50 protein-coding genes (1 of these 50 only partly in view) are annotated in these 55,403 nt (G+C 74.1%); 14 read left to right on the forward strand and 36 right to left on the reverse strand.

Annotated features, from left to right (window positions below; all coding sequences use genetic code 11):
• The 17 genes from ABTY40_RS10320 to ABTY40_RS10400 all read right to left on the reverse strand — a co-directional run.
• Positions 1 to 81 carry the 5' portion of a helix-turn-helix domain-containing protein gene (locus ABTY40_RS10320; RefSeq protein ID WP_352059118.1) on the reverse strand. Its footprint begins 549 nt before the window's first position, so only the first 81 of its 630 coding nucleotides appear in the window; its start codon is at positions 79 to 81; its stop codon lies off the left edge, out of view.
• A gap of 82 nt (positions 82 to 163) precedes the next feature.
• Entirely contained in the window at positions 164 to 1,549 is a 1,386-nt protein-coding gene (locus ABTY40_RS10325) for an aspartate aminotransferase family protein (protein WP_352059119.1), read from the reverse strand.
• Positions 1,550 to 1,559: 10 nt separating this feature from the next.
• Positions 1,560 to 2,582 (reverse strand): adenosyl-hopene transferase HpnH, encoded by a 1,023-nt coding sequence (hpnH, locus tag ABTY40_RS10330; RefSeq protein ID WP_345283847.1) that lies wholly within the window; start codon positions 2,580 to 2,582, stop codon positions 1,560 to 1,562.
• A 7-nt stretch (positions 2,583 to 2,589) separates the two neighbouring features.
• Entirely contained in the window at positions 2,590 to 3,252 is a 663-nt protein-coding gene (locus tag ABTY40_RS10335) for a phosphorylase family protein (protein ID WP_352059120.1), read from the reverse strand.
• Entirely contained in the window at positions 3,252 to 5,264 is a 2,013-nt protein-coding gene (gene shc / locus ABTY40_RS10340; RefSeq protein ID WP_352059121.1) for a squalene--hopene cyclase, read from the reverse strand. Before shc ends, ABTY40_RS10335 begins: the two co-directional genes overlap by 1 nt.
• 107 nt (positions 5,265 to 5,371) lie before the next feature.
• Positions 5,372 to 6,472 (reverse strand): polyprenyl synthetase family protein, encoded by a 1,101-nt coding sequence (locus tag ABTY40_RS10345; RefSeq protein WP_352059122.1) that lies wholly within the window; start codon positions 6,470 to 6,472, stop codon positions 5,372 to 5,374.
• Positions 6,469 to 7,824 carry a hydroxysqualene dehydroxylase HpnE gene (gene hpnE / locus ABTY40_RS10350; RefSeq protein ID WP_352059315.1) on the reverse strand — a complete coding sequence of 452 codons (1,356 nt, stop codon included), beginning with the start codon at positions 7,822 to 7,824 and terminating at the stop codon, positions 6,469 to 6,471. Before hpnE ends, ABTY40_RS10345 begins: the two co-directional genes overlap by 4 nt.
• A gap of 295 nt (positions 7,825 to 8,119) precedes the next feature.
• Positions 8,120 to 9,070: a presqualene diphosphate synthase HpnD gene (gene hpnD / locus ABTY40_RS10355; RefSeq protein ID WP_352059123.1), complete on the reverse strand. Its 951-nt coding sequence runs from the start codon at positions 9,068 to 9,070 to the stop codon at positions 8,120 to 8,122.
• Positions 9,067 to 9,978 (reverse strand): squalene synthase HpnC, encoded by a 912-nt coding sequence (hpnC, locus tag ABTY40_RS10360; protein WP_352059124.1) that lies wholly within the window; start codon positions 9,976 to 9,978, stop codon positions 9,067 to 9,069. The genes hpnD and hpnC overlap by 4 nt, the downstream gene beginning before the upstream one ends.
• Positions 9,979 to 10,292: 314 nt before the next feature.
• Positions 10,293 to 10,943, reverse strand: a complete 651-nt coding sequence (locus tag ABTY40_RS10365; RefSeq protein WP_352059125.1) for a TetR/AcrR family transcriptional regulator — start codon at positions 10,941 to 10,943, stop codon at positions 10,293 to 10,295.
• Between the two features lie 117 nt (positions 10,944 to 11,060).
• Positions 11,061 to 11,846 (reverse strand): ABC transporter ATP-binding protein, encoded by a 786-nt coding sequence (locus ABTY40_RS10370; protein WP_309049865.1) that lies wholly within the window; start codon positions 11,844 to 11,846, stop codon positions 11,061 to 11,063.
• A complete protein-coding gene (locus ABTY40_RS10375; RefSeq protein WP_352059126.1) occupies positions 11,839 to 12,768 on the reverse strand; it encodes an ABC transporter permease in 930 nt (309 codons plus the stop codon). Before ABTY40_RS10375 ends, ABTY40_RS10370 begins: the two co-directional genes overlap by 8 nt.
• 49 nt (positions 12,769 to 12,817) lie before the next feature.
• Complete coding sequence (locus ABTY40_RS10380) at positions 12,818 to 13,663, reverse strand: glycosyltransferase family 2 protein (RefSeq protein ID WP_345284136.1); 846 nt, start codon at positions 13,661 to 13,663, stop codon at positions 12,818 to 12,820.
• 47 nt (positions 13,664 to 13,710) lie between these two features.
• A complete protein-coding gene (locus ABTY40_RS10385) occupies positions 13,711 to 14,490 on the reverse strand; it encodes a CDP-alcohol phosphatidyltransferase family protein (protein ID WP_345283866.1) in 780 nt (259 codons plus the stop codon).
• A complete protein-coding gene (locus ABTY40_RS10390; protein ID WP_345283868.1) occupies positions 14,468 to 15,529 on the reverse strand; it encodes an iron-containing alcohol dehydrogenase family protein in 1,062 nt (353 codons plus the stop codon). The genes ABTY40_RS10385 and ABTY40_RS10390 overlap by 23 nt, the downstream gene beginning before the upstream one ends.
• Positions 15,517 to 16,254: a phosphocholine cytidylyltransferase family protein gene (locus ABTY40_RS10395; protein ID WP_352059127.1), complete on the reverse strand. Its 738-nt coding sequence runs from the start codon at positions 16,252 to 16,254 to the stop codon at positions 15,517 to 15,519. Before ABTY40_RS10395 ends, ABTY40_RS10390 begins: the two co-directional genes overlap by 13 nt.
• Positions 16,251 to 18,032, reverse strand: coding sequence for a DUF5941 domain-containing protein (locus ABTY40_RS10400; RefSeq protein WP_352059316.1), 1,782 nt, complete (start codon positions 18,030 to 18,032; stop codon positions 16,251 to 16,253). Before ABTY40_RS10400 ends, ABTY40_RS10395 begins: the two co-directional genes overlap by 4 nt.
• A 446-nt stretch (positions 18,033 to 18,478) precedes the next feature.
• Here ABTY40_RS10400 and ABTY40_RS10405 point away from each other — a divergent pair, with 446 nt between their 5' ends.
• From ABTY40_RS10405 to idi, 3 genes are all read left to right on the forward strand, one after another.
• Positions 18,479 to 19,420, forward strand: coding sequence for a cation diffusion facilitator family transporter (locus ABTY40_RS10405; protein WP_352059128.1), 942 nt, complete (start codon positions 18,479 to 18,481; stop codon positions 19,418 to 19,420).
• A 189-nt stretch (positions 19,421 to 19,609) separates the two neighbouring features.
• Positions 19,610 to 20,881, forward strand: coding sequence for a bifunctional class I SAM-dependent methyltransferase/N-acetyltransferase (locus ABTY40_RS10410; protein WP_352059129.1), 1,272 nt, complete (start codon positions 19,610 to 19,612; stop codon positions 20,879 to 20,881).
• Positions 20,882 to 21,031: 150 nt separating this feature from the next.
• A complete protein-coding gene (idi, locus tag ABTY40_RS10415) occupies positions 21,032 to 21,652 on the forward strand; it encodes an isopentenyl-diphosphate Delta-isomerase (protein ID WP_352059130.1) in 621 nt (206 codons plus the stop codon).
• On the opposite strand, the gene ABTY40_RS10420 is transcribed toward idi, so the two are convergent.
• Both ABTY40_RS10420 and ABTY40_RS10425 read right to left on the reverse strand, forming a co-directional pair.
• Positions 21,618 to 22,139: an ATP-binding protein gene (locus ABTY40_RS10420; protein WP_352059317.1), complete on the reverse strand. Its 522-nt coding sequence runs from the start codon at positions 22,137 to 22,139 to the stop codon at positions 21,618 to 21,620. The two genes, idi and ABTY40_RS10420, sit on opposite strands and share 35 nt — an antisense overlap.
• A gap of 130 nt (positions 22,140 to 22,269) precedes the next feature.
• Positions 22,270 to 22,929, reverse strand: a complete 660-nt coding sequence (locus ABTY40_RS10425; RefSeq protein ID WP_352059131.1) for an HdeD family acid-resistance protein — start codon at positions 22,927 to 22,929, stop codon at positions 22,270 to 22,272.
• A gap of 66 nt (positions 22,930 to 22,995) precedes the next feature.
• Here ABTY40_RS10425 and ABTY40_RS10430 point away from each other — a divergent pair, with 66 nt between their 5' ends.
• Positions 22,996 to 23,742, forward strand: a complete 747-nt coding sequence (locus ABTY40_RS10430; RefSeq protein ID WP_352059132.1) for an enoyl-CoA hydratase/isomerase family protein — start codon at positions 22,996 to 22,998, stop codon at positions 23,740 to 23,742.
• A 64-nt stretch (positions 23,743 to 23,806) separates the two neighbouring features.
• On the opposite strand, the gene ABTY40_RS10435 is transcribed toward ABTY40_RS10430, so the two are convergent.
• Both ABTY40_RS10435 and ABTY40_RS10440 read right to left on the reverse strand, forming a co-directional pair.
• Positions 23,807 to 24,448, reverse strand: a complete 642-nt coding sequence (locus tag ABTY40_RS10435; protein ID WP_352059133.1) for a DJ-1/PfpI family protein — start codon at positions 24,446 to 24,448, stop codon at positions 23,807 to 23,809.
• Between the two features lie 61 nt (positions 24,449 to 24,509).
• On the reverse strand, positions 24,510 to 25,481 hold the full coding sequence (locus ABTY40_RS10440; protein WP_352059134.1) for a GlxA family transcriptional regulator: 972 nt from the start codon (positions 25,479 to 25,481) through the stop codon (positions 24,510 to 24,512).
• Between the two features lie 180 nt (positions 25,482 to 25,661).
• Here ABTY40_RS10440 and ABTY40_RS10445 point away from each other — a divergent pair, with 180 nt between their 5' ends.
• Together ABTY40_RS10445 and ABTY40_RS10450 are read left to right on the forward strand one after the other, a co-directional pair.
• Positions 25,662 to 26,528, forward strand: coding sequence for an SCO6745 family protein (locus ABTY40_RS10445; RefSeq protein WP_352059135.1), 867 nt, complete (start codon positions 25,662 to 25,664; stop codon positions 26,526 to 26,528).
• Positions 26,529 to 26,637: 109 nt separating this feature from the next.
• Positions 26,638 to 29,007 carry a Tex family protein gene (locus ABTY40_RS10450; RefSeq protein WP_352059136.1) on the forward strand — a complete coding sequence of 790 codons (2,370 nt, stop codon included), beginning with the start codon at positions 26,638 to 26,640 and terminating at the stop codon, positions 29,005 to 29,007.
• Positions 29,008 to 29,112: 105 nt separating this feature from the next.
• On the opposite strand, the gene ABTY40_RS10455 is transcribed toward ABTY40_RS10450, so the two are convergent.
• Complete coding sequence (locus ABTY40_RS10455) at positions 29,113 to 29,517, reverse strand: hypothetical protein (RefSeq protein ID WP_352059137.1); 405 nt, start codon at positions 29,515 to 29,517, stop codon at positions 29,113 to 29,115.
• A gap of 155 nt (positions 29,518 to 29,672) precedes the next feature.
• The gene (locus tag ABTY40_RS10460) at positions 29,673 to 31,313 is read right to left on the reverse strand and encodes an ABC-F family ATP-binding cassette domain-containing protein (RefSeq protein WP_352059138.1); all 1,641 of its coding nucleotides are present in this window, start codon (positions 31,311 to 31,313) and stop codon (positions 29,673 to 29,675) included.
• 114 nt (positions 31,314 to 31,427) lie between these two features.
• Here ABTY40_RS10460 and ABTY40_RS10465 point away from each other — a divergent pair, with 114 nt between their 5' ends.
• Positions 31,428 to 32,384: an NAD(P)/FAD-dependent oxidoreductase gene (locus tag ABTY40_RS10465; RefSeq protein ID WP_352059139.1), complete on the forward strand. Its 957-nt coding sequence runs from the start codon at positions 31,428 to 31,430 to the stop codon at positions 32,382 to 32,384.
• 144 nt (positions 32,385 to 32,528) lie between these two features.
• Here ABTY40_RS10465 and ABTY40_RS10470 read toward each other — a convergent pair whose 3' ends face one another.
• From ABTY40_RS10470 to ABTY40_RS10480, 3 genes are all read right to left on the reverse strand, one after another.
• The gene (locus ABTY40_RS10470; protein WP_345283899.1) at positions 32,529 to 32,834 is read right to left on the reverse strand and encodes a hypothetical protein; all 306 of its coding nucleotides are present in this window, start codon (positions 32,832 to 32,834) and stop codon (positions 32,529 to 32,531) included.
• A 138-nt stretch (positions 32,835 to 32,972) separates the two neighbouring features.
• The gene (locus ABTY40_RS10475) at positions 32,973 to 34,310 is read right to left on the reverse strand and encodes a M14 family metallopeptidase (RefSeq protein WP_352059140.1); all 1,338 of its coding nucleotides are present in this window, start codon (positions 34,308 to 34,310) and stop codon (positions 32,973 to 32,975) included.
• Entirely contained in the window at positions 34,307 to 36,325 is a 2,019-nt protein-coding gene (locus ABTY40_RS10480; protein WP_352059141.1) for a Xaa-Pro dipeptidyl-peptidase, read from the reverse strand. The genes ABTY40_RS10475 and ABTY40_RS10480 overlap by 4 nt, the downstream gene beginning before the upstream one ends.
• Positions 36,326 to 36,602: 277 nt before the next feature.
• Here ABTY40_RS10480 and ABTY40_RS10485 point away from each other — a divergent pair, with 277 nt between their 5' ends.
• Positions 36,603 to 38,189: a M1 family metallopeptidase gene (locus ABTY40_RS10485; RefSeq protein ID WP_352059142.1), complete on the forward strand. Its 1,587-nt coding sequence runs from the start codon at positions 36,603 to 36,605 to the stop codon at positions 38,187 to 38,189.
• 80 nt (positions 38,190 to 38,269) lie between these two features.
• Here the strand turns inward: ABTY40_RS10485 and ABTY40_RS10490 are convergent, their stop codons facing one another.
• Both ABTY40_RS10490 and ABTY40_RS10495 read right to left on the reverse strand, forming a co-directional pair.
• Entirely contained in the window at positions 38,270 to 39,172 is a 903-nt protein-coding gene (locus tag ABTY40_RS10490) for an oxygenase MpaB family protein (protein WP_352059143.1), read from the reverse strand.
• Between the two features lie 126 nt (positions 39,173 to 39,298).
• Entirely contained in the window at positions 39,299 to 39,784 is a 486-nt protein-coding gene (locus ABTY40_RS10495; protein WP_352059144.1) for a F0F1 ATP synthase subunit B family protein, read from the reverse strand.
• Between the two features lie 126 nt (positions 39,785 to 39,910).
• On the opposite strand from ABTY40_RS10495, the gene sph reads away from it, so the two are divergent.
• Complete coding sequence (gene sph / locus ABTY40_RS10500; protein ID WP_352059145.1) at positions 39,911 to 40,945, forward strand: sphingomyelin phosphodiesterase; 1,035 nt, start codon at positions 39,911 to 39,913, stop codon at positions 40,943 to 40,945.
• 16 nt (positions 40,946 to 40,961) lie between these two features.
• Here sph and ABTY40_RS10505 read toward each other — a convergent pair whose 3' ends face one another.
• Positions 40,962 to 41,453 carry a hypothetical protein gene (locus ABTY40_RS10505; RefSeq protein ID WP_352059146.1) on the reverse strand — a complete coding sequence of 164 codons (492 nt, stop codon included), beginning with the start codon at positions 41,451 to 41,453 and terminating at the stop codon, positions 40,962 to 40,964.
• A gap of 305 nt (positions 41,454 to 41,758) precedes the next feature.
• Between ABTY40_RS10505 and ABTY40_RS10510 the strand changes: the two genes are divergently transcribed.
• Positions 41,759 to 42,472, forward strand: a complete 714-nt coding sequence (locus tag ABTY40_RS10510; RefSeq protein ID WP_352059147.1) for a MerR family transcriptional regulator — start codon at positions 41,759 to 41,761, stop codon at positions 42,470 to 42,472.
• Here the strand turns inward: ABTY40_RS10510 and ABTY40_RS10515 are convergent.
• From ABTY40_RS10515 to ABTY40_RS10530, 4 genes are all read right to left on the reverse strand, one after another.
• Positions 42,459 to 44,633, reverse strand: a complete 2,175-nt coding sequence (locus tag ABTY40_RS10515; protein ID WP_352059148.1) for a 3-hydroxyacyl-CoA dehydrogenase NAD-binding domain-containing protein — start codon at positions 44,631 to 44,633, stop codon at positions 42,459 to 42,461. The two genes, ABTY40_RS10510 and ABTY40_RS10515, sit on opposite strands and share 14 nt — an antisense overlap.
• A gap of 38 nt (positions 44,634 to 44,671) precedes the next feature.
• The gene (locus ABTY40_RS10520; RefSeq protein ID WP_345283918.1) at positions 44,672 to 45,886 is read right to left on the reverse strand and encodes an acetyl-CoA C-acetyltransferase; all 1,215 of its coding nucleotides are present in this window, start codon (positions 45,884 to 45,886) and stop codon (positions 44,672 to 44,674) included.
• Between the two features lie 70 nt (positions 45,887 to 45,956).
• Positions 45,957 to 47,108: an acyl-CoA dehydrogenase family protein gene (locus ABTY40_RS10525; protein ID WP_352059149.1), complete on the reverse strand. Its 1,152-nt coding sequence runs from the start codon at positions 47,106 to 47,108 to the stop codon at positions 45,957 to 45,959.
• The gene (locus ABTY40_RS10530) at positions 47,105 to 48,250 is read right to left on the reverse strand and encodes a CaiB/BaiF CoA transferase family protein (RefSeq protein WP_352059150.1); all 1,146 of its coding nucleotides are present in this window, start codon (positions 48,248 to 48,250) and stop codon (positions 47,105 to 47,107) included. Before ABTY40_RS10530 ends, ABTY40_RS10525 begins: the two co-directional genes overlap by 4 nt.
• Before the next feature lie 187 nt (positions 48,251 to 48,437).
• Between ABTY40_RS10530 and ABTY40_RS10535 the strand changes: the two genes are divergently transcribed.
• Entirely contained in the window at positions 48,438 to 49,736 is a 1,299-nt protein-coding gene (locus ABTY40_RS10535) for a saccharopine dehydrogenase family protein (RefSeq protein ID WP_352059151.1), read from the forward strand.
• A gap of 233 nt (positions 49,737 to 49,969) precedes the next feature.
• Here the strand turns inward: ABTY40_RS10535 and ABTY40_RS10540 are convergent, their stop codons facing one another.
• Entirely contained in the window at positions 49,970 to 50,386 is a 417-nt protein-coding gene (locus ABTY40_RS10540) for a RidA family protein (protein ID WP_352059152.1), read from the reverse strand.
• Positions 50,387 to 50,390: 4 nt separating this feature from the next.
• A complete protein-coding gene (locus ABTY40_RS10545; RefSeq protein WP_345283927.1) occupies positions 50,391 to 51,095 on the reverse strand; it encodes an endonuclease V in 705 nt (234 codons plus the stop codon).
• 78 nt (positions 51,096 to 51,173) lie between these two features.
• On the opposite strand from ABTY40_RS10545, the gene ABTY40_RS10550 reads away from it, so the two are divergent.
• Complete coding sequence (locus ABTY40_RS10550; RefSeq protein ID WP_352059153.1) at positions 51,174 to 51,473, forward strand: YciI family protein; 300 nt, start codon at positions 51,174 to 51,176, stop codon at positions 51,471 to 51,473.
• Here ABTY40_RS10550 and ABTY40_RS10555 read toward each other — a convergent pair.
• Complete coding sequence (locus tag ABTY40_RS10555) at positions 51,470 to 52,570, reverse strand: WD40/YVTN/BNR-like repeat-containing protein (RefSeq protein WP_352059154.1); 1,101 nt, start codon at positions 52,568 to 52,570, stop codon at positions 51,470 to 51,472. The genes ABTY40_RS10550 and ABTY40_RS10555 overlap by 4 nt on opposite strands.
• A 250-nt stretch (positions 52,571 to 52,820) precedes the next feature.
• Here ABTY40_RS10555 and ssgD point away from each other — a divergent pair, with 250 nt between their 5' ends.
• A complete protein-coding gene (ssgD, locus tag ABTY40_RS10560; protein ID WP_345283931.1) occupies positions 52,821 to 53,237 on the forward strand; it encodes a spore wall synthesis regulator SsgD in 417 nt (138 codons plus the stop codon).
• A 322-nt stretch (positions 53,238 to 53,559) separates the two neighbouring features.
• Positions 53,560 to 55,206: an ABC-F family ATP-binding cassette domain-containing protein gene (locus ABTY40_RS10565; RefSeq protein ID WP_352059155.1), complete on the forward strand. Its 1,647-nt coding sequence runs from the start codon at positions 53,560 to 53,562 to the stop codon at positions 55,204 to 55,206.
• Positions 55,207 to 55,403: the final 197 nt, after the last annotated feature.

Here is a 55,403-nt window from a genome sequence, read left to right on the forward strand (position 1 = left end):
GGCCCGCAGCTGGGGGGCGACGTCCGGGACGGCGCCGGGCGGGGCGGGGTCCGGGGAGTCTCCCCCGGGGACGTGGTCCATGCGTCCATTGCGCCAGCATCGTGCCTCCGAGGCAACTTTCTTGCCCCGGAGGCAAAAACCGGCGCGCTCCCGCGACCGGCGCTCAGCGCTGGGCGACCGCCTGCCGTACGAGCGTCCTGCCGAAGTCCCACATCAGCCCGCCCCCGCCGTGGGCCTCGTCCATGACCGCCGTGAACGCCGTGACGAAGCGGTCCACGTCGGCCTCGTCGACCACCAGCGGCGGGATCAGCTTGATCACCTCCAGGTGGTCGCCGGAGACCTGGGTGAGGATCCGGTGCCGCTGGAGCAGCGGGACGACCACCATCTGGGCGAAGAGTCCCTTGCGGGCCGCCTGGAGCATCGCCCACCGCCCGCGCAGCCCCAGCGAGGTGGGCCGGCCGAACTCGATGCCGATCATCAGACCGCGGCCGCGGACCTCGTGGAGGAGCTCGTACCGCGGCACGAGCTCCCTGAGCCGCCCGAGGAGCAGGTCCCCGATCCGCCGGACGTGGGCGATCGTGCCCTCGCTCTCCATCACGGAGAGGACGGCGAGCCCGGCGGCCATGGCCTGGGCGTTGGAGCCGAAGCTCGCCGAGTGGACCAGGACCCGGTCCATCGAGGAGTAGACCTTCCTGAAGATCCAGTCCTTGCCGAGGGTGGCGCCGACCGGCACGTAGCCGCCGGAAAGCGCCTTGGCGACGCACACGAGATCCGGTTCGACGCCCTCCTCGTGCTGGTGGGCGTAGAAGTCGCCGGTCCTGCCGAGTCCCGTCTGGACCTCGTCGGCGATGAGCAGGGCCCCGTGCCGGCGCAGCAGCTCCTGGGCGGCGCGCAGGAAGCCGGGGGGCGCCGCGTGGACGCCCTTGCCCTGGATGGGTTCGACCACGAAGGCGGCCACGTCACCGGAGCGCAGCTCCCGCTCCAGGCCGTCGAGGTCGCCGAGGGCGATGGCGGTGTCCGGCAGGAGCGGCGCGAACCCCTCGCGGAAGCCCTTCTCGCCGTTGACGGAGAGCGCGCCGGTGGTCAGCCCGTGGAAGGCGTGGTCGCAGTAGAGGATCCTGGGCCGGCCGGTGGCGTACCGGGCGAACTTGAGCGCGGTCTCCACGGCCTCGGTGCCGCTGTTGCCGAAGAAGACCCGGTCGAGGTACGGGCTGTGGGCGAGCAGCCGCTCGGCGAGCAGCCCCGGCAGGGGCGGGCAGTCGAAGCGGGTGAGGTCGGCCAGGCCCGCGTCGAGGACGTCGTGGAGGGCCTTGCGGACGACCGGGTGGTGGCGTCCGAGGCCCATCACGCCGAAACCGGCGAGCATGTCGAGGTGGTCGTTGCCGTCGGCGTCCCAGAAGTGGGCGCCCTCGGCGCGCTCGTAGACCTTGTCGAAGCCGATCGTACGGAGCATCCGGGGCAGCTGCGGGTTGAGGTGCCGGGCGTGCAGCTCGTACCGCTCGCCGCCGCGCTCGGCGAGCAGCGCCCGCAGGTCGAAGTCGCCGCTCATGCCGCCCGCCTCACGCGCCGCCTCCCGCGACGGACTCGCGGACCGCGCGGAGGGATTCCTTGAGCGAGCCCATGGTCGCGAGCACGGCGGTGGGCTCGTAGCCGCAGTGCGCCATGCAGTTGGCGCAGCGCGGGTCCTTGCCGCGGCCGTACTTGTCCCAGTCGGTCTCCTCGACGAGTTCGCGGTACGTGGGGACGTAGCCGTCGCTCATCAGGTAGCAGGGGCGCTGCCAGCCGAAGAGGGAGTAGTTCGGGATGGCCCAGGCGGTGCAGGGGAAGTCCGCCTTGCCCTCCAGGAAGTCCAGGAAGAGGGGCGAGTGGTTGAGGCGCCAGCGGCGCCGGTTGCCGCCGGCGAAGGCCTTGCGGAAGAGTTCACGCGTCTGCTCGACGCCGAGGAAGTGCTCCTGGTCGGGCGCCTTCTCGTAGGCGTAGGCGGGCGAGATCATCATTTCGTCGACCTTGAGGTCGTCGTTGAGGAAATTGAGCACCTCGACGACCGTCTGCGGGGTGTCGGTGTTGAAGAAGGTGGAATTCGTGGTGACCCGGAAACCGCGCCGCTTGGCCTCCTTGATCGCCGCGACCGCCTCGTCGAACACGCCTTCCTTGGCGACGGATTCGTCGTGCCGCTCGCGCAGCCCGTCGATGTGCACGGCGAACGCGAAATAGGGCGAGGGCCGGAACTTCTCCAGTTTCTTGCGGAGCAGGAGCGCGTTGGTGCAGAGGAAGACGTATTTCCGGCGGGCGACCAACTGGCGCACGATCTCGTCGATCTGCGGATGCATCAGCGGCTCACCGCCGGCGATGGACACCATCGGGGCCCCGGACTCCAGGACCGCGCCGACCGCCTGGGCGACCGGCATGCGCTGCTTGAGGACACCGGCGGGGTGCTGGATCTTGCCGCAGCCCTCGCACTTGAGGTTGCAGGCGTACAGCGGCTCGAGTTCGACGATGAGAGGAAACTTGTCGCGTTTGCGGAGCTTCTGCTGGAAGAGATAGGTCCCGACCCGGACGGACTGTCGGAGCGGCATGGCCATGACTCGCTCACCTCCTGGGGAGCAGCAAAGAACGGTGCCATTCGCATAAAGCGGGAAGGACGGCACGAAGGACGCGGAAGGCCGATATTCCCCCGCTCACCGTGCCGATCCGCACCAGTTCGTGCTCCGGGGCGTCCACGACCACCCGGACGGCCGCAACGGGACGGGGACCGGCGGCCCGTGCGGTACGGAGGGTGGCGGCCGACTCCATGTCGACGGCGAGCGCGCCACCGGCCCGCAGCGCGGCCCGCTCGGGGCCCCGCACCACGTGGTCGGAGCCGGTCAGCGGCCCGGTGTGCACGGTCCGTCCCGGTACGGCCCTGGCGAGGGCCTCCACCAGGAGATCGGTGCCGGTGCACGCGGTCGCCCCGTCGGCGTCCCGGGTCTCGCCGGCGACGATCAGGTCCCCCGGATGCATGCCGGGGGCGAGTCCGGCGCAGAAACCGGAGGCGACGACGGCCGCCCCGCGCCACGGCTCCTCGCCCAGGGCGCGGGCGACGGCACGGCGGGCCTGCGCCGGGCCCATGCCGGTGCGCAGGACCCGGACGGGACCCGCGGCCCCGCTCCGGGCCCCGCCGCGCAGGGCGAACCGCTCGATGCCGAGCGCGCAGGCGACCAGCAGCGGTGCCACGGCGCCGGACCGCGTGCCCGGGCCCGGCTCCCGTCCCATCAGCGCCCCTTGCGGAGCGAGGGTTCCCCGTGCACATAACGGCCGAGTGCCGTGATGGGGAAGACCTGGCGGTAGAGGTGGTAGTTGATGGAGAAGTCCCAGGGGAAGCCGGTGCCGGTGAAGTAGGGCTCGTCCCAGGAGCCGTCCTCCCGCTGGGTGCCGACGAGGTGGGCGACGCCCCGCCGGACGGCCTCGGTCTCGCGCTCGCCCGCCGCGAGGAGTGCGATCAGGGCCCAGGCCGTCTGGGAGGCGGTGGAGACGCCGCGGCCGATCCAGGAGACCTGGTCGTACGAGCGGAGGTCCTCGCCCCAGCCGCCGTCCTTGTTCTGCACGGACACCAGCCAGCCGACGGCTCGGCGGATCGCCGGGTGCGAGGGGGGCAGGCCGGCGGCGGTCAGGGCGGGGACCACCGCCCCGGTGCCGTACACGTAGTTGACGCCCCAGCGGCCGAACCAGGCGCCGTTGCGCTCCTGCGCGGCGAGGAGCCAGTCGACGCCCCGGCGGGTGCGGGGGTCTCCCGCCAGCCCCTCGTGGGCGAGCATCTCCACGACGTGGGCGGTGACGTCGGCGGAGGGAGGGTCGATGACCTCGCCGAAGTCGCAGAAGGGCAGCTTGTTGGGGAGGGTGCGGGTGTTGTCGGCGTCGAAGGCGGCCCAGGCGCCGTTCGCCGACTGCATGCCGAGCGTCCAGCGGGCGCCGCGGGCGACGGCCGCGTCCACGCGCGCGGGATCGGGGTGTTTCACCCGGCGCAGCGCGAGGAGCACCTCGGCGGTGTCGTCGATGTCGGGGTAATTGTCGTTGTGGAACTCGAACGCCCAGCCGCCGGGCGGGAGTCCGGGCCGGCGCACCGCCCAGTCCCCCGCCTTGGTGATCTCCTCGTCGAGCATCCAGTCCACGGCCTTGACGAGGGCCGGGTGGTCGGCGGGCAGTCCGGCGTCGGCGAGGGCGACGGTGGCGAGGCAGGTGTCCCAGACGGGCGACTGGCAGGCCTCGATCATCCGTGAGGGCCCGCCCTCGCCGTCGGGCCCGGGGGCCTCCTCGCGCCAGACGGCGAAGCGGTCGAGCGATTCCAGCCCGGCCCGCATGACCGGGTGTTCCAGGTCGTAGCCGAGGAGGTGGAGGGCGATGACCGAGTAGACCGCCGGGGGCTGGATGCCGCCCCAGCAGCCGTCGTTCTCCTGCCGTTCGATGATCCAGCGGGCGGCGACGTTCATGGCGGCCCTGCGGAGCCGGCGCGGGGCGAAGCGGTGGTAGGCGCGCAGGGCCCGGTCGAGCCGCTGGAAGACGCCGTCCCAGCCGGTGAGGGGGGCGAGCGGGCGCGGCGGGTTCGGCCGGCGCGGGTCGGTGTGCAGCTCGTCGAGGGGGAAGGGCGCGGGGCGGACAGGGCGCTCGGCGGAGACGATCGTCAGCGGGACGATGGTCTGCCGGGCCCAGCAGCCGAAGTCGTAGATGTTGAGCGGCACCCACTTCGGCAGGAAGATCAGCTCGGGGGGCAGCTCGGGGAGGTCCTCCCAGCGCCACCAGCCGAACAGGGCCAGCCAGATCCGGGTGAAGACGCGGGCGGCGGCGATGCCGCCCCGGGCGCGGATCCAGGCGGCGGCGCGCGCCATGTGGGGGGCTTCGGGCGGGTCCCCTGCGAGGCGCAGGGCGACGTACGCCTCGACGGTGGTGGAGAGTTCGCCGGGTCCGCCGTGGAAGGTGGCCCAGGTGCCGTCCTCGCGCTGGGCGCCCCGGATGTGGCGGGCGGCGGCCCGGGTGGTGGCGGGGTCCCCGATGCCCAGGAACTGGCGGAGGAGCAGGTCTTCGGCGTCCATGGTGACGTTGGTCTCCAGGTCGCCCTTCCACCACCCCTCGGGGTCCTGGCGGTCGAGCAGGTGCTCGACGGCGCGTTCCAGGGCTCGGGCGGCGGACCGGTCGGGGCCGGTCGCGAGCACTGTGGTGTCGGTGGATTCGCTGGCCGCGGCGGCCCGGGGGCTCACGGCCCCGGCGCTTCCGTCGGTCGTCGCTGTCATGGCTTCCCCTTCGTGCGGTCGGTTCCTACTGCTCCCGCGGGTCTGCCGTCGGCCGGTGCCCGGTGGCACCGGCCGGCGACTGCGAAGTCATATCAGGCTGATGGCGGTCATTTCTTCCGTACGACGACGAAGTCGGCCAAAGCGATCAACTGTTCCCTTACCGGGGCAGGCATGTCCACCTCGTGCAGGGCCCGGATCGCGACGGTGTGCTGGCGGCGGGCCTCCTCGGAGGTCCACTCGCGCCCGCCGGCCTCCTCGATGAGGGCGGCCCGGTAGGCGAAGTCCTCCTCGGAGAAGGAGTCGAACTCGTTGGACTTGGCATCCTCGGCGAGGAGCCGGGCGAGGCGCTCGGAGGCCTCGCCGCCGGCGGCGAGGGCGGCGACGACCGGCAGGGACTTCTTGCGCTGGCGCAGGTCGCTCCAGGTCTGCTTGCCGGTGGCCTCGGGGTCGCCCCAGATGCCGAGGAGGTCGTCGACGGCCTGGAAGGCGAGGCCGAGGTGGTAGCCGAACTCCTCCAGCTTGTCGGCGGTGCGGTCGTCGGCGCCGCCGAGGACGGCGCCGATCGAGACCGCGCAGGCGAGGAGGGCGCCGGTCTTGTTGCCCTCCATCTCCAGGCACTCCTCGACGGTGACCCGCTCGCGGTGCTCGTAGGAGATGTCCTGGGCCTGCCCGTCGATGAGCTTGCGGGTGGCGGTGGTGAGGCGGCGGGTGGCGCGCCCGGCCTCGACGGTGCCGAGTTCGAGCAGCAGCTCGTTGGCGAGGGCGAAGAGGGCGTCACCGACGAGGATGGCCTGCGCCGGCCCGTGCACCTTCCACACCGTGTCGCGGTGGCGGCGCTGCTCGTCGCCGTCCATGAGGTCGTCGTGGAGCAGCGAGAAGTTGTGGACGAGTTCGACGGCGACGGCGCCGGGGACGCCGATCTCGGGCGGGGCCCCCGCGGCCTCGGCCGAGATCAGGGCGAGCGCGGGGCGCACGGCCTTCCCGCTGTCGGCGTCCGTGGGCCTGCCGTGGGCGTCGATCCAGCCGAAGTGGTAGGCGGCCACGGTGTCCATGGGCGGTGCGAGGCGGTCGACGGCCGCCCGCAGTACGGGGGTGGACAGGGTCCGTCCCCGTTCCAGCAGTGCGGTCACGTCCGCGGTGTCGACGGCCGGGCTCCCCGGATGCGCTGTCGGCACGGTCTCTCCTCTTGTTCCGGTACTCACACTCATACCGCCTCCTGCAGCGGGTGGTCGTGGCGGCGGCCGAAGGCGGAGAGCGCGGCGCCCGCCGCGGCGAACCCGCTGCGGACGGCGCCCTCCATGGTCGCGGGCCAGCCGGTGGCGGTCCACGCGCCGGCCAGGTAGAGGCCGGGGGCGTGGGTACGGGCGCCGGGCCGGAGCCGGCCGACGCCCGGGGTGGGCGCGAAGGTCGCCGTCCGCTCCCGGGTGACGAAGAAGTCGCGGATCCCGGCCCCGCGGGCGGCTGGCAGCAGCCGCTCCAGCTCGGGCAGGTACCGCGCGCGCAGGGCGGCGACGGGCTCGTCGATGTCGTCCTGGGCGGCGGACTGGGAGACGGCGAGGTACTGGCCGGGGCCGGTGAGTCCGGAGGAGCGGGTGCGGTCGAAGACCCACTGGACCGGGGAGCCGAGCGCGGTGAAGAAGGGCTGCCGGAGCACCTTGCGGTCGTAGACGACGTGCAGGTTGAGGATGGGGGCGGTGCCGATGTCGAGGAGCCGGTCGGGGTCGTCGAGGGCGCCCTCGGGCAGCAGGTGGTGCGTCTCCTGCTGGGGGACGGCGAGGACGACGGCGTCGGCCTCGACGGTCTCGCCGGGCAGGGCGACGGCCCAGCGGCCGTCGGCGGTGCGGGAGATCCGCTCGGCCTTGGCGCGCAGCGCGGTACGGACGCCGAGGCCGGCGAGCGCGCGGGCGGCGAGGGTGTCGTGGAGTTCGCCGAGGGGGACGTGGGCCCAGCCGATGTCGGCGGCGCCGGGCTCGGAGAGCAGGCCCGTCTTGAAGACCATCGCGGCGAGGCCCATGGAGGCGTGCGGGGCGGTGGCGTTGAGGGTGGCGACGCCGACCAGGTCCCACAGGGCCTCGATGGTGCGGGGGGACTGTCCGTGCCGGCCGAGCCAGGTGGCGAAGTCGATGCCGTCGAGGGCCGGGTCGGCGGGGTCGAGCCGGCGCAGGGCGAGCGCGGCGCGGCCGACGGAGGCGCGTTCGGCGAGGGAGAGGTGGGGGTACGTCGCGAGGCTGCGGGCCAGGTGCAGCGGTACGGGCAGGGCGTCGCGCCGCAGCCGCCCGAGCCGGGGGCCGCGCGGATGGGCCACGTCGAGGACGGGCACGTCGAGGCGGTCCTGGAGCGGCGCGAGGCGGGCGCCGCCGATCCGGTCGAGGAACCAGCGGTAGGCGGTGCAGCAGCGCAGGTAGACGTGCTGGCCGTTGTCGACGTGCAGGTCCCCGCGGCGGAAGGAGAAGGCGAGGCCGCCGAGGCGGGGCCGCCCCTCGAGGAGGGTGACGCGGACGCCGGCCTCGGCGAGCCGCAGCGCCGCGGTGACTCCGGCCAGGCCTCCCCCGACGACCACCGCGTGCCGCCGGCGGCCGTCCCCGTGTCCGCTCCCGCCGGGGCCGCGGTCGTCGGTCCGCTCCGCGCGCCCGGAGGGGGCGCCCGGCGTCGTGCCGGGTGGGGGGACGGGGGTGGGGGTGGTCGCGTCGGACGTCACGCCTGCTCCGTTCGGGTCGTCTCGGACGGGTGCGCGGGGCTGTACCGGCCGGCGCCGCGCGGGGCGGTGCGCCGCGCCGGTACGGGCCGGGCGGAGGTGCGGGAGGGCCCGGCCCGGTCGGGGGCCCGCCCGCACGGACCCCAGGACAGCGGGCGTGTCACGCCGTGCTCCGAAGGGTGCGGCGGGCGATGTGGCGGGCGTCCAGGCCGGAGAGGCCGCGGACGGCCACGTACGCCTTCTCGCGGCCGGGGAGCGAGACACGGCCGCGGAGTACGGCCCCGGGGTCGCGCTCGATGCGGTCGAGGAGGCGGCGGTAGATGCCGGCCATCGCGGCGACGCAGGCGCCGCTGCGCCGGTCGAGCAGGGGGAGCAGCCGGTAGCCCTCGGCGAACAGGGCGCGGGCGCGGCGCACTTCGAAGTGGACGAGGCCGGCGAAGTCGGCGCCGGCGGGCGGGGTGGCGGCGCCGAAGCCGTCCTGGCAGCCGAACTTGGCGAGGTCGTCGGCGGGCAGGTAGGTCCGGCCGCCCGCGGCGTCCTCGCGGACGTCCCTGAGGATGTTGGTGAGTTGGAGCGCGAGCCCCAGGGTGTCGGCGTACTCCGGGGCCCGGTCGGCCCCGGCGGCGCCGGGCTGCGTGCCGAAGACGCCGAGCGAGAGGCGGCCGATGGCGCCGGCGACGCACCGGCAGTAGACCTTGAGGTCGTCCCAGGTCTCGTAGGTGGCACCGCGCACGTCCATGAGGACGCCGTCGATGAGTTCGTCGAGGCCGCCGAGGGGGATCGGGAAGCGGCGGGCGGCGTCGGCGAGCGCGACGGCGACCGGGTCGGTGTCGTCCTCGGCGACCTCGCCCCCGCGGATCCGGTCGAGCACGGCGCGGGTGGCCTCCAGGCGCTCCCGCTTCTCCTCGGGCGGCAGCGTGCCGTCGCCGATGTCGTCGACGCGCCGGGAGAACGCGTACAGGGCGGACATCGCCTGGCGCTTCTCGGCGGGCAGGAGGCGGATCCCGTAGGCGAAGTTGCGGGCCTGCTGTCCGGTGACGGCCTCGCAGTAGCCGTACGCGGCGCGCACGGGCGCGGACGTCCGGGGCTGTTCCTCCACGGTGGCGTTCACCCCTCTCTCCGCGCCCTGAGCAGCACGGCTCCCGCCTGGCGCATCAGGCTCGGCTTGGTGGGCCCCGGCGGGCCGGGCAGTACGTCGAATCCGGCGGCGGCGACGGCGTCGAGCGCGGCGAGGCCGCCGGCGGTGAACCCGGCGAGGAGGAGCTTCAGGCGCCCGCGGACGCTGCCGACGAGGGGGGTTCCGGCGTGGAGGAGGGCGCGGGCGCGGTCGGCCTCGAAGGCGACGAGGGCCCGGACGGAGGCGCCGGCGGTGGGCCGGGCGAGGTCGTCCTCGGTGACGTGGAAGCGCTTGAGGTCCTCGGCCGGGAGGTAGATCCGGTCGCGACGGAGGTCCTCGGCGACGTCCTGGAGGTGTTCGACGATCTGGAGGGCGGTGCAGATCTCGTCGGAGCGGCGGACGCGTTCGGGGGTGGCGGTGCCGGTGAGGGCGAGGACGAGGCGGCCGACGGGGTTGGCGGAGAGTTCGCAGTAGGCCAGGAGGTCGTCGTACGTCTCGTAGCGGCGTACGAGCTGGTCCTGCCGGTTGGCGGCGATCAGGCCGAGGAAGGGTTCGGGGGTGAGCCCGTGGCGCCGCACCGTGGGCCGGAGGGCGCGGAGCAGCGGGTGGCGGGGGGTGCCGTCGAAGACGCGGTGGAGGTCGGCCTCGAAGGCGTCGAGGAGGGCGAGCCGGTCGTCGGCGCGGTCGGGGCCGAGGCCGAGGAGGCGGGCGTCGCCGCCGCCGGGGGCCAGGTCGCCGTCGCCGATGTCGTCGACGAGGCGGGCGTATCCGTAGACGGCCATGAGGTCCTCGCGCCAGGCACGGGGCACGAAGAAGGGGGCCACGGGGAAGTTCTCGTCCGCGGCCTTGCCGAGGGTGGTGCGCGAGGGGGCGCCGGGCCGCGCCTGCGGGGTTGCCGTCACCGGGCGGCGCCCGGCGCGGGGACGGCGACACCCTCGTGGAGCTGGAGATTCTGCGTCATGGCCGTCACATCTCCCGTTCTACACTGCCGATCCGATCCATCCTATTTCGGACACGCCGCCGAGCCCTGCCGGAGGGACCTCGAAGGTGGGTCGGTGGCTTCGGGGGATGTCACCCTGTGTGCCACGGAACGGACCGGTACAGCTTACGTCGTACGGGACGCATCGCCGTGCGGGGGTGCCGGGCGCCGGAGGGCGCGTGCCGGCGCGTCCCCCAACTGCCGCCGCTGGGCGCCATGTTGGGGTGACGGCGCCGGTCAGAGGGCTCGGGTGCCGGAGACGACCATGGCAAGCGTCGTCTCCACGACCGCGTCCCGGCGCTGGGCCGGCAGGCGCCGCAGCGGCCCGTCGAGCAGGAGCAGTGACAGTCCGTGCACGGCCGACCACACCGCCGCGCAGGCGGCCGGGCGGCTCGCGGTGCCGGAGGGCGTACGGAACCGGCCAAGGACCTCCAGCGCCTCCCCCAGCAGGGCGAAGGCCCGGCACTCGGGCTCCTCGGTGGGGGGGTCGGCGGCGGAGCCGTGCCCGGGGGCCGGGCGGACGGTGTGGAACGCGGCCCGGTAGAGGCCGGGCTGTTCGAGGGCGAAGGCGATGTATCCACGGCAGAGGGCGGCGAGCCGGCGCTCGGCGGCGAGGACGGGGTCGTCGGCGCCGGGTTCCCGGGCGGCGGTCCGTTCCATGGCCGCGGCCAGCCGCCGCCGGGCGTGGCTCCTGACCGTACGGAGCAGTTCGCCCCGGCCCGCGAAGTGGCGGTAGGCGGCGGTGGGCGAGACACCGACCCGGCGGGCCGCCTCGCGCAGGACGACCCTCTCGGGGCCGCCCTCGGTGGCCAGGTCGACGGCCGCGCCGATCAGCGCGTTGCGCAGATCGCCGTGGTGATAGGTCTTCCCGCCCGAGGTCGCTGCCATGGGGTCATCCTGCCCGATGTTGACCGCATGAACATTCCGCGCGGGGCGCGACGCGCGGGACGCCGGATCCCCCTGCCGGGCCGGTCCGGCAGGGGGATCTCCGAGGGGTCGCGCGACTCAGCGGGCGGTCTCGCGCTCGTACGCCTTGAGCACCTCGTCGGTGGGCCCGTCCATGAGGAGCTGGCCCTTCTCCAGCCAGAGCACCCGGTCGCAGGTGTCCCGGATGGACTTGTTGCTGTGGCTGACGAGGAAGACCGTGCCGGCCTCCTTGCGCAGCTCCCTGATGCGCTCCTCGGAGCGGATCTGGAACTTGCGGTCGCCGGTCGCGAGGGCCTCGTCGATGAGGAGGACGTCGTGGTTCTTGGCGGCGGCGATGGCGAAGCGGAGGCGGGCGCCCATGCCGGAGGAGTACGTCCGCATCGGCAGGCTGATGAAGTCGCCCTTCTCGTTGATGCCGGAGAAGTCGACGATGTCCTGGTAGCGCTCGCGCACCTCCTCGCGGCTCATGCCCATGGCCAGGCCGCCCAGGATCACGTTGCGCTCGCCGGTCAGGTCGTTCATCAGGGCCGCGTTGACGCCGAGCAGCGAGGGCTGGCCGTCGGTGTAGACCTTGCCGCTCTCGGTGGGGAGCAGTCCGGCGATGGCGCGCAGCAGCGTGGACTTGCCGGAGCCGTTGGAGCCGATGAGGCCGATGGCCTCGCCTCGGTAGGCGGTGAAGGTGACGCCGCGGACCGCGTGGACCTTGCGGACGCCCCGGGTGACCTCGGCCTTGCCGCGGCCCAGGATCCGGCTCAGGGCGGCCGTGGCGCTGCCCTTGCCCCCGCCGCCGGCGTTGACCCGGTAGACGATGTGGACGTCGTCGCAGATGACGGTGGGGACGTTGCCCCGGTCGGTGTCAGCCACGGCCGTACCTCTCCTCGGCCTTCCAGAAGTAGACGAAGCCGCCGATGCCGAAGGCCAGGGCCCAGCCGAGCGCGGTCGCCCAGACGTGCGACGGCAGGTTCTCGGAGCCGTATCCGTCGATCAGCGCGAAGCGGATCAGGTCCATGTAGACCGCCGCCGGGTTGTACATGAGGACGTCGGCGATCCACGCGGGCTTGTCGGAGAGCATCGCGGGGATGGAGAACATCACGCCCGAGGCGTACATCCAGGTGCGCATGACGAAGGGCATCAGCTGCGCGAGGTCGGGCGTCTTGGCGCCCATCCGGGCCACGATCATCGCGAGTCCCACGTTGAACACGAACTGGAGGAACAGCGCGGGGATCAGCAGCAGCCAGCTGGCCGAGGGGTAGCTGCCGAAGGCCATGGCGATCGCGACGAGCACGATCATCGAGAACAGCAGCTGCTGGAGCTGCTGGAGCGAGAAGGAGATCGGCAGGGTCGCGCGCGGGAAGTGCAGGGCGCGGACCAGGCCCAGGTTGCCCGAGATCGACCGTACGCCCGCCATCACGGAGCTCTGCGTGAAGGTGAACACGAAGATGCCGGTGACGAGGAAGGGGATGTAGACGTCCTCGCTCATGCCCCGGCCCGCGCCGAGGATCAGCCCGAAGATCAGGTAGTAGACCAGGGCGTTGAGCAGCGGGGTCGCCACCTGCCACACCTGGCCGAGCTTGGCCTGGCTGTACTGGGCGGTCAGCTTGGCGGAGGAGAAGGCCAGGATGAAGTGGCGGCGGCTCCACAGCTGGCGGACGTACTCGAACAGCCCGGGCCGGGCGCCGCTGACCGAGAGACCGTACTTGGCGGCCAGCTCGGCCGGGGCCAGGCCCTCGTCGACGGACGGAGGCGCGCTCGTCGCGACCGCCCCGCCCTGGTGTGTGTCACTCACAGTCGAAACTTTCGTGTTCAAGATGCGCGGCACGTCGGGTACCACGATGTCAGACGACCGGGGGGCGACCCAGCCGGGTCAGCCGCCACACCGTACGCCATCTCATCGGGCGCCGCGGACCGCAGGGAGACGTCCACCCGGCGCGGAATCCGCCGGCCCACGCCTTCAGCGCGGAGGGCGAGGGCCGCCGGGCCAGGGTGAGCAGGAGCCAGACGCCGAGATAGACCGGCACCAGGGGCGCGGGCAGGTTGCGACGTGCCAGCCACACTCGGTTGCGGGCCACGTTGAAGTGGTACGTCGCGTGGCGGGAGGGTGCGGTGGTGGGGTGCAGCAGCACCATGTCGGAACGGTAGTCGATCATCCAGTCGGCGTCGAGCGCGCGCCAGGCGAGGTCGGTCTCCTCGTGCGCGTAGAAGAACTCGCCGGGCAGCGTGCCGACTTCGGCGAAGACCTTGGTGCGCACGGCGTTGGCGCCGCCGAGGAAGGTGGTCACCCGGGAGGAGCGCATCGGGTCGGAGGCTCGCAGGCGCGGCACGTGCCGGCGCTGGGTGGCGCCGGTGTCCGGGTCGGCGATCCGGAAGCTGATGATGCCGAGGCGCGGGTCCGCGGTGAAGGCCTGGCGGACCAGCTCCGCGGTGTCCCGGTGGGCGAGCAGCCCGTCGTCGTCCAGGAACAGCAGGACGTCCACGTCCCCGCCGCCGGGTCCGAAGGCCTCGATGCCCACGTTCCGGCCGGCGGGGATGCCCACGTTCTCGGGCAGCTCGACCGTGCGCACCCCGTCGGGCACCCCGGTGACCGGGGCGCCCTGGCCGACCACGACGACCTCGACGGGGTCGCCGTCCTGCGCGGCGATCGAGTCGAGCAGGGCGCGCAGGTCGTCGGGGCGGTCGCCCATGGTGATGACGACCGCGCCCACCTTCGGCGGGGTGCCCACGGCGGTCCTCACCTCAGCCTGCTGGACACCAGGATCGACACCAGGTGCAGCACGGTCTGGAGGAGGGCGATCCCGGCGAGTACGGCGACGCCGAGACGGGAGAGGAAGAGGTCGCCCCGGATCTGATCGCCGATCGCGAGGACCAGGATCAGGAGGGAGGCCTCGATCCCCAGGATCAGCCGGTGGAACTTCAGGGCGGCGGCGGCCCGGCGGGCCAGCGCCATGCCGGAGGAGCGGGGCTCCGCCGCCGACTCCTGCACCGGCGGCAGGCCGCCCTGGTGACGGGCGACACCGACGAGGTCGGTCTCGGCCTTGATCAGGATGGCGCCGAGGGCGGCGAGCGTGCCGAGGAAGGCCCACAGCCAGTCGATCCGCCCCGGCCCCCACAGGTCCGCGGCGCGCAGGCCGAAGCCGGCGAGCACCGCGGCGTCGCAGAGGTAGGCGCCGACCCGGTCCAGGTAGACCCCGCCGAGCGAGTACTGCTTCTTCCAGCGGGCCACCTCGCCGTCGACGCAGTCGAGCAGCAGGTAGAGCTGGACCATCACCACGCCGAGCACGGCCCCCGGGATGCCGGGCACCAGGAGGGCGGGCGCGGCGAGGACACCGCACACCGTCATCAGGTAGGTCAGCTGGTTGGGCGTGACCCGGGTCGTCACCAGGTGGCGGGTGATCCGCAGGGAGATCTCCCGCATGTACAGGCGGCCGCCCCAGTGCTCGCCGCTCCGCCGGTCCTTCACACCCGGCGGGTGGACGACCGGGCGGAGCTCAGCTACCGATGGCTTGGGCATAGTCGGCGTACGCGTCCCTGATCTCGTCGTCGGACAGGTCGAGGTGTTCCAGGATGGTGAAGCGGCCGGGGCGGGTCTGCGGGGCGAAGGAGACCGCCCGTACGAACTCGTCCACGGTGAAGCCCATCTCCTCCGGGACCACCGGGAGGCCGTGCCGGCGCAGCGTCTCGACCATCAGCGCGGACTCCTCGCGGGCCCCGCGCAGGTGCATGGCGAAGGCCGCGCCGAGTCCGCACTGCTCGCCGTGGCTGGCGGCGCGGGCCGGGTAGAGCAGGTCGAAGGCGTGGCTGATCTCGTGGCAGGCGCCCGAGGAGGGGCGGCTGTCGCCGCTGATCGACATGGCGATGCCGGACATCACCAGGCCCTCGGAGAGGGTGACGAGGAAGTCGTCGTCGCCGACGCCGCCGGGGTGGCGCAGCACCGCCTCGCCCGCGCTGCGGGCCATGGCGGCGGCGAGGCCGTCGACCTTCTCGCCGGTCTCGCGGTGGGAGAGCTCCCAGTCGGCGATGGCGGAGAGGTTGGAGATCGCGTCCCCGATGCCGGAGCGGACGTAGCGCACGGGGGCGTCCCGGATCACGTCCAGGTCGATGACCAGGGCGATCGGGGTGGGGACGCCGTAGGAGCCGCGACCGTTGTCGTTGTCGAGGGTCGAGATCGGCGAGCAGATGCCGTCGTGCGACAGGTTGGTGGCGATGGCGACCAGCGGCAGGCCGACCCGGGCCGCCGCGTACTTGGTCACGTCGATGATCTTGCCGCCGCCGAGGGCCACCACCGCGTCGTACCGCTTGCCGCGCATGGCGTCGGCGAGCTTCACGGCCTCGTCGATGGTGCCGCCCGCCACCGGGTACCAGTCGGCACCCGGCAGCTCGGCGGCGAAGCGGTCCCGCAGCTTGAGGCCCGAGCCGCCGCTGATGGCGACGGCGATCTTGCCGTTGCTGGAGATCCGCTGGTCCGCGAGGAGCGCGGACAGGTCGTCCAGCGCTCCGCCGCGGATGTCGACGACGACCGGCGAGGGGATCAGCCGGGTCAGTACTGGCACGCGATCTCACGGCCCTTCGCGAGGTCGTCGTGGTTGTCGATCTCGACCCACTTGACGTCGCCGATGGGGGCCACGTCGACGGTGAAGCCACGGTTGACGAGCTCCTGATAGCCGTCCTCGTAGTAGAGGTCGGGGTCGCGCTCGAAGGTGGCCTTGAGGGCGTCGGCGAGCTCCTCGGCGGCCTCGGGCTCGATGAGCGTGACGCCGATGTACTCGCCGGTGGCGGTCGCCGGGTCCATGAGCTTGGTGATGCGCCGGACGCCCTCGCCCTCGGCGGTGATGACCTTCATCTCCTCGTCGGCGAGGTTCTTCACCGTGTCGAGGGCGAGGATGATCTTCTGGCCGTTGCCGCGGGCGGCGAGCAGGGTCTTCTCGACGGAGACCGGGTGGACGGTGTCGCCGTTGGCGAGGATCACACCGCGCTTGAGGACCTCACGCGCGCACCAGAGGGAGTAGGCGTTGTTCCACTCCTCGGCCTTGTCGTTGTCGACGAGGGTGAGCTTCAGGCCGTACTTCGCCTCCAGGGCCTCCTTGCGCGCGTAGACGGCCTCCTTGCGGTAGCCGACGACGATCGCGGCCTCGGTGAGGCCGATCTCCGCGAAGTTCTTCAGCGTGAGGTCGAGGACGGTGGTGTCACCGTCGACAGGCACGAGGGCCTTCGGAAGGGTGTCGGTGTAGGGGCGCAGACGCCGTCCGGCACCGGCTGCCAGTACGAGGCCGATCATGCTGTTTCTCCTTCGTCGTGAACGGCGGGTGCTCCGGAGGAGACCCAGAAGCGGATGGACTCCACGAGCACCACGAGCGCGACGGCGCCCGCGAGGGCGGTCACTGCCGGGGTGAAGTCGTCGCCGCGGTCCGCGAGCAGGGCGGCGAGGACGGCCACCAGGAGCGTGCGCCCCTCGTGTCCGCCGATGACGCGCACCAGCCACGAGGGCGGCGCGCCGGTGCCGCCGCGGATGCGGTACACCGTGTCGTAGTGATGGTAGGCGACCGCCGCGACCAGCCCGAACGCGGCGGGGAGGGCCTGCGGGACGTCGGAGCGGGCGGCGAGGACGAGGACGGTGGTGTACTCGGCGGCGCGGAAGAAGGGGGGGACCAGCCAGTCGAGGGCGCCCTTGAGGGGGCGGGCGACGGCGAGGCCGGCGAGGACCGCGTAGCCGGCGGCGACGGCGATCAGGCGGGGGTCGCCGAAGGGCAGCAGGAGCGCGCCCGCGATCATCAGGGCGGCACCGAGGAGGGCGGCGAGGGGGGCGGACGCCGGGACGCGGCGGCCGGCCTTCGCGACGAGTTCGGCGAGCGGACCGGAGTCGGCCAGGTCGGCGAGCGCCCGGGCGGCCCGTTCGGTCCGGCCCGCGCCCCTGCGGGACAGCGAGCGCAGCAGCCGGCCGGCGGTGGTGTAGCAGGCGCCGAAGGCGCAGCCGGCGATCAGGGCCCAGAAGACGACGCGGGGGCTGGTGAGGGCGGTGAGGACGGCGATCATCGCCCAGCGCTCGCCGATCGGCAGGATGATCATGCGGCGGGCCCAGACGGTCCACCCGACGCTGTCGAGCCTGCTGGAGAGGGCCAGGCCGGTCTTCGCGGCGGCCCCCGCGGTCGGGGCGTTCGCCTCGTTGAAGGAGAAGTCGACGACGTGGCGGCAGGTCATGAGGACCATGGCGCCGAGGGCGAGGGCCCAGACGTCGTCGCCGTCGCGGGCGGCGCCGAGGGCGAGGCCCGCGTAGAAGGCGTACTCCTTGGCGCGGTCGAAGGTGGCGTCGAGCCAGGCGCCCATCGTCGAGTACCGGAGCGCGTAGCGGGCGAGCTGCCCGTCGGTGCAGTCGAGGACGAAGGAGACGATGAGGAGGACGCCGGCGGCGACGTAGCCGCCGCGGGTGCCGGTGGCCGCGCAGCCGGCCGCGACGAGGGCGGTGAGCAGCGAGGCGGTGGTGACCTGGTTGGGGGTGAGTCCCCGGCGCGCGCACCAGCGGGCGATGTACCGCGAGTACGGGCTGATGAAGAAGGTGGTGAAGAAGCCGTCGTGCGCCTTCACGGCGGAGCGGAGGCGGACGGCCTCGTCGTCGACGGCGGCGACGGCGGCGCGGGCCTCGTGGCGGGCGGCGGCGTCGGTGGGCACGGTGGCGACGAGGGTGCCGAGCTGGGGCCGGTGGACGGGGACGCCGTCGGCGTCCAGGGCGTCGGCCAGGGTGCCGGTCAGGTCGTCGGCGCCGGTGGCGGCGGCCAGTGCGCGGGTGAGCGCGGGGCGGGCCTCGCGCTGGGCGGTGAGGGCGCCGGGTGCGGCGGCGGCCGGGAACCGGGGGTCGGTGAGCGCGAGGCGCAGGGCGTGCAGGTGCCCGACGAAGCGGGGGTCGACGAGCGCGACGCGTTCGGCGGCCGGGACGGCGGCCAGGAGGGCACCGGTCTCCTCGGGGCCGGAGGCGACCCGGACGTCGAAGCCGAGCGACCGCAGATCGTCGTCGAGCGAGGATCCGGGTGCCGGCGGGCCGGTGAGGATGGCGGTCGACAGACGAACTCACTCCTTGGAGCTGACGGAGGGGCCGGCGGGGCCTTGGCTGCCCCGGGCACGGCGGTGCGGGCCCGGCACCGGGCGGCGGCACGTCGGCTGAGGCTATCGGATGAACGGAGGCGGAGTTCACCGAGGCTTCGCGGGGAGGACTCCCCCGGGCCCCGCGGTGTCCGCACGGCCGCGCCGCCCGTGGCGGTGATCGCCCTGGGCGATCGGTGGCCGGCTGTCCGGCCGCGGGAGGGGGCGCCCCCGGACGGTCCCGGAGAGGAGCGCGGGAGGCGTCGGCCGAACCGTGTCCCCTCCCCGCGCCCCGTGGCCAGGGCGGACATCACCGCAGGTCAGAGCCAATGACAACGGTGTTCAGTACCGTGTTGCACATACCCCCCACCCGTAGTTCACTGGCGTCTCGGGGCACAGGAGTACGACTCGACCGGGAGGCCATGGGCATGGGGGCTGGACACGACCACGGGCACAGCCACGGGGGGACGCCGCCGACGGGGACCGCGGGGGCGGCGTACCGCAGCCGGCTGCGGATCGCGCTCGGCATCACCCTCTCCGTGATGGTGATCGAGATCATCGGCGGTGTGGTCGCGGACTCGCTCGCGCTGATCGCGGACGCGGCGCACATGGCGACCGACGCGGTCGGCCTCGCGATGGCGCTGCTGGCCATCCACTTCGCCAACCGGCCGCCGTCCGGCAACCGCACCTACGGCTTCGCGCGGGCCGAGATACTGGCGGCCCTCGCCAACTGTCTGCTGCTGCTCGGCGTGGGCGGCTACGTCCTGTACGAGGCGGTGCAGCGGTTCATGGAGCCGGCCGGGACGAAGGGCGGGGTCGCCATCGCCTTCGCGACCGTCGGTCTGGTGGCCAACGTGATCTCGCTGTCCCTGCTGATGCGGGGGCAGAAGGAGAGCCTCAACGTGCGCGGGGCGTACCTGGAGGTCCTGGCGGACGCGCTGGGCTCGGTGACCGTGATCGTCGCGGCCGGGATCATCCTGCTGACCGGCTGGCAGTACGCGGACCCCATCGCCTCGCTCGTGATCGGTCTGATGATCGTGCCGCGCACGGTGAAGCTGCTGCGCGAGACGCTCGACGTGCTCCTGGAGGCGGCGCCCAAGGGGGTCGACATGGCCGAGGTACGGGCCCACATCCTGGCCCTGCCCGGCGTGGAGGACGTGCACGACCTGCACGCCTGGACGATCACCTCCGGGATGCCGGTCCTCTCCGCGCACGTGGTGGTGGACCAGGGCGCGCTCGACTCCGTCGGGCACGAGAAGCTGCTCCACGAACTCCAGGGCTGCGTGGGCTCCCACTTCGACGTGGAGCACTGCACCTTCCAGCTGGAGCCGGCCGGGCACGCCGCGCACGAGGCGAAGCTCTGCCTCTGACTGTTAGGCTCCCCGGACAGAGACGTGGAGGAGAGGAGCTGAGGGTGATGACCGTCGCGACGGAGGCCGCCCCGCGCGGCCGTGCCCGGTCCCGCTTCCCGCTCCCGGGCCTCCGGTCGGCCTGATCCCGGTCCTTCCACCGGTACGTCACGTCGTCGGCCGGGGCCCTTCTCACCGAGGGTTTCCACGTTGTCCGACCACGCTTCCTCCCCGCACGACCCGTCCGCCTCGCACGAGGCGTTCTTCGCCCTGCACCACGGTCTGCCGCGGCAGGGCCCCGGCTCCGACGCCACCACCCGCCGGCTCCTCTCGCTCGCCGGGACGCTCCCGGAGCGTCCGCGCGTGCTCGACCTGGGCTGCGGTCCGGGGCGTTCCGCGCTGCTCCTGGCCGCCGAGGCCGGTGCCGAGGTGACCGCCGTCGACACCCACGAGCCGTTCCTGGACGAACTGCGGGCGGCCGCCGCCGCGCGCGGTCTCGCCGGCCGGATCCGGCCGGTGCGCGCCGACATGGCCGCGCCGCCCTTCCCCGACGGCTCCTTCGACCTGGTGTGGGCCGAGAGCTCCGTCTTCGTCGTCGGCTTCGACCGGGCGCTCGCCGCGTGGCGGCGGCTGCTCGCGCCCGGCGGCACCCTGGTGCTGACCGAGTGCGTGTGGACCACCGGGGAGCCGGGCCCGCAGGCCCGCGCCTTCTGGGATCCGCACTATCCGCTCCGTACCGTCACCGCGAACGCGGCGGCGGCGGTCGCGGCCGGCTACCACGTCCTCGGGACCTTCCTCCAGCCGGAGACCGACTGGGACGAGTACTACGGACCGCTCGCCGCGCACGCCGACGCGGCGGACACCACGCGGCCGGGCATGGCCGCCGCGGTGGCCGGCGCCCGGGCGGAGATCGCCCTGCGCCGCGAGCACGGCGGCGAGTACGGCTACGCCGGTTTCGCCCTGCGGCCGGCGGATCCGCGCTGGACCGTCCGCCCCGAGCGGCCCGGTGACCGGGCGGCGGTGCGCGGGGTGGTGACCGCCGCCTTCGGGCGGGAGGCGGAGGCCGGCCTGGTCGACGCCCTGCGCGCCGACCCCGGCGCCTGGCTGCCCGGCCTGTCGTACGTGGCGGAGGCGCCCGACGGCACGGTGGCGGCCCACGCGCTGATCACCCGGTGCCGGGTGGGCGGGGAGCCCGCGGCGGCCCTCGCGCCGGTGTCGGTGGCGCCGGAGCACCAGCGGTCGGGGGCGGGCCAGGCCGTCGTACGGGCGATCCTCGACGCGGCCCGCCTGGCCGGCGAACGGCTGGTGCTGGTGCTCGGCCATCCGGAGTACTACCCCCGGTTCGGCTTCGTACGGGCGTCCGCGTACGGGATCCGGCCAGGTTTCGAGGTCCCGGACGAGGCGATGATGGCGCTGGTCCTGGACGCCTCGGCGCCCGTCCCCGGGGGCGCCCTCGTCTATCCGGCGGCTTTCGGGGTCTGACGTCCGCCGCGTGACCGCCGCTCCCGCCGTGCCGGTGTACTCCGGTGCGGTGGGAGCGGCGCGGTCCGGCCGCCGAAGTACGGACAAGCCGGTTTTGTACGGCAGACTGAGGTGGCCCGAGCGGGCCGAGGACCGAAGCGAAGGATGGGTATGCCGACCACACCAGCCACCGCGGCACAGATCTCGCCGGAGACCCCGTCGAACGGTGTCCAGCCGTCGGGAGACCCGGCGCCGATCATGCTCGAACTGGTCGACGAGGACGGGAGGACCATCGGTACGGCGGAGAAGCTGGCCGCGCACCAGGCGCCGGGCCGGCTGCACCGCGCCTTCTCGGTCTTCCTCTTCGACGAGGCGGGGCGGCTGCTGCTCCAGCGCCGCGCCCTCGGCAAGTACCACTCCCCCGGTGTCTGGTCGAACACCTGCTGCGGCCACCCCTACCCGGGCGAGGCCCCCTTCGCGGCGGCCGCCCGGCGCACCTTCGAGGAGCTCGGGGTCTCGCCGACGCTCCTCGCCGAGGCGGGCACGGTCCGCTACAACCACCCGGACCCGGCCTCCGGTCTGGTGGAGCAGGAGTACAACCACCTCTTCGTCGGGATGGTGCAGGCGGCGCCGCGTCCGGACCCGGAGGAGATCGAGGAGACCGCCTTCGTGACCGCCGGGGAACTGGCCGAGCGGCACGCGACGGCGCCGTTCTCGGCCTGGTTCATGACGGTCCTGGACGCGGCGCGCCCGGCCGTCAGGGAGCTGACGGGTCCGGCCGGGGGCTGGTGATCCGCGTCTCCGGCGCGGCCCCGGGAGCCGGGGCCGCGACCGGGTACAGGGGCAGCGCCGCCCAGATGATCTTGCCGCCGGTCGCGGTGTGCTCGACGTCGCAGGTGCCGCCGGACTCCAGGGCGATCTCCCGGACGAGGAGCAGGCCGCGGCCGCCGGTCTGGCCGTAGTCCGCCTCCAGGGCCTTGGGCCGGTAGGGGTGGTTGTCCTCGACCGAGACCCGGATCCACTCGGGACCGATCGCCACCTCCACCGCTATCTCCGGGGAGAGCAGCGCCGCGTGCCGGACGGCGTTGGTGACCAGTTCGGAGACGATCACCAGCAGGCCGTGCAGGATGTCGTCATGGACGGGGACCCCCTGGCGCACCAGCAGGTCGCGTACGGCGTGCCGGGCCTGGGGGACGGAGACGTCGACCGCGGGAGCGGTGAAGCGCCAGACTCCTTCGTAGGACGGCGGCCGGGCGGGGACACCCCCAGGGGTCTCCATGATCCGGTTCCCGGCCTCGTGCTCGATTCTCGCCACGGATCGAGTCTTGGCAATGGGAGGGGGCGGCCCGGCCTACTGACCAGAAGTCGACACTTATCGACCATCTTCTGATCGGCCGAGTATGCCGATGTCAGTTGTTCGACCGGTTCTGGACGTCTTCTGAGGGCTTCGTCGGCCGCCCCGCCGAGGCGTCCGGCGTCACCATACCGACGATCCGCCGGCCGCCCACCCCGATGGCGATCAGTCCGAGCCCGTCGAAGAGGAGCGCCAGGGAGAAGAAGGTCCCGAGGACGTACCGGCTGCTGGAGGGCCAGTCGAAGAGGACGAGCAGGCCGAGCAGCAGCCCGAAGGCGCCCTGGAGCAGGGTCCAGCCGAACTGTGGGCCGCGCACCACCACGCTGCCGGCGAGCCGGAACACCCCGCCGGTCAGGAACAGCAGGGCGGCGAACATCGTCAGCGCCTCCGCCGAGCTCTCGGGGTGGCGGATGACGACGAGTCCGGCCGCGATGTTCAGCGCGGCCACCACGACCGCGAGCCAGAAGTAGCCGCCGCCCCGGGACTGGACGGCCTGGAGCAGTCCGACCAGGCCGCCGATCAGCAGCAGCCAGCCGAACAGCAGCATCGAGGTGAGGGTGGCGAGGCCCGTGTAGACGAGGCCGACGGCACCCCCGATCACGAGCAGGGCGCCGAACGCGGCGAGCCAGCCGAAGCTGCGGTTCAGCCGCTTCCCCTCGCGGGCCATGGCCCCGTAGGGGTCCCGGTCGTGCGTCTCGTGGGCGTCCTTGGCCATGCGGTGCCTCCTCGGAACGACCCCTTCCTGATCGTACGTTCGGGCCCGGTGGATAGCATCCGGCGCATGGAGCCGCAGCTGAGGGACACCGTCGAGGACGGGGTCGCGACCGTCGTCATCACCCACCCCGCCAAGCGCAACGCGATGACCGCCGCGATGTGGCGGGCGCTGCCCGGCGTCCTCGGCCGGCTGGCCGCCGACCCGGCGGTCCGGGTGCTCGTCCTCACCGGGGCGGGCGACACCTTCTGCGCCGGCGCCGACATCTCCACGCTGCGGGAACCGGGCGACGAGCAGCAGCGCCTCGCGGTCCGCGCCGAGGAGGCGCTCGCGGCCTTCCCGAAGCCGACGCTCGCCGCCGTCCGGGGCTTCTGCGTGGGCGGCGGCAGCCAGCTCGCCGCCGCCTGCGACCTGCGCTTCGCCGAGGAAGGGGCCCTGTTCGGCATCACCCCCGCCAAGCTGGGGATCGTCTACCCGTCCTCCTCGACCCGGCGGCTCACCGCCCTCGTCGGGCCGTCGACCGCCAAGTACCTCCTCTTCTCGGGCGAGCTGATCGACAGCGAGCGGGCGCTGCGGACCGGTCTCGTGGACGAGGTGCACCCGGCGGGCGGAGCGCTGGACGAGCGGGTGGCCGCGTTCTGCCGGGTGCTCGCCTCCCGGTCGCTGCTGACCCAGGCGTCGGCGAAGGACTTCGCCGACGGCCGCACCGACCGGGACGCCTACTGGGCGGACCGGGCCGCGGGCAGCGGCGACACCGCCGAGGGCGTCGCCGCCTTCCTGGAGCGCCGGGCGCCGCGCTTCACCTACGGGCGCTGAGGTCCGCGCCCGGGCGACGGAAGGCCGGGCCTTGGGGCGCCCCCGGGCGGCTGGTCCCCGGGGGCTAGTTCCCGGCGAGCTGCTCGGTGCGGGTGTCGCGCCAGCGGGCGACGAGGTGGGCGGGGGCCTTGTCCGGGGAGCCCGCGTCGTAGGGCGGCCGGGGGTCGTACTCGGTGAGGAGCTGGACCGTCTGGGCCGTCTCGTCGCCGGCGATCCGGCCGAGCAGGTGCAGGGCCATGTCGATGCCGGAGGAGACCCCGGCGGCGGTGACGTACTTGCCGTCGAAGACGACGCGCTCCCCCGTGGGCTCGGCGCCGAGCGCGCGCAGTTCCTCGTACGCCAGCCAGTGGGTGGTGGCCCGGCGGCCGGTGAGCAGCCCGGCGGCGCCGAGGAGGAGGGAGCCGGTGCAGACGGAGGTGGTCCAGGTGCTGGTCTCGTCGGCGGAGCGGAGCCAGGCGCGGATCTCCGGGTCGTGCATCGCCTGCCGGGCGTCGGGACCGCCCGGGACCAGGACGATGTCGGGGTGCGGGACCTCGGCCAGGCTCCGGTCGGCGACGAGGGCGAGGCTGCCCTGGTCGTTGCGGACGGGGCCGGTCTCGCGGGCCACGAGGACCGTCTCGGCGCCGGGGAGCCGGGCGAGGAGTTCGTACGGCCCGACCGCGTCGAGCGAGGTGAAACCGGGGTAGAGGAGAACGGCGATCTGCATGCGGGTCCCTTTCAGGTAGGTGATGTGCCGGCGTCGGAGGGCGGGGTACGGATTCGGGCCGTCAGCGGACGGGGGCGTGGAAACGGCGGCGGTAGTCCGCCGGCGCGGTGCCGAGCGCCTTGGTGAAGGCGCGGCGCATGGCCTCGGAGGTGCCGTGGCCGGAGGCGCGGGCGACCTCCTCCACGCCGAGGGTGGTCTCCTCCAGGAGGCGCCGGGCGTGTTCGAGCCGGACCCGGTCGACGTACCGGCCGGGGGTGGTGCCGGTCTCCGCCCGGAAGGCGCGGGCGAAGTGCCGGGGCGAGAGCCGGGCGCGGGCGGCGAGGGCCTCCACGGAGAGGTCCGCCTCGGGGTGCTCGGTGATCCAGGCCTGGAGGTCCCTGAGCGGCTCGCGCCGGGCGGTCTGGGCGGCCAGCTGGGCGCTGAACTGGGCCTGGTTGCCGGGCCTGCGGAGGAAGACGACCAGGTGGCGGGCGACGGTGAGGGCGGCGTCCCGGCCGAGGTCCTCCTCGACGAGGGCCAGGGTGAGGTCGATGCCCGCGGTGACGCCGGCGGAGGTGGCGAGCCTGCCGTCCCGGACGAAGATCGGTTCCGGGTCGACGAGGACGCCGGGATGCCGGCGGGCCAGGTGGTCGCAGGCGTTCCAGTGGGTGGTGACGCGGTGGCCGTCGAGGAGCCCCGCCTCGGCCAGGAGCAGGGCGCCGGTGCAGACCGAGACCAGTCGTTCGGCGCGCGGCGCGTGGACGCGCAGCCAGTCGATCAGGGCGGGGTCGGGACTCCGTGTGCCGTTGCCACCGGGGACGAGGAGGGTGTGGGGCGGCCCGGCGGCGACGGCCTCGTCGAGGCCCGTGTCGGGCAGGAGCCGCAGGCCGCTGCTGGTCCGGACCGGGCCTCCGCCGAGGGAGGCGGTGGTGACCGGGTACGCGCCGGGGTCGCCGGCGGCCGCCCCGGCGCCCGAGAAGACCTCCAGGGGGCCGGTGACGTCGAGGCTCTGCACGTCGTCGAAGAGGGCGATCAGCACGGGGCGGCGGGCCATGCCCCCATCCTTCGGCCCGGCCGCGCGCGTCCGCAAGGACACCGACCCCACCTTTCCTGCCACCGGCCTTCCGGGCGGGCGGCGGCCTTTCCCGCCGGGGGGCACGGAGGCGGAGCGGGCCACGGGCGGACACCGGGCCCCCGTTCCCTGACGTACCGACCGGTAGGTAAGGTGCGCGGCATGACGAGCGAACTGCCGCCGCGCGCCGGACGGCGCTGCCACAACGCCCTCAACCCGCTGCACTCCACGGTCTACTTCTCGCCCGACCTGGACCGCGAGTTCACCGCCCTCGGCTTCACCGACGCCGGCGCCATGCGGCTCGCCTCGCGCAGCGCGGCGCTCGGCGCGGTCGGCGCGGGCACGGTCGCCGCCACCTTCTACAACTACCGCCACGAACTGCTCGCCCGGCACCTCCCCGCCGTCTGGGAGACCGCCTCACCCGCCGAGGTCCTCGGGGCACGGCTGCGCGCCGCCGACGCCACCCTGCGCCGCCTGCTCGGCGAGGAGACCGTCGCCTCCCCGGAGATGGCCGAGGCCGCCGGGCTCGCCCTGCGCGCCGCCGAGGCCTGCACCCGGCACGCCCGGCCGCTGTACTCCGCCCACGCCGACCTGCCGGTGCCCGACGAGCCGCATCTCGCCTACTGGCACGCCGCGACCCTGCTGCGGGAGCACCGGGGCGACGGCCACCTCGCCGCGCTGCTCTCCGCCGGACTCGACCCGGTGGAGGCGCTGGTCTCCCACACCGCCACCGGCAAGGGCATGTCCCCGCGCTGGGTGCTCGGCTCCCGGGGCTGGGGCCGCGCCGACTGGGACGCGGCCGTGGAGCGGCTGCGCGGACGCGGGCTCCTGGACGCCGACGGCGAACTCACCGGGGCCGGTACGCGGCTGCGCGAGGAGCTGGAGGAGCACACCGACCGGCTCGACGCCGCCCCGTACGAGCACCTCGGCGCGGCCGGTGTCGAGCGGCTCACCGAGCTGGCGCGCGGCTTCCTGTTCACGGCGGCGGCCGCGGGCGCCTTCCCGGCCGACCTCGTCGGCAAGGGCTGACCGGGCGCGGCCGCGGCGCGCGCGGCACGGGTCGGTTACCGCGTCCGGGTGACCGACCCGGCAGAATGCAGACGCAAGCTGGAGGCACGAGAAGGCGAGTCGGGACACCGTGACGACGTCCATCGAAGCAAGGATCGCCGAGGAGCTCGGCGTACGCGAGCGGCAGGTGAGGGCGGCCGTCGAGCTGCTCGACGGCGGTTCGACCGTCCCGTTCATCGCGCGCTACCGCAAGGAGGCGACCGAGACCCTCGACGACGCGCAGCTGCGCACGCTGGAGGAGCGGCTGCGCTACCTGCGCGAACTGGAGGACCGGCGGGCGGCGATCCTCGACTCGGTGCGCGAGCAGGGCAAGCTGACGGAGGAGCTCCAGGCCCGCATCCTGGGCGCCGACACCAAGGCGCGCCTGGAGGACATCTACCTGCCGTTCAAGCCCAAGCGGCGCACGAAGGCGCAGATCGCCCGCGAGGCGGGTCTGGAACCGCTCGCGCAGGGGCTGCTGGCCGACCCCTCGGTGGAGCCGGCCGCCGCCGCGGCGGCCTTCGTCGACCCGGACAAGGGCGTGGCGGACGCGGCCGCGGCCCTGGAGGGCGCGCGGGCGATCCTCACCGAGACGTTCTCCGAGGACGCCGACCTCATCGGCGAGCTGCGCGAGCGGATGTGGGTCCGGGGCCGGCTCGTCGCGAAGGTGCGGGAGGGCAAGGAGGAGGCGGGAGCGAAGTTCGCCGACTACTTCGACTTCGCCGAGCCGTTCACGGCGCTGCCCTCGCACCGGGTCCTCGCCATGCTGCGCGGCGAGAAGGAGGACGTGCTGGCCCTGGAGCTGGAGCCGGAGGAGCCGACCGGCGGACCCTCCTCGTACGAGGGGACGGTCGCGTCCCGCTTCGGCGTCGCCGACCGGGGCCGGCCCGGCGACAAGTGGCTCCTCGACACGGTCCGCTGGGCCTGGCGCACCCGCATCCTCGTCCACCTCGGCATCGACCTGCGGCTGCGGCTGCGGACGGCCGCCGAGGACGAGGCGGTCCGGGTCTTCGCGGCCAACCTCCGCGACCTGCTGCTCGCCGCCCCGGCGGGGACCCGGGCGACCCTCGGGCTCGACCCCGGCTACCGTACGGGCGTGAAGGTGGCGGTGGTGGACGCGACCGGGAAGGTCGTCGCCACCGACACGATCCACCCGCACGTCCCCGCGAACAAGTGGGACGAGGCGCTCGCGAAGCTGGCCCGGCTCGCGAAGGAGCACGCGGTCGAGCTGATCGCCATCGGCAACGGCACCGCCTCCCGCGAGACCGACAAGCTCGCCGGTGAACTCCTCGCCAGGCACCCGGAGCTGAAGCTGACCAAGGTGATGGTCTCGGAGGCCGGCGCGTCGGTCTACTCGGCCTCCGCGTTCGCCTCGCAGGAACTCCCGGGCCTGGACGTGTCCCTGCGCGGCGCCGTGTCGATCGCCCGGCGGCTCCAGGACCCGCTGGCCGAGCTGGTGAAGATCGACCCGAAGTCGATCGGCGTCGGCCAGTACCAGCACGACCTGTCCGAGGTGAAACTCTCCCGCTCCCTGGACGCGGTGGTCGAGGACTGTGTGAACGGCGTCGGGGTCGACGTCAACACCGCCTCCGCGCCGCTCCTCTCGCGGGTCTCCGGCATCAGCGCGGGCCTCGCCGAGAACATCGTCGCCCACCGGGACGCCCACGGCCCCTTCCGCTCGCGCAAGGCGCTCAAGGACGTGGCCCGGCTCGGCCCGAAGGCGTACGAGCAGTGCGCGGGCTTCCTGCGCATCCGGGGCGGTGACGACCCGCTGGACGCGTCGGCGGTGCACCCGGAGGCGTACCCGGTGGTGCGCCGGATGGCGAAGCGGACGGGCGGCGAGGTCGCGGCACTGATCGGCGACACGGCGACGCTGCGCTCGCTGCGGCCGGCCGACTTCGTGGACGAGACCTTCGGTCTGCCGACGGTCACGGACATCCTGCGCGAGCTGGAGAAGCCGGGACGCGACCCGCGGCCCGCGTTCCGGACGGCCACCTTCAAGGAGGGCGTCGAGAAGATCGGCGACCTGGCGTCCGGGATGGTCCTGGAGGGTGTCGTGACGAACGTGGCCGCGTTCGGGGCGTTCGTGGACATCGGCGTGCACCAGGACGGGCTCGTGCACGTGTCCGCGATGTCGAAGAACTTCGTCAAGGACCCGCGCGAGGTGGTGAAGCCGGGCGACGTGGTGAAGGTCAAGGTGCTGGACGTGGACATCCCGCGCAAGCGGATCTCCCTCACCCTGCGTCTGGACGACGAGCCGGGCGCGGACGCGGCGGGCGGGCCGCGCCGGGACCGCGACCGGGGCCCGCGCCCCGAGCGCACCGGCCGTCCGCCCCAGCAGCGCCGGGGCGGCGGTGGCGCCGGGGCCCCGGCGCCCGCGAACGGTGCCATGGCCGATGCCTTGCGGAAGGCGGGGCTGCTGAACGAGGGCGGCGGCGAGAAGCGTCGCGGGAGGCGGTGACGGGGGCCGCCCGGCCCGTCCGGCTGCGGCTCCGGAGGTGAGCCCCGGCCGGCGCCGGCCCCCCACCCGTCGCGGGCGGGCGCGGGGGGACGGCGCCGCCGGGGGTCACGGCGCGAAGCGCAGGGCCCAGTCGGCGCGGTGGGCGACCGTGAGGTCGTCGTCGTGGGTGAGGGGCTGGAGGAGCGTGCGGGCCGCGGCCGGATCGGCCTGGACCAGGTCGACGATCTCCGTGGCCAGCCCGTCCTGGTCGTCCCCGAGGTCGACGGCGGAGGCGCGGACGAGGACCGGCAGGGCCGCCGGTCCGGCGATGCCGGCGAGGACCCCACCGAGCAGCTCCCGGGCGTAGCCGTTGCGCTCGGCCACCGCCCGGGACAGCTCGGCCTCCAGGCGGGGCCGGAGCTCCGGGCCGCCGTTCGTGGCGACCTCGTCGGCGAGGTCGATGGTGGCGTCGACGTCCGCGTCGAGATCGTCCAGCATCGCGAGGAGCCGGGTGAGGGAGTCGTCGGTCATGGTGCCTCCTGGAAGGTGCCGTCCGCGGGGACGGCCATCGGTCGTCGGGCCGCCGGGCCCGGCGGCCACGGACCCGCCCCGCGTACGGCCGTACGCGTACAGTTCACGGCCCGGTGCCCGGCCGCGCAAGGCGGTGAGCCCCCGCCGGGGGCCGGTCACCGGAGTTCGGTCACCTTGCCGTCGGCGACCTCGACGCGGCGGGTGGTGCGCACCGCGTCAAGCATGCGCCGGTCGTGGGTGACGAGGAGCAGGGTGCCGGTGTAACCGTCGAGGGCGGATTCCAGCTGCTCGATCGCCGGCAGGTCGAGGTGGTTGGTCGGCTCGTCCAGGACGAGCAGGTTGACGCCCCGGCCCTGGAGCAGGGCCAGGGCGGCCCGGGTGCGCTCGCCCGGGGAGAGGGTGGTGGCGGGCCGCAGCACGTGTTCGGCCTTGAGGCCGAACTTGGCGAGCAGGGTACGGACCTCGGCGGGCTCGGTGTCGGGGACGGCCGCGCAGAAGGCGTCCAGCAGGGTCTCCGTACCGTGGAACAGCTTGCGGGCCTGGTCGACCTCTCCGACGACGACCCCCGAGCCGAGCGTGGCGTCGCCCGAGTCGAGTGGCAGACGGCCGAGGAGCGCGGCGAGGAGGGTGGACTTGCCGGCGCCGTTGGCACCGGTGACGGCGACCCGGTCGGCCCAGTCGATCTGGAGGGTGGCGGGACCGAAGTGGAAGTCCCCCCGGCGCACCTCGGCGTCGCGGAGGGTCGCCACGACGGAGCCGGAGCGCGGGGCGGCGGCGATCTCCATCCGCAGCTCCCACTCCTTGCGGGGCTCCTCGACGACGTCCAGGCGCTCGATCATGCGCTGTGTCTGGCGGGCCTTGGCGGCCTGCTTCTCGCTGGCCTCGCCGCGCAGTTTCCGGCCGATCTTGTCGTTGTCGGAGGCCTTGCGGCGGGCGTTGCGGACGCCCTTGTCCATCCAGTTGCGCTGCATGAGGGCGCGGCCTTCGAGGGCGGCCTTCTTGTCGGCGTACTCCTCGAAGTCCTCGCGGGCGTGCCGGCGGGCGGTGTCCCGCTCCTCCAGGTAGGCCTCGTAGCCGCCGCCGTACAGGGTGATCCGCTGCTGGGCGAGGTCGAGTTCGAGGACCTTGGTGACGGTGCGGGTGAGGAACTCGCGGTCGTGGCTGACGACGACGGTCCCGGCGCGCAGCCCCTTCACGAAGGCCTCCAGGCGCTCCAGGCCGTCGAGGTCCAGGTCGTTGGTGGGCTCGTCGAGGAGGAAGACGTCGTAGCGGGAGAGCAGGAGGGAGGCGAGTCCGGCGCGGGCGGCCTGGCCGCCGGAGAGCGAGGTCATCGGCTGGTCGAGACCGACGCTGAGGCCGAGGGTCGCGGCGGTCTCCTCGGCGCGCTCGTCGAGGTCGGCGCCGCCGAGGTTCAGCCAGCGTTCCAGGGCGACGGCGTAGGCGTCGTCGGCGCCCGGGGTGCCGTCCACGAGCCCTTGCGTGGCCTCGTCCATCGCGATCTGGGCGGCGGCGACGCCGGTGCGGCGGGCGAGGAAGTCGCGCACGCTCTCGCCCTCGCGGCGCTCCGGCTCCTGCGGGAGGTGACCGACGGTGGCGGTGGGCGGCGAGAGCCGCACCTCGCCCTCCTCGGGGGTGTCGAGTCCGGCGAGCAGCCGCAGCAGGCTGGACTTGCCGGCGCCGTTGGCGCCGACGAGGCCGATCACGTCGCCGGGGGCGACGACGAGGTCGAGTCCGGCGAAGAGGGTGCGTTCGCCGTGGCCGGCGGCGAGGTCCTTGGCGACGAGGGTTGCAGTCATCAGGGGATGCATCTTAGGCGGTGGCCGGGCGCGGCTCCGGGGCCGCCGGCCCTCACCGGCCGCGGGCTCCGCGCCCGGGGGTCGCGGTCGCCGCCGCCGGGTACGGTCCCCGCCATGACGAGCGACGTGATCGTGGTGGGGGGCGGGGTCGTCGGTCTGACGACGGCGGTGACCCTGGTGGAGCGCGGCCTGCGGGTGCGGGTCTGGTCCCGGGAGGACGTGACGGCGACGACGTCGGCGGTGGCCGGCGCGCTGTGGTGGCCGTACCGGATCGAGCCGGCGGCACGGGCGGGCGCCTGGGCGGTCGAGTCGCTGCGGGTGTACGGGGAGCTGGCGGCCGATCCCGGAAGGACCGGGGTGCGGTGGGTGCCGGGGGTCCACGCGGACACGGTCCTGGAGGGGCTCGGGCGCTGGGCACGGGAGGTCGAGGGGCTGCGGCAGCTGCCGGCCGGGGAGGTGCCGGGGCCGTACGCGGTGGGGATCGCGGCGCGGTTGCCGCTGATCGACATGCCGGTCCATCTGGCCTGGCTGCGGTGGCGGTTCGAGGAGGCGGGCGGGGTCTTCGAGCGGCGGACGGTGACCGGTTTCGGGGAGGCGGCGCAGCGGGCGCGGGTGGTCGTGAACTGCACCGGCCTGGGGGCCCGGGAGCTGGCGCCGGACACCGGTCTGCGGCCGGTGCGGGGGCAGTTGGTGCTGGTGGAGAACCCGGGGGTCGAGGAGTGGTTCACGGCGGCGGACGCCGCGTCGCGGGAGACCACGTACTTCTTTCCGCAGCCGGGGCGTCTGGTGCTCAGCGGGACGGCCGAGGACGGCGCGGGGGGTCTCGTCCCGGATCCCGCGACGGCGGCGGCGATCGTGGCGCGCTGTGCCCGGGTCCGGCCGGAGATCGCGGGGGCGCGGGTGCTGGGCCACCGTGTGGGTCTGCGGCCCGCGCGGGCGGCCGGGGTGCGGATCGAGACGGTGCCGCTGCCGGGCGGCGGGCGGCTGGTGCACCACTACGGGCACGGGGGCGCGGGAGTGACGGTCGCCTGGGGCTGCGCCCGCCGGGCGGCCGATCTGGTCTGCGGGTGAGCGGCGGGGCGCGGGTGGACGGGAGGGACGGGCGCGGGCGGCCCCGCGAAAGATCTCCGCGGGGCCGCCCGTCCCGTCAGTTCCTCGCCCGCCGTTCGCGAAGGTGACGGCGGGAAGCGGTCCGTGCGGGACCGCCGCCGGGCGTCACTTCCAGAGCGGCGGGCGGTTGTTCTCCTCCGCGTCCGCGCACTGGCGGGCGCGGCGCTCCAGGGACTCGGAGCGGGCCAGGGCCTTGCGGGCCTCGTCCTTGGCACCGAGCCGCTTGAGCTGGGCGGCGCGGTCGCGCTCCTTGCGGGCCTCCGTCCGCAGCTTGGGAATGTCGCAGGTGATGGTCTTGGCGGCGGCGGCCGGTTCGGCGGCCGCGGTCTGCCCGACGAGCAGGCCCCCGGCCAGCAGCGTCGTGGCGAGCAGGGCGGGCAGGGCACGGCGCAGCGGCGTCGCGTTCCTCATGGGTGTTCTCCGGAATGTCGTTCACGAGGATTCTCCGGCCGGAGCCGGAGGATCTCTGAGGCATGGTCAGTACCAGTCGGTAACTTTACCCCGGTGAAGATCCACAACGTGCTCTCCGGAGCCCGGGTCACGCGATCGTCAACACTCCTCCACAGGACGCGCACCGACGAGGTGATAGGTAGCCCGCCCGTCGAGGAGCAGCGGGACGAGCGCGCGCTGCGACTGACGCAGCGGGACGAACGCACCGTCGCCCTCGCGGTGGACGGTGACGCCGTGCAGCGCCAGTTCGTCGCCGGCCAGGGCGTACTGGGCGGCGTCGAGACGGTAGCCGCAGGGCGGGTCGGCGAGGATCTCCCCCGGCTCCGGCGGGTCGTTGTCGGCCCCGCCGAGGAAGACGGGGCCCCGGTCGGCGAAGCCGGCGTGCCGGGCGAGCGCGGTGGCCGCCCCGAGCGCCCCGCGCCGTTCCTCCAGGTAGGCGAAGGCGCCGTCGAGCGCCGCGTGCTGGGTGGCGACACGGCGCTGCCGGACGCGGGTGGCGTCGCCCTCCTCGGCCGTGCCGGAGGGGTCGACGCGGGTCTCGACGAGCAGGCCGGCGGAGTGCTTGATGCCGGCGGTGTTGCGCAGGATGCGTTCCTGGCCGTCGCCCGCGACCTGCTTGACCGGCTCGCCGGTGACCGGGTCGGTCCAGATGCCGTAGATCCCCGTGGTGTGTCCGGCGCGCGCGGCGGCGGGCCGGACGTACGACTCCGAGAGCGTCCGGGACTCCTCGTGGACGCGCGGGTGGGCGTCGAGGCTGCGCGGCCAGAGGGCGAGCAGGTCCTTGTCGTAGTAGTGCGGGGTGGCCCCGTACTCGTGGAGGTCGTACACGAGGTGGGGCCGCCGGTCGCGGATGACGGCGGCGAGGGCCCGGGCCTCGGCGGTCCGCAGGGCCAGGTGGTCGCGGTTGATGTCGACGCCCTGGCTGTTGCCCCGGGTGTCGGCCTCCCGGCCGTCGGGGTTGGCGGTGGGGACGACGAGGACGGTGGTGCGGGCGAGAAGCCGGCGGGTGCCGGTGTCCCGGGCGTACGCGAGGTCGCGCACGGTGCTGAGACACGCCTCGCGGCCGGAGGGTTCGTCGCCGTGCTGGCTGCACACGAGCAGCACGGTCGTGGTTCCGCCGCTCCGGGGCGGGCCCGCGGCGTGACCCGCGCCGACGGTGACGAGCCGGAGCGGGCGGCCCTGGGCGGTGGTGCCGAGGGTGCGCGTGGACACCCGTTCGCTCGCCCGGTCGACGGCGGCGAGGAAGTCCCGCTCCTCGCCCTCGGTGGTCCAGCGGGCTCCCCCGCTGGTCTCGAATCCGGTGCGCGGGGCGGCCTCGGCGGAGGCCCCGCCGGCCGCCGTGGCGGGGGCGGTGACGAGTGGCAGGCCGAGGACGGCGGCGCCGGCGACGAGGGCGAGGGCCCGCCGGTGGCGGCGGTGCGCGGTACGGGGCTTCATCGGGCGGCTCCGGGGAGGCGGGGCACGGTCACGGCGACCGGCGGGACGGCGGTCGCCGGCGCGGACACGGCGGGCGGCGGGGTCACGCGGGGCGGCAGAGGCACGGTGGGCGCCGGCCCCGAGGTGGCCCGCGTGAAGGCGCCGGGTCCGCCGGCGAAGGGAACGCGCGCCCAGGTGCGGGTGAGGTCCAGGGTCACGGTCGGGGTGGTGGACGGCGGGTCGAGGAGGCCCTCGTCGGTGCCGGCGACGATGAGGGCGAGCCGGTGGCCCGCGGGCACCACGTGGTCGGTGGCGGCCAGTTTCAGGGTGAGGGTGTACGGCCTGCCGGGGGTCAGGGGCCGCCCGGCGCGCGGGTCGGCCCAGGTGCCGAGGTCGGCCCAGCCGCGGCTGATGACGGTGTGCGCGACCTCGGTGGTGCGGGCCCGGGTCTCCTTGTAGCAGGCACTGTCCCCGGCGGTGCTCGCGCCCCAGCAGGTGCGCTCGGGGAGGGTCGTGATGCCTTCCCCGGCGGCCGCGTAGTCACGGATGGTGTCGGGGCCGAGGTCGACGAGGACGGCCGAGAGGTGCGCCGTGGGGGTGCTGGGGGTGGCGGTCACGGTGACCGTCGAGCCGCCGGAGACGCGCAGCGGGCGGGAGAGGGGGCGGGTGACGAACCCGGCCTTCTCGGGGGTCCGGCTGTCGACGCGGGCCGCCCAGTCGAGTTCGCCCAGTGACGGGTCGTCGGTGAAGGTGGCGGTGGAGCCGGGGGCCGCCGGGGCGCGGCCGAGGACGCCGGGGCCGCCGGCCGGTCCGGCGGCGGGGCGCAGGGTGGTGGCGGAGGCGTCGCGCGGCGGCCAGTGGCGGTCGGTGGTCCACCGGTCGGGGGCGCGTTCGATGTCGGCCATGGGTTCGCGGTCGATGCCGTTGTCGAGGCCGAGCAGATGGTGGTCGAACCACCGGTGGAGGGTGCGGACCCAGTCGGCGCGGCGGAAGTCGAAGGGGTCGACGTGCCCCGCCTGGGAGAGCCAGATCTTCCGTTCGACGCCGTGGGCGGCGAGGGCGTCCCACCACTGGCCGAAGTGGTTGGCCCGGACGTTGAGGTCCTGCTGCCCGTGGACGACGAAGACGCTCGCCTTCACCCTGGCCGCGTCGCGGACGTGGTCGCGCTCGTCCCAGGCAGCGGTCCAGTCGCCGCTGTACGGCGTGGCGGCGGCGATACGGTCCTGGACGGCCCCGCAACGCGTTCTGGCGGCCGGGCTGTTGACGTAGTCGGAGAGCCAGGTCGGGTTGGCGTCGTAGAGCGGGGCGCCCTGGGAGTGGAAGTAGTCGTACCAGGAGGATATGGCGCCGATGGGCACGATCGTCCGGAGCCCTTCGACCCCGGTGGCGGCGACCCCGTTGGCGACGGTGCCGTCCCAGCTCTTGCCGATCATGCCGACGTTCCCGGTGCTCCAGGTGGTGGCGTCGGCGGGGGTGTCGCCCGTCCGGCTGGTGTATCCGCGGGCGCGGCCGTTCAGCCAGTCGACGACGGCTTTGGCGGAGAGCACGTCGGAACGGCCGCCGACGTCGTCGCAGCCGTCGGAGCGGTTGGTCCCGGCGAGGTCGACGGCGGCGAAGGCGTATCCGCGCGGCACGAAGTAGTTGTCGTAGAAGAGCGGGAGGCCGACGGGGCGGCCGTCGGCGTCGTAGGTCTTCTTCTGGCTCTCGTTGCCGCGACCGCAACAGGCGTAGTACGGGCTGGCGTCCATGATGACCGGAACCTTGCGGCCCGCGGCGGCGGGCTCGCGGGGCCGGACGATGTCGACGGCGACCCGGTCGGCACGGCCGTCCCCGTCGCCGTCGAGGCCGGTGTCGACCCAGACGGACTCCCGGACGGCGTCGGCGTACGAGTGGACGGGCCGTGACTCGCCCACGGCCGGCCCGGGCCGGGCCCCGGCGGGGGTGACCGCGCCCGCGAGGAGCGCGGCCGCGGCGGCGAGGGCGAGGGTTCCGTAGGACAGTCGGGCTCCGCGGGTTCTCCGCTTTCGCATCGGCATGGGCGGGAACGTACTCCGGTCGGCTCCCGCGCGACAGGGTGCCGGGGCGGCCGGCTGGGCCGGGCGTGTCGCGGGGGGCGGGTGTGGCCGGGCCGGCACGGGGGGCCGACGGAACGGGTGTTCCTGGGCACAACGGGCGGTTCGTGTCGGCCGAATGGCGATCCTGTGACGGCGGGCCCTCTGGACGTGACGGTCCGTCGGAACGCTGAATAGTGTCGCGAGCAAGGACCGACGCCCACCCGCGCGTCTTACGTGACTGATGACTTGGGGAGCACCCGTGCATCGCAGACTGATCGTTCCGAGCGCCCTCGCGGCCTCCGTCCTGCTGGCGATCCCGGCATCGGCGGCCGACTTCACCCCGGGCGCCCCGGGCATCGGCGACTCCTACTACCCCGCCAGCGGCAACGGCGGTTACGACGTCTCGCACTACGACCTGCGGCTGACGTACCAGCCCGCGACCGACCTGCTGGAAGGGACGGCGACGATCCTCGCCACCACCCGGCAGAACCTGTCGCGCTTCAACCTCGATCTGGGGCTGAAGGCCAGCGAGGTCCGCGTGAACGGCCGCCCCGCCGCCTTCACCACCTCAGGGGACCACGAGCTGGAGGTCACCCCGGCCGTCCCGCTGGAGAAGAACAAGGCGGTCTCGGTGGTCGTCCGGTACGCCGGGAAGCCCTCCCAGGTGAAGATGGACGGCTGGACCGCCTGGCACCGCACCCCCGACGGCGGCGTGGCCGCGCAGGAGCCGGACTCCGCCGCCTGGTGGTTCCCCTCCAACGACCACCCGCTGGACAAGGCCACCTTCGACGTCTCCGTCTCGGTGCCGGACGGCACCCAGGCCATCAGCAACGGTGTGCTCGTGTCGCAGTCCTCGCGGCTCGGCCGGACCCGGTTCACCTGGCGCTCCAACAAGCCGCAGGCGACCTATCTGGCCACGCTCGCCGTCGGCAAGTTCGACATCACGACCGACACCACGGCGAACGGCCTTCCGGTCCTCAACGCGTACAGCAAGGACCTCGGTGACCACGCGGGGGCCGCGCGCGCCTCGATCGAGCGGACCGCCGAGGTCGCCGAGTGGCTGGAGTCGCTCTTCGGGCCGTACCCCTTCAACTCCCTGGGCGGATACGTCCCGAACGTGACCAGCGGCTACGCCCTGGAGACGCAGACCCGGCCGTTCTACAGCCCGCGCCAGTTCGCGAACGGCGCGAACGTCTCCGTGGTCGTGCACGAGCTGGCGCACCAGTGGTACGGCGACAGCGTGTCCGTCCGCGACTGGAAGGACATCTGGGTGAACGAGGGCTTCGCCCGGTACAGCCAGTGGCTGTGGTCGGAGAAGGAGGGCGAGGGCACGGCGCAGGAGCTGGCGGACCACCTGTACGCGCAGCGCGCGGCCGACGACGCGTTCTGGACGGTCCGGCCGGGGGACCCCGGCCCGGAGAACCAGTTCCACGTCGCCGTCTACGACCGGGGCGCGCTGGCGCTCCAGGCGCTGCGCAACGAGATCGGCGACGAGGACTTCTTCACGATCCTGAAGGGCTGGCCGACCCGGTTCGCGTACGGCAACGCCCGGGTCGCGGACTTCGTCCGCTACGCGGAGCAGGTGTCCGGCAAGCCGCTGGCGGGCCTCTTCGACACCTGGCTGTACCAGCCGTCGAAGCCCTCGGAGGCGACGGCGGCCGAGGTCGGCCTGGGCGCTCCGGCCCTCGCGCGCTCGGCGGGCGCCGCGGCCGCCGCTCCGGCGGAGCCGAGGTCGTGGAAGAAGATCGCCGCGACGAACACGATCCACGAGCACCGCGACGAGGGCGGGCACCGGCACGGGGCGGCGGAGGATCACGCGCACGGGACGGGGCGCGCGGGCCGCTGAGCCGGCGCGGTGTCCCGACCGGTCACCGGCCGTGCGGCTTGCCCGGCGCGGCACCGTCACCGGCCGCGCGGGGCCGCCCGTCAGCGCCCGGCGCGGCGGGCGGCCCGGCGGGCGCGGCGGGCCAGGGGCAGGTAGCGCAGCCGCTCGGGCAGGACGGGGACGATCAGCCTCACGGCCCGGGCGAAGCGGCGGAGTGTCCTTTCCTGGCCCTCGGTCCATTCCAGGCCGAGGGCCTCGCGGGCATCGGGCGGCATGAAGCCCACGGTGAGGAAGGCCCGCAGGCGCAGGAACGGGCGGCGCAGGGCCGGCCAGAGGAGGCGGAGCGCGAGCCGGAGCGGCAGCGGGCCCCGGTCGGGGGCGGGCACCGGCAGGTCGGTGTCGAGCAGTTCGCGGACGACGGCCGTGACCTCCAGCTCCTCGGCGAGGACGCGCCGGTAGTACGGCCAGAACTCCTCGATCGTCCGCGGCATGTCCCGGTCGTGGATGCCGAGCACCCGGCCGACCTGGAGCCATTCGGCGTACAGCTGCCGTTCCTGGGCCTCGGTGAGGGGCCGGGCCAGCAGGCGCAGACCGTGCCGGTAGACGGGGTAGCCGGTGGCGTGGACCCAGGAGTAGTAGGCCGGGGTGAGGGCGTGGTAGCGGCGGCCGTGGGCGTCGGTGCCCTGGATGGTGCGGTGCAGTTCGCGCAGCCGGCGGCCCTCCTCGGCGGCGCGCTCGCCTCCGTACACCCAGAGCTGGACCGAGCGCAGCGAGCGCTCGCCGCGGCCCCAGGGGTCGGTGCGGAAGACGGAGTGTTCGTCGACGCCGGCGCCGATCACGGGGTGGGCGACCTGGAGGGCGAGGGCGGCGGGCAGCATGAGCAGGGCACGGACGTCCCCGGCGACGCTCCACAGCACGCCGCCGACGGGGGGCGGCGCCGGGTCGGCGGGGGCCGGCCGCCTCCGGTCCCGTGGCGCGGCGGGGGTCTGCCGCGGGTGGTTCATCGGGTGCCTCTCCTCGTCCGTCCTCGCACGGGTCGCGTCCGTCCTCCGTTCCAGGGTGCACCCATGACGAAGGGGCCGTCGCCAGGGCGCTGCGGCCCCGGGCGACGGCCCCTCTCTGCGTACGGGTCAGGCCCGGTCGGCGCCGACCGGCTCGCCGACGATGCGGGCGGCGAGGGCGTGGGCCCAGGCGTCGACGTCCGCGGTGAGCTCGCGCTCGGCGGCGGCGCGCTCGGCGGCGATCTTCGCGGAGCCGGCGGCGAGGATGGCGTCGCGCTCGGCGGCGCCCTCGGCGCGGGCGGCGGCGATGGCGGCCGAACCCTCCTCGACGGCCTTGGCGCGGATGCGGGCGGCCTCGTGGCGGGCCTCGGCGAGCTCGGCCTCGTACTGCTCACGGATCTGAGCGGCCTCGGTGCGCAGGTCGTCGGCGCGCTCGGTGCCGCCGGCGATGGCGTCGTCGCGCTCGTCGAGCGTGCGCTTGATCTTCGGCAGGATGCCCTTCGCAAGGATCAGGAAGGTGAGCCCGAACAGTACGGCGCCGAGGAGGAGCTCGGCCCAGACGGGGTTGAGCGGACCGAGGTCCGTCTTGAAGATCTGCGAGTTCGCGAGGGTCATGGCGGGCATTCTACCTGGTCGCAAAAGTAACGAATCGTACACCCGGTCGAGAGTTGGCGCGCTTGTGCGCGCCCGGCAAGATTCCCGGCATCCGGAGGCTACCGGAAGGTAACCCTGACTGATTGTATGTGCGGCGCCAGGTCAACCCCCCACGTCTCCTTGGGAGTTCACGTGTCGTTCGCCGCACTGCGCCGTACCTCCGGCGCCGCCCTGTCCTTCGCGCTCGCCGCCGCCACACTGGCCACGGCCGCGCCGGCCGCCTCGGCGGCCCCGCAGACGGCGGCCGCGACCCCGCGCGTGAAGGTGCTCACGTACAACGCGTTTCTCTTCTCGCGGAGCCTCTACCCGAACTGGGGGCAGGACCACCGGGCGAAGGCGATCCCCGCCGCCTCCTTCTTCCAGGGGCAGGACGTCGTCGTGCTCCAGGAGGCCTTCGACAACTCCTCCTCGGACGCCCTCAAGGCCAACGCCGCCGCGCAGTACCCGCACCAGACCCCCGTCATGGGCCGCTCGAAGACCGGCTGGGACGCCACCGGCGGCGCCTACTCCACGACCACGCCCGAGGACGGCGGGGTGACGATCCTCAGCAAGTGGCCGATCGTCCGCAAGGAGCAGTACGTCTACAAGGACGCCTGCGGCGCCGACTGGTACTCGAACAAGGGCTTCGCCTACGCCGTCCTGGACGTGAACGGCAGCCGCGTCCACGTCGTCGGCACCCACGCCCAGTCCACGGACCCCGGCTGCGCGGCGGGCGAGGCGGCGCAGGTGCGCAGCCGGCAGTTCAAGGCGCTCGACGCCTTCCTGGACGGCAAGAACATCCCGGCGAACGAGCAGGTGATCGTCGCCGGCGACCTGAACGTGGACTCACACTCCCCCGAGTACGCGACGATGCTCGCCGACGCGGGGCTCGCCGGGGCCGGCGCGCGCACCGGGCACCCGTACTCCTTCGACACCGAGCTGAACTCGATCGCGGCGGAGCGCTACCCCGACGACCCGCGCGAGGACCTCGACCACGTCCTGCACCGCGCCGGGAACGCCCGTCCCGCCGACTGGACCAACCACGTCGTCCTGGAGCGGAGCGCGCCGTGGACGGTCTCCAGCTGGGGCACGCAGTACACGTACACCAACCTCTCCGACCACTATCCCGTTCTCGGGTACTGATCCCGCCGGCGCGGGGCTAGTACCCGGCGCCGCCCACGATGCCGTAGATCCAGAAGCCGACGACGGCGGCGACGCAGAGCAGCACGAACCAGGAGCCGGCGCCGGTGTGACGCGTCCTGCGGGGCCTGCCCGGCTTCGGGGCCCGCGCCGGCCTCCCGGCTTCCCGGGGCCGTCCCGCGCGGGACGGCCCCGCCTCCGGTCCCCCCACCGGAACCGCCGCCCCGGCGACCTCGGCGAGCAGCCGCCGGCAGACGGCGGCGAGCTCGGTCGTCCCGGCCGTCAGGTCCACGACCACCTCCGTACGGGCCGGAGCGGTGGTCCCCCCGTCCAGGAGCCGCCCCGCGCGCAGCAGCGCCCGGTCCTTGCCCCCGGTCGGAGCGAGGCTGATCCACCGCTCCACCTGCTCGTTGCGTATCACCACCCCGCCACCGCGCTCCCGGTACACGGTGTGCTCCCGCCACAGGATCCCGGCCAACTCCTGGGCCGTCTCCCTCAGTTGCGCGTACATTCCACTCCCCCTCACTGCGGTCCCCCGCGTCGGTCGGCCGCCGACTCTAACCCGCGCGCCGACAACCCGCCGCCGCACCCCGCCCCGGCGCCCCTTACGCGCCGAAGTCGTCCACGGTGACCGGTATCCGCCGCTCCACGAGCCGCTGCGGCCACGCCGGAGGGTGGCACCGACCATGGACGCGGGCTTTTACAGCGCTGGTGCGACAGCAATACTGTTGAAGACAGGCGGGCCGCTCGGTCCGGGTGAGCGGGAAGTGAGGCACCTCGATGGGCGGCGAGCGCGGTGGGGGCGGGCGGCAGGGGGTGGCGCCCAGTTTCACCGTGGACGAGCTGGCCGCGCGGGCCGGGGTGACCGTGCGGACCGTGCGGTTCTACGGGACGCGGGGGCTGCTGCCGCCGCCCGTGATCGGGGCCCGGCGGGTCGGGCACTACGGGCCCGAGCACCTCGCGCGGCTCGCGCTGATCGAGGAGCTCCAGCGGCAGGGCATGACCCTCGCGGCCATCGAACGGTACCTGGAGCAGCTGCCCCCCGACCTCAGTGCCCGGGACCTGGCGGTGCACCGGGCCCTGGTGGCGTCGTGGGCGCCGGAGTCCGCGGAGTCGATCACGCGGCGGGAGCTGGAGCGGCGCGCAGGGCGGGAGCTGACCGACCGGGACGTGGACCGGCTGGCCGCCATGGGCGTGCTGGACCGCACGGCGGAGGCCGACACCTTCCGGCTCGACGGCGCGCTGCTGCGGCTCGGCGTGGAGCTGCTCGACGTGCCGATCGACCACGAGACGATCCTCGCCTCCCGCGCCGTGCTCCTGGAGCACGCGCGGGCCGCCGCCCAGGAGCTGGCCCGCCTCTTCCAGGAGCAGGTGTGGAACCCGTACCGGGAGAGCGGGGAGGACCCGGACCACCTGACCGCGATGAAGTCGCTCTCGGCGCACATGCAGCCGATGGTGATCCAGGCCCTCGTCACCGCCTTCCAGCGCTCGCTCAGCGAGGAGCTGAGGACGGCGTTCAGGAGTCGGTGAAGACCTCGCCGCGCTCGGCCTTCTCCACCAGCAGCGCGGGCGGGTTGAACCGCTCGCCGTAGGTCGCGGCCAGCTCGCGCGCCCGCTCGGTGAAGCCGGCCACACCTCCCTCGTAGCCGTTGATGTACTGGAGCACGCCGCCGGTCCAGGCGGGGAAGCCGATGCCCATGATGGAGCCGATGTTGGCGTCGGCGACCGAGGTCAGGACGCCCTCCTCCAGGAGCCGGACGGTGTCCAGCGCCTCGGCGAACAGCATCCGCTCCTGCATGTCGCGGAACGGGATCTCGTACCCCGGCTTGGTGAAGTGCTCGCGCAGGCCGGGCCACAGACGGCCCCGCCCGCCGTCCTCCCCGTACTCGTAGAAACCGGCCCCGCCGCTGCGGCCGGGGCGGCCGAACTCGTCGACCATGCGGTCGATGACCGCCTCGCCCGGGTGGGTGGCCCACGTGCCGCCCGCCTCCTCGACGGCCTTCCTGGTCTCGTTGCGGATCTTGCGCGGCAGGGTGAGGGTCAGCTCGTCCATGAGGGAGAGGACCTTCGCTGGATAGCCGGCCTGGGCGGCGGCCTGCTCGACGGAGGCGGGCTCGATGCCCTCGCCGACCATGGCGACGCCCTCGTTGATGAAGTGGCCGATGACGCGCGAGGTGAAGAAGCCGCGCGAGTCGTTGACGACGATCGGGGTCTTGTTGATCTGGCGGACCAGGTCGAACGCGCGGGCGAGGGCCTCCTCGCCGGTCCGCTCGCCCTTGATGATCTCGACCAGCGGCATCTTGTCGACCGGCGAGAAGAAGTGCAGGCCGATGAAGTCGGTCGCGCGCTCCACTCCCTCCGCGAGGACGGTGATCGGCAGGGTGGAGGTGTTGGAGCACAGCAGCGCGTCGGGGGCGACGATCTCCTGGATCTCCTGGAACACCTTGTGCTTGAGGGCGGTGTCCTCGAAGACCGCCTCGATGACGGCGTCGCAGCCGGCGAGGTCGGCGGCCTCGGCGGTGGGCGTGATGCGGGCGAGGAGGGCGTCGGCCTTCTCCTGGGTGGTGCGGCCCCGGGCGACGGCCTTGGCGCAGAGCTTCTCGGAGTACGCCTTGCCCTTGGCGGCGGACTCGGCGGAGACGTCCTTGAGGACGACCTCGATGCCGGCGCGGGCGCAGGAGTACGCGATGCCGGCGCCCATCATGCCGGCGCCGAGGACGGCGACCTTGCGGACCTGGCGCGGCGCGACGCCCTGGGGGCGGCTGGCGCCGGAGTTCACGGCCTGGAGGTCGAAGAAGAACGCCTGGATCATGTTCTTGGCGGTCTGTCCGGTGACCAGCTCGGTGAAGTACCGGGACTCGATGACCTGCGCGGTCTCGAAGTCGACCTGGGAGCCCTCGACGGCGGCGGCCATGATGTTGCGCGGGGCCGGGTAGGGGGCGCCGTTCAGCTGCTTGCGCAGGTTGGCCGGGAAGGCCGGCAGGTTGGCGGCGAACTTGGGGTTGGACGGGGTGCCGCCGGGGATCTTGTAGCCGGGGACGTCCCAGGGCTGGCGGGACTCCGGATGGGCGTCGATGAAGGCGATGGCCTTGGCCATCATCTCCTCGTGGGTGGCGGCCAGCTCGTGCACGAGCCCGTTGTCGAGGGCGCGCGCGGGGCTGTACTGGGTGCCCTGGAGCAGCACCTTGAGGAGGGCGTCGGTGATGCCCATGAGGCGTACGGTGCGGGCGACACCGCCACCGCCGGGCAGGAGGCCGAGCGTGACCTCGGGCAGGCCGATCTTGGAGCCGGAGGTGTCGAGGGCGACGCGGTGGTGGGAGGCGAGGGCGATCTCGTAGCCGCCGCCGAGCGCGGCGCCGTTGATCGCGGCGACGACGGGCTTGCCGAAGGTCTCGATGCGGCGCAGCGCCCGCTTCATCTCCATGGCGGCGTCGAAGATGTCCTGGGCGTGCTCGGGGCCCGCCTGGATCATGTCCTTGAGGTCGCCGCCCGCGAAGAAGGTCTTCTTGGCGGAGGTGTAGATGATGCCGCGGATGGAGTCCTTCTCCGCCTCGACGCGGTCGGCGACGGCGGCGAGGGAGGCCCGGAAGGCCCGGTTCATGGTGTTGGCGGACTGGTCGGGGTCGTCCAGGACGAGGGTGACGATGCCGGTCTCGTCCTGCTCCCAGCGGATGGTGGTGCTCTCGCTCATGACTGCTGCTTCTCCGTTAGAGGGTTCGGACGGGACGGTCAGACGCGCTCGACGACGGTGGCGATGCCCATGCCGCCGCCCACGCAGAGGGTGGCGAGGCCGTAGCGCTTGTCCTGGCGCTCCAGCTCGTCGACGAGGGTGCCGAGGATCATCGCGCCGGTGGCGCCGAGCGGGTGGCCGAGGGCGATGGCGCCGCCGTTGACGTTGACCTTGTCCAGCGGGACGCCCATGTCCTTGGCGAAGCGGAGGACGACGGCCGCGAAGGCCTCGTTGATCTCGATCAGGTCGATGTCGTCGATGGTGAGGCCGGCCTTGGCGAGGGCCTTGCGGGTGGCGGGGGCGGGGCCGGTGAGCATGATGGTCGGCTCGGAGCCGGAGACGGCGGCCGAGACGATCCGGGCGCGCGGCGTGAGCCCGTACCGCTCGCCGACCTCGCGGGAGCCGATGGCGACGAGGGCGGCGCCGTCGACGATGCCGGAGGAGTTTCCGGCGTGGTGGACGTGGTCGATCGCCTCGACCCAGTGGTACTTCTGCAGGGCGACCGCGTCGAAGCCGCCCAGCTCGCCGATGTCCGCGAAGGACGGCTTGAGCTTGGCGAGGGAGTCGGCGGTGGTGCCGGGGCGCAGGTGCTCGTCGTGGTCGAGGACGGTGAGGCCGGCGCGGTCCTTGACGGGGACGACGGAGCGGGCGAAGCGGCCGTCCTTCCAGGCGGTGGCGGCACGCTCCTGGGAGAGGGCGGCGTACTCGTCGACGTCGCGGCGGGTGAAGCCCTCGATGGTGGCGATGAGGTCGGCGCCGATGCCCTGCGGGACGAAGTTCGTCTCCAGGTTGGTCATCGGGTCGGCGAACCAGGCGCCGCCGTCGGAGGCCATCGGGACGCGGGACATGGACTCGACACCGCCGGCGAGGACGAGGTCCTCCCAGCCGGAGCGGACCTTCATGGCCGCCATGTTGACCGCTTCGAGGCCGGAGGCGCAGAAGCGGTTCTCCTGGACGCCGGCGACGGTCTCGGGCAGGCCTGCGGCGATGGCGGCGATGCGGGCGATGTCGGAACCCTGGTCGCCGACGGGCCCGACGACGCCGAGGACGATGTCGTCGACGGCGGCCGGGTCGAGGCCGGGGTGGCGGGCCTGGATCTCCCGGATCAGGCCGACGACCAGGTCGATGGGCTTGGTGCCGTGCAGGGAGCCGTTGGCCTTGCCGCGTCCGCGCGGGGTGCGGATCGCGTCGTACACGTACGCTTCGGTGCTCACGGGAGGCCTTTCGCGAGGAAGGTGGGATCGGTGGTGGGCGGAACGGAGTCGGTGGGGAGGGGCGGAGGAGTCAGCCGAGCAGGGACCGGCCGATGATCTCCTTCATGATCTCGGTCGTGCCGCCGTAGATGGTCTGGATCCGGCCGTCGGTGAAGGCGCGGGCCACCGGGAATTCGCTCATGTAGCCGTACCCGCCGTGCAGTTGCAGACAGCGGTCGGCGACCCGCTTCTGGAGTTCGGTCGCCCACCACTTGGCCATGGAGGCGTGGACGGGGTCGAGCCCGAGGCCCTCCGGGTCGGCGTGCTCCTCGATGCAGCGGTCCACGAAGGCGCGGGTGACGGCGCACTCGGTGGCCATCTCGGCGATCTCGAAGCGGACGTGCTGGAGCCGGGCCAGCGGCCGGCCGAAGGCCTCGCGCTCCTTGACGTACCGGGTGGTGATCTCCAGGAGGTGCTCGGCGCCGGCGATGCCGGCGACGGCGATCGCGAGCCGCTCCTGGGCGAGGTTGGTCATGAGGTGGACGAAGGCGCCGTTGAGCTCCCCGAGGAGGTTCTCCTTGGGGACGCGGACGTCGCGGAAGAAGAGTTCGGCGGTGTCCTGCGACTTCTGGCCGATCTTGTCGAGGTTGCGGCCGCGTTCGAAGCCGTCCATGCCGCGCTCGACGACGAGCAGCGAGAGGCCGTGCGCGCCGCCCTCGGGGGTGGTGCGGGCGACGACGATCACCAGGTCGGCGAGGATGCCGTTGGAGATGAACGTCTTGGAGCCGTTGAGGATCCAGTGGTCGCCGTGGTCCTCCGCGGTGGTGCGGACGCCCTGGAGGTCGGAGCCGGCGCCCGGCTCGGTCATGGCGACGGCGGTGATGATCTCGCCCGAGCAGAAGCCGGGCAGCCAGCGCCGCTTCTGCTCCTCGGTGGCGAGGGAGGTGAGGTAGGGGCCGATGATGTCGTTGTGCAGGCCGATGGCGAGACCGGGGGCTCCGGCGCGGGTGAACTCCTCGGCGAGGACGGCGCCGTAGCGGAAGTCGCGGTTCCCGCCGCCCCCGTACTCCTCGTCCACGGCGAGGCCGAGGAGCCCCTGCCGACCGGCGGCCCGCCAGACGTCGCGGGAGACGATGCCGTCCTTCTCCCACCGGTCGTAGTGGGGCAGCACCTCCTTCTCCAGGAAGGTGCGGACGGTCGCCCGGAAGGCCTCGTGGTCCTCGGTGTAGAGCGTGCGCTTCATGCGGAAGTCTCCTGGGGGTGCAGGGAGGGTACGGCCCAGTCGCGGGCGACCTCGGCGGTGTCGGCGCCGGGCAGGGCCGGGCCCGTACGGAGGGTGCCGGGGGTGGCGGAGAAGCGGGGCGCGGGCGCCGGCTGGACGACGTCGGCGTGCTCGGCGAAGGTGCCGCGGGCGGCGAGGTGCGGGTGGGAGGGGGCCTCGCGCAGGGAGAGGACGGGGGTCACGCAGGCGTCGCTGCCGTCGAAGACGGCCGTCCAGTCCTCGCGGGTACGGCTCCGGAAGCGGGCGGCGACGGTCTCGCGGAGCTCCGGCCAGCGGGCGAGGTCCCCGCGCGGCGGGGCGGTCCCCTCCATGCCGAGCAGGCGGACGAACTCGTCGTAGAACCGCTCCTCCAGCGCGCCGACCGCCATGTACCCGCCGTCGGAGGTCTCGTAGACGCCGTAGAAGGGGCAGCCGCCGTCGAGGAGGTTGACGCCCCTGCGGTCCTGCCAGCTTCCGGCGGCGAGCATCGCGTGGATCATGGTGGTGAGGTGGGCGGCGCCGTCCACGATGGCGGCGTCGACGACCTGGCCCTCGCCGTGGGCACGGGCGTGCTGGAGGGCGGCGAGCACCCCGACGACGAGGTAGAGGGAACCGCCCGCGTAGTCGCCGACGAGATTGGCGGGGACGGTGGGCGGCCCGCCGGGGTCGGGGCCGATCATGCCGAGGGTGCCGGTGAGGGCGATGTAGCCGATGTCGTGGCCGGCGGTGGGGGCGAGCGGCCCGTCCTGGCCCCAGCCGGTCATCCGGCCGTAGACGAGCCGCGGATTGCGGGCGAGGCAGGCCTCCGGGCCGACGCCGAGGCGCTCGGCGACGCCCGGCCGGTAGCCCTCCACGAGGATGTCGGCGCGCTCGACCAGGTCGAGCACGGTGGCGGGACCGTCCCCGGCCTTGAGGTCGACCAGGACGGAGCGCTTGTTGCGGTTGGTCAGGTCCTGGGCGGGGTCGATGCCGAGGCCCGCGCCGCCGGGGCGGTCGACGCGGACGACGTCGGCGCCGAGGTCGCCGAGGAGCATCGCGGCGAAGGGGCCCGGGCCGATGCCGGCGAGTTCGACCACCCGTACCCCGGTGAGCGGGCCGTTCCGCGCGGAGTGCGTCGTGCTCATCGAGCCCCCAGAGTGTGTGACAGCAATGATGTAACACCGAGGATGCTAGGAACGTGTTCCACCCGGCACAAGCCCCCCGGCCGAGCAAGCGCTTGGAAAATCCCGGCGGCGGGCGGGTGCACCGGGTCCGCTATCCTCCGCCGACGGCATGCGCGCGGGCGCGCCGCAGGGGAAGGCGAGGGGCCGGATGACGACAGGGGCGGGGCGCGAGGAGGCCGGGACGGTGGGCCGGGCGGACACGGACGCCGGGACCGGTACAGGTCGGCGGGCGGACGAGGCCCCGGCGGCGGGTGACGGCGCCGGGGCGGACCGCCGGGCGCGGCCGTACGACGTGGTGCTCTTCGGGGCGACCGGGTTCGTCGGTGAGCTGACCGCCGCGTACCTGGCCGAGCACGCGCCCGCGGAGTTCCGCTGGGCGCTCGCGGGCCGCAGCGCCGGCCGCCTGGCGGCGCTGCGCGACCGGCTGGCCGCCCGGTGGCCGCGCTGTGCCGGGCTGCCGCTCGTCGTCGCGGACTCCGCCGACCCCGGGTCGCTGCGCGCACTCGCCCGTTCCGCCCGGGTGGTGGCGACCACCGTGGGCCCGTACGTCTGGTACGGCGAGGAGCTGGTCGCCGCCTGCGCGGAGTCCGGCACCGACTACCTGGACCTCACCGGCGAGGCGGAGTTCGTCGACCGGATGTACGTCCGCCACGACGCCCGCGCCCGGGAGACCGGGGCCCGGATCGTGCACGCCTGCGGCTTCGACTCGGTCCCGCACGACCTCGGCGTCCACTTCACCGTGCGCCAGCTGCCCGAGGGGGTGCCGCTGCGCGTCGACGGCTTCGTCCGGGCGGGAGCCGCCTTCTCGGGCGGCACCTTCGCCTCCGCGCTCACCGCCCTCGGCCGTGGCCGCCACATCCTGCGGGCCGCCCGCGAGCGGCGCCTGTACGAACCGAGGCTGGTCGGCCGGCGGGCCCGCGCCCCACTGGGCAGTCCCCGGTTCAGCCCCGAGACGGGCACCTGGGCGCTGCCCCTGCCGACCCTGGACCCGCAGGTCGTGGCCCGCTCGGCGGCCTCGCTCGAACGGTACGGGCCGGACTTCCGCTACCGCCATTACGCGTCCGTCAGGACGCTCCCCGTGGCCCTCGGCGGCACGGCCGCCGTGGCCCTCGGCGTCACCGCGGCCCAACTCCCGCCCGTACGGCGCTGGCTGATGTCCCGTTACGCGCCGGGCAGCGGTCCGTCCGCGGAACGGCGGGCCCGCAGCTGGTTCACCGTCCGCTTCGTCGGCGAGGGGGGCGGCCGCCGCGTGTTCACCGAGGTCTCGGGCGGGGACCCCGGCTACGACGAGACGGCCAGGATGCTGGCCGAGTCCGCCCTCTGCCTGGCGCTCGACCCCCTCCCGAGGACCGCCGGCCAGGTCACGACGGCGACGGCGATGGGCGACGCCCTGATCGAGCGCCTCCAGGCGGCGGGCATCCGCTTCCGGGTGGCCCACCGCGAGTAGCGGTCGCGAGCCCGGGGCGACGGGACGCGGGGGCGGCCCGGGGACCGGCGCCGGTGCGGCCTTCACGCGGGCCCGCGCCCACGGGTCCCGACACGGGGCACGCGCCGCCCGCCTCGGAGTCGTACACCGTCTCGCCCCGCCCCGGGACACCGCCGGGGCGCGCGGCGACAGTGCCCCCCGCACGCGGCGCGGCCCCACGCCGCCCTGCGCGCGGGGGCGGTACCGGCACGCGCTCAGGCCTCCGCCGGCGGCACCACCGCGTCGACCTCGATCTCCACGAGCCACTCCGGGTCGATGAACCGCGAGACCTCCACGAAGGTGCAGGCCGGACGGATGCCGGTGAAGCGTTCGCCGTGGGCGCGGGCCGCCTCGCGCCAGCGGTCCGCGTCGGTCAGCAGGACGCGGGTGCGCACCACGTCCTCCAGACGGGCGCCGGCCTCGCGGAGCGCGGCCTCGGCGATGTCCAGGCATCGGACGGTCTGGGCGTAGACGTCGCCCCGGCCCACGGTCGTACCGTCGTCCGCGAGCGGGGCCGTACCCGCGACGGCGACGTGCGCGCCGGTGCGGACGGCGCGGGAGAAGCCGATCTCGGGCTCCAGCGGCGAGCCGGAACCGACCAGTTGACGTCCTCGATTCTGCTGCGTGTCCATGCGCTCATCCTCCCAGGCGGGGGGCGAGAGCCTCCTTGAGGGCACGGCGGCAGAGGGCGTCGGCGTGCCGGGTCGTCTCGGGAACGCGGTAGCGGGGGCTGAGGTGGAGGGTGTGGGCGCAGGCGTTCGCCAGGGAGACGCGGTGCCCCACGGAGACGAAGACCGGCTTGACCCCGGCCCGGGTGCGCAGGGCCCGCCCGACCTCCTCGCCGTCGGCCAGGAGCGGGGCGAAGTCGCCCCGCCGGGCGCCCGGTTGCTCGTACGTGAAGGTGAACGGGTTCTTCGCGACACCGAGGGAGGGCCGGCCGGTCAGCACGCCGAGGTGGCTCGCGAGGCCGAACCGGCGGGGGTGGGCGAGGCCGTAGCCGTCGCAGACGAGGAGGCCGGGGTCGGCGGTCAGGGCGTCGAGCGCCGCCAGGACGGTGGGGATCTCCCGGAAGGCGAGGAGGCCGGGCACGTAGGGGAAGGAGACGCGGCCGACGGCGGTGGCGCGCTCCACCACTTCCAGGGTGCGCGCGTCGAGCACGACGGCGGCCGCGGCGACCAGGTCCCGTTCGTCGTCGTAGGCCACGTCGAGCCCGGTGACGTGGCCGGTGCCGACGGCCGGGCCCTCCTCGTCGAGCACGAGCCGCTCGCGCAGGTCCCGCTGGACCTCCCGCGCCGCGCTCTCGTCGGCGGGCCAACCCGCCGGGATGTCGGTGATCGTCATGATGCGGCCCACCCTACGGCCCCTACCCGCGCCCCTGCCCCGCCCGGACCGTCGGTGGGCGCGGGTAGCCTGGCCCGCATGTTCGTACTGGAATTGACCTACACCGCGCCCGTCGAGCGGGTGGACGCGCTGCTCGACGCGCACGTCGCCTGGCTGGACGAGCAGTACGCCGCGGGCGTGTTCATCGCGTCCGGCCGGAAGAACCCGCGGGACGGCGGGGTCATCCTCGCCGCCGGGGTCGACCGCGCGGAGATCGAGAAGATCGCGGCGGCCGACCCGTTCACCGTGGAGGGCGTCTGCGCGTACCGGATCACGGAGTTCTACGCGACCAAGACGGCCGAGGACCTCTCCGCCTACCGGGAGCGCCTGCCGTCCTAGAGGGTGCCCGGAGCGTTCCGCGCGAGCCGGGCGACGCGGCCCTTCTCGCCCGAGGCCCAGCAGGCGCCGTCGCGGGCGCAGTCCACGGTGTCGTACGAACCGGTGTCGACGGTCCGCCAGGTGCGGCCGCCGTCGGTGGTGAGGTCCGTGCCGGTCGGGCCGACGGCCAGGGCGGCGCGGGTGCTGTGCGGGAGCCAGGCGACGCCCGAGCGGTAGGCGGGCGGGGGCGCGGCGGCGGGCCGCCAGGTGCGTCCGCCGTCGTGGGTGACGGCGGCGGCACGCGGCGAGGGCTGGTCCTTGCGGTAGTCGCCGCCGACGGCGATGCCGTGGGCGCGGTCGCGGAAGGCGAGTCCGAAGACGCCCCGCGCGGGGTCCCCGGCGGGGAGGGGGGTGTCGGTGGCGGTCCAGGTACGGCCCCGGTCGCCGGAGTGCAGGACCCGGGCGGTGGCGCCGCCGCCGGTGGCGAGCCAGACGTCGCGGGGGCCGGCCGAGACGAGGCACTGGCCGCTCGCGGCGAAGCCGGCCTCGTCCGGGAGTGCGGCGGGCATGCCGGTGGTGGGGAGCACCTGCCAGGTACGGCCGCCGTCGCCGGTGGACAGGATCCGGTACCTGCCGTCGACCGGGTCGCTCATGGCGAGGCCGTGGCGGTGGTCGAAGAAGGTCATGCAGTCGTAGAAGGCGCGCGGATCGGTGTTGCGGAAGGACTCGGTCCACGTGGCGCCCCCGTCGTCGGTGCGCAGCACCCGGGAGGCCACGCCCTCCCCGATGGCGAGGACGACGGCCCGCCGGGCGTCGAAGGCCTCCACGTCGCGGAACTCCAGCTCCGCCGCCCCCGCCGGGGAAACGTTCCGCCAGGTCCGTCCGCCGTCGGTGGTGCGCAGCACGGTCCCCCGGGAGCCCGCCGCCCAGGCGGTGCGCCGGTCGACCGCCGCCAGGCCCCGGAACCGGGCGTCGGTTCCGGTCGGCGTCAGCTCCCAGCCGGCCGTCGCGGCCGTGGGGGTCTCCCCGGCCCGCGCCGTACCGCCCAGGCAGAGCGCGAGCGCCGCCCCGGCCAGTCCCGCCGACATCATTCGTCTCGTCTTCCCCATGGACGTCATGCCGCCGGAAGTTAGCGGCCCCGCCGGACCGGCGTCCAGAGCGCCTCCCCGCGCGAAGAACGGCCGCCGGGCGGGGCCGCAGGCCGGACCGGGGCGCCGGAGGAGGTGCGGACGGGGCCGGTGGGGCGGTGACGTAGCTCACGCGCCACCCCAGTGCACGTTCCGGCCGTCCCGGCCGTCTTGTCAGGTGTCAGGTGGCCTGGTGTCGGGGAGACGCACAGGATCCGAGCCCGGTTGAGAGGAGCCCGTCGTGTCCGCCGTCATCGAGCAGGCCGTCCAGGCCCGTCTGGTCGCATCCGCTCCCCGGATGGAGACCGTTCCCGCCACTCTGCGCTACGACCGCGAGGACCCGTACGCGGTGAGCATGGCCTTCCCTCCGCCGGCGACCCTGGAGGGGGTCGAGGTCTCCTGGGCCTTCGCGCGCGATCTCCTCGCGCAGGGGGTCGAGCGGCCGGCCGGGGACGGGGACGTGCGGCTGCGGCCGTACGGCTTCGACCGCACGGTCGTCGAGTTCCACGCCCCGGAGGGGGTCGCGATGGTCCACGTCCGCACCTCGGAGCTGCGCCGCTTCCTGGAGCGTTCGCAGCATCTGGTGCCGGCGGGCCGGGAGCACCAGTACCTGGACTGGGACCAGGACCTCACCGAGCTCCTGGAGGACCGTCCCTGAACGCCGGGAGGCCGCCCCGAGCCGCCCCGGAGATTTCCCGGAACCGTCCCGGAGGTCCGCCCCGAGCCGCCCCGGAGCCGTCCGCCGTAATTCGATTGCCGCCCGGCCGACCGGGCCCTACGGTCGTTCCCGTACCTGATGTCTGCCGGGAGGAGAACGGTCCCTTGTCCGTCTGAGGTTGCGAGACACCGTGCCGCGCGTGCCCTTCGTGCCGTGTGTGCCGTCCTCGACCTCGGCGTACGAGCCGGTTCCCTTCCGTCGCCCGCGCCCCGGTGTCTCACGCGTTGCATCCAGCCCACGCTCGCGCAACCGGGAGGCCCCCATGGCGCATCACCCCACTTTTCTCACCTGCACGTCCCTCTCCTTCTCCTGGCCGGACGGGACGGAGGTCTTCGACGACCTGCGGCTCGCGGTCGGACCCGGCCGCACCGGGCTCGTCGGACTCAACGGCTCGGGCAAGTCGACCCTGCTGAAGCTGCTGGCCGGGGAGCTCACGCCCACCTCAGGAGCGGTGCGCGTGACCGGTGAGCTCGGTCATCTGCCCCAGAACCTGGTCCTGGACACCACGCGCCGGGTCGACGAGATCCTCGGCATCGCCGGCAAGCGGGCCGCCCTGCACGCCATCGAGGCGGGCGATCCGGCGGAGGAGCACTTCGCGGCGCTCGGCGACGACTGGGACGTCGAGGAACGGGCCCGGGCCACGCTCGACCAGCTCGGACTCGGGCACGTCGGCCTGGACCGGACCGTCGGGGAGGTCTCCGGCGGCGAGTCGGTGCTGCTGCGCCTGGCCGCCCTGCTCCTCGCCCGGCCCGACGTGCTGCTGCTCGACGAGCCGACCAACAACCTGGATCTGTACGCCCGTTCACGCCTGTACGAGGCGGTGGAGAACTGGTCCGGCGTCCTCGTCGTGGTCAGTCACGACCGTGAACTCCTGGAGCGGGTCGACCAGATCGCCGACCTCAGGGACGGCGCGGTGACCTGGTACGGCGGCCCCTGGTCGGCGTACCAGGAGGCACTCGCGGCCGAGCAGGAGGCGGCGGAGCGGATGGTCCGCGTGGCCGAGGCCGACGTCCAGCGGCAGAAGCGCGAACTGGCGGACGCACACATGAAGTTGGCCCGGCGCAAGCGGTACGCGCAGAAGAGTTTCGAGAACAAGGTCGTACCGAAGATCGTGGCGAACACCCGGCGGAACGCGGCGCAGGTCTCGGCCGGCAAGCACCGGGCGCTGCACGCGGACCGGCTGGCGGAGGCCCGGGAGCGGCTGGACACGGCCGTGGAGGCGGTACGGGACGACGACGAGATCCGGGTCGAACTGCCGTACACCTCGGTGCCGGCGGGACGGGAGGTGCTGCTGCTGCGGGACCTGGAGCTGCGGTACGGGGCCCGGGCCGGCGGCGCGTTCGAGCTGCGGGGGCCGGAACGGATCGCGCTGATCGGCCGGAACGGGACGGGCAAGACGACCCTGTTGCGCACGATCGCGGGCGAACTGGCGCCGGTCTCGGGCGAGGTGGAGGCGCGGGTGCCGCTCCGGTTCCTGCCGCAGCGGCTCGACGTGCTGGACGACGGCCTGAGCGTCGTGGAGAACGTGGCGCGTTTCGCGCCGGCGGCAACGCCGAACGCGATCAGGGCGCGGCTCGCGCGGTTCCTGTTCCGGGGCGGCCGGGCGGACCGGCCGGTGGGCACCCTGTCGGGCGGGGAGCGGTTCCGGGCCACGCTCGCGGCGCTGCTCCTGGCGGAGCCGGCTCCGCAGCTGCTGATGCTGGACGAGCCGACGAACAACCTGGACATGGCGTCGGTGCGGAAGCTGACGGCGGCTCTCGACGCGTACGAGGGGGCGCTGATCGTGGCCAGTCACGATCTGGCGTTCCTGGAGTCGCTGGGGATCACGCGCTGGCTGCTGCTCGACGGCGAGCTGCGGCCGACGACGGCGGAGGCGGTGGGCGCCCTGGGCACGGCGGCCCGCCCCTGAGCCGGCCCCGCTCCTGAGTCGGCCGACGGGGGTCCCGTGGGCGGCGCGGGCCGGCCGGCGACAGGGGTCCGGCCGCCCGCGCGCCGGGGCGCGCGGCCGTCGCGCCAGTCGAGCGAGCCCGGGCGCCTGCGGTGAGTAGCGGGTTCCGGATGACGGGGCGGCGAGCGTCGACGTGACCTGCGTCTCCGGTCACCCGC

It is taken from the genome of Streptomyces sp. NPDC126503 (assembly GCF_040302405.1).
Taxonomy (GTDB): domain Bacteria; phylum Actinomycetota; class Actinomycetes; order Streptomycetales; family Streptomycetaceae; genus Streptomyces; species Streptomyces gulbargensis.

Excerpts from the sequence above, each read along its gene's own strand:
- ABTY40_RS10325 (WP_352059119.1), bottom strand. The coding sequence starts at position 1,549 with ATGAGCGGCGACTTCGACCTGCGGGCGCTGCTCGCCGAGCGCGGCGGC.
- hpnH (WP_345283847.1), bottom strand. The coding sequence starts at position 2,582 with ATGGCCATGCCGCTCCGACAGTCCGTCCGGGTCGGGACCTATCTCTTC.
- ABTY40_RS10335 (WP_352059120.1), bottom strand. The coding sequence starts at position 3,252 with ATGGGACGGGAGCCGGGCCCGGGCACGCGGTCCGGCGCCGTGGCACCG.
- shc (WP_352059121.1), bottom strand. The coding sequence starts at position 5,264 with ATGACAGCGACGACCGACGGAAGCGCCGGGGCCGTGAGCCCCCGGGCC.
- ABTY40_RS10345 (WP_352059122.1), bottom strand. The coding sequence starts at position 6,472 with ATGAGTGTGAGTACCGGAACAAGAGGAGAGACCGTGCCGACAGCGCAT.
- ABTY40_RS10365 (WP_352059125.1), bottom strand. The coding sequence starts at position 10,943 with ATGGCAGCGACCTCGGGCGGGAAGACCTATCACCACGGCGATCTGCGC.
- ABTY40_RS10380 (WP_345284136.1), bottom strand. The coding sequence starts at position 13,663 with ATGGGCGACCGCCCCGACGACCTGCGCGCCCTGCTCGACTCGATCGCC.
- ABTY40_RS10385 (WP_345283866.1), bottom strand. The coding sequence starts at position 14,490 with ATGCCCAAGCCATCGGTAGCTGAGCTCCGCCCGGTCGTCCACCCGCCG.
- ABTY40_RS10395 (WP_352059127.1), bottom strand. The coding sequence starts at position 16,254 with ATGATCGGCCTCGTACTGGCAGCCGGTGCCGGACGGCGTCTGCGCCCC.
- ABTY40_RS10405 (WP_352059128.1), top strand. The coding sequence starts at position 18,479 with ATGGGGGCTGGACACGACCACGGGCACAGCCACGGGGGGACGCCGCCG.
- idi (WP_352059130.1), top strand. The coding sequence starts at position 21,032 with ATGCCGACCACACCAGCCACCGCGGCACAGATCTCGCCGGAGACCCCG.
- ABTY40_RS10420 (WP_352059317.1), bottom strand. The coding sequence starts at position 22,139 with ATGGAGACCCCTGGGGGTGTCCCCGCCCGGCCGCCGTCCTACGAAGGA.
- ABTY40_RS10425 (WP_352059131.1), bottom strand. The coding sequence starts at position 22,929 with ATGGCCAAGGACGCCCACGAGACGCACGACCGGGACCCCTACGGGGCC.
- ABTY40_RS10430 (WP_352059132.1), top strand. The coding sequence starts at position 22,996 with ATGGAGCCGCAGCTGAGGGACACCGTCGAGGACGGGGTCGCGACCGTC.
- ABTY40_RS10435 (WP_352059133.1), bottom strand. The coding sequence starts at position 24,448 with ATGCAGATCGCCGTTCTCCTCTACCCCGGTTTCACCTCGCTCGACGCG.
- ABTY40_RS10440 (WP_352059134.1), bottom strand. The coding sequence starts at position 25,481 with ATGGCCCGCCGCCCCGTGCTGATCGCCCTCTTCGACGACGTGCAGAGC.
- ABTY40_RS10445 (WP_352059135.1), top strand. The coding sequence starts at position 25,662 with ATGACGAGCGAACTGCCGCCGCGCGCCGGACGGCGCTGCCACAACGCC.
- ABTY40_RS10455 (WP_352059137.1), bottom strand. The coding sequence starts at position 29,517 with ATGACCGACGACTCCCTCACCCGGCTCCTCGCGATGCTGGACGATCTC.
- ABTY40_RS10460 (WP_352059138.1), bottom strand. The coding sequence starts at position 31,313 with ATGACTGCAACCCTCGTCGCCAAGGACCTCGCCGCCGGCCACGGCGAA.
- ABTY40_RS10465 (WP_352059139.1), top strand. The coding sequence starts at position 31,428 with ATGACGAGCGACGTGATCGTGGTGGGGGGCGGGGTCGTCGGTCTGACG.
- ABTY40_RS10470 (WP_345283899.1), bottom strand. The coding sequence starts at position 32,834 with ATGAGGAACGCGACGCCGCTGCGCCGTGCCCTGCCCGCCCTGCTCGCC.
- ABTY40_RS10475 (WP_352059140.1), bottom strand. The coding sequence starts at position 34,310 with ATGAAGCCCCGTACCGCGCACCGCCGCCACCGGCGGGCCCTCGCCCTC.
- ABTY40_RS10480 (WP_352059141.1), bottom strand. The coding sequence starts at position 36,325 with ATGCCGATGCGAAAGCGGAGAACCCGCGGAGCCCGACTGTCCTACGGA.
- ABTY40_RS10490 (WP_352059143.1), bottom strand. The coding sequence starts at position 39,172 with ATGAACCACCCGCGGCAGACCCCCGCCGCGCCACGGGACCGGAGGCGG.
- ABTY40_RS10495 (WP_352059144.1), bottom strand. The coding sequence starts at position 39,784 with ATGACCCTCGCGAACTCGCAGATCTTCAAGACGGACCTCGGTCCGCTC.
- sph (WP_352059145.1), top strand. The coding sequence starts at position 39,911 with ATGTGCGGCGCCAGGTCAACCCCCCACGTCTCCTTGGGAGTTCACGTG.
- ABTY40_RS10505 (WP_352059146.1), bottom strand. The coding sequence starts at position 41,453 with ATGTACGCGCAACTGAGGGAGACGGCCCAGGAGTTGGCCGGGATCCTG.
- ABTY40_RS10515 (WP_352059148.1), bottom strand. The coding sequence starts at position 44,633 with ATGAGCGAGAGCACCACCATCCGCTGGGAGCAGGACGAGACCGGCATC.
- ABTY40_RS10525 (WP_352059149.1), bottom strand. The coding sequence starts at position 47,108 with ATGAAGCGCACGCTCTACACCGAGGACCACGAGGCCTTCCGGGCGACC.
- ABTY40_RS10530 (WP_352059150.1), bottom strand. The coding sequence starts at position 48,250 with ATGAGCACGACGCACTCCGCGCGGAACGGCCCGCTCACCGGGGTACGG.
- ABTY40_RS10535 (WP_352059151.1), top strand. The coding sequence starts at position 48,438 with ATGACGACAGGGGCGGGGCGCGAGGAGGCCGGGACGGTGGGCCGGGCG.
- ABTY40_RS10540 (WP_352059152.1), bottom strand. The coding sequence starts at position 50,386 with ATGGACACGCAGCAGAATCGAGGACGTCAACTGGTCGGTTCCGGCTCG.
- ABTY40_RS10545 (WP_345283927.1), bottom strand. The coding sequence starts at position 51,095 with ATGACGATCACCGACATCCCGGCGGGTTGGCCCGCCGACGAGAGCGCG.
- ABTY40_RS10550 (WP_352059153.1), top strand. The coding sequence starts at position 51,174 with ATGTTCGTACTGGAATTGACCTACACCGCGCCCGTCGAGCGGGTGGAC.
- ABTY40_RS10555 (WP_352059154.1), bottom strand. The coding sequence starts at position 52,570 with ATGACGTCCATGGGGAAGACGAGACGAATGATGTCGGCGGGACTGGCC.
- ABTY40_RS10565 (WP_352059155.1), top strand. The coding sequence starts at position 53,560 with ATGGCGCATCACCCCACTTTTCTCACCTGCACGTCCCTCTCCTTCTCC.